This window comes from Neorhizobium galegae (genome assembly GCF_021391675.1).
GTDB lineage: Bacteria > Pseudomonadota > Alphaproteobacteria > Rhizobiales > Rhizobiaceae > Neorhizobium > Neorhizobium galegae_B.
In genome coordinates this window covers 2,027,378-2,085,048 of the sequence record NZ_CP090095.1, presented here as the reverse complement: position 1 = coordinate 2,085,048, position 57,671 = coordinate 2,027,378, and the positions used below count along the sequence as shown (strand labels likewise).

At 62.7% G+C, this 57,671-nt stretch carries 48 protein-coding genes, 1 pseudogene and 1 riboswitch (2 of these 50 running past the window's edge); of the genes and pseudogenes, 20 read left to right on the top strand and 29 right to left on the bottom strand.

From position 1 onward, the window contains the following. Window positions 1–208: the 5' portion of an Hpt domain-containing protein gene (locus tag LZK81_RS10425; RefSeq protein ID WP_046608130.1), read on the bottom strand. Its footprint begins 161 nt before the window's first position; only the first 208 of its 369 coding nucleotides appear in the window; its start codon is at window positions 206–208; the stop codon falls past the left edge of the window. Window positions 209–1,279: 1,071 nt separating this feature from the next. Between LZK81_RS10425 and LZK81_RS10420 the strand changes: the two genes are divergently transcribed. Continuing rightward, the gene (locus LZK81_RS10420; RefSeq protein ID WP_418936485.1) at window positions 1,280–7,111 is read left to right on the top strand and encodes a hypothetical protein; all 5,832 of its coding nucleotides are present in this window, start codon (window positions 1,280–1,282) and stop codon (window positions 7,109–7,111) included. Window positions 7,112–7,255: 144 nt separating this feature from the next. On the opposite strand, the gene LZK81_RS10415 is transcribed toward LZK81_RS10420, so the two are convergent. The 5 genes from LZK81_RS10415 to LZK81_RS10395 form a co-directional block, all read right to left on the bottom strand. After that, window positions 7,256–7,744 (bottom strand): NUDIX hydrolase, encoded by a 489-nt coding sequence (locus tag LZK81_RS10415; protein ID WP_233956184.1) that lies wholly within the window; start codon window positions 7,742–7,744, stop codon window positions 7,256–7,258. A gap of 141 nt (window positions 7,745–7,885) precedes the next feature. Next, window positions 7,886–8,503, bottom strand: a complete 618-nt coding sequence (locus tag LZK81_RS10410; RefSeq protein WP_046606384.1) for an ABC-type transport auxiliary lipoprotein family protein — start codon at window positions 8,501–8,503, stop codon at window positions 7,886–7,888. 35 nt (window positions 8,504–8,538) lie between these two features. After that, window positions 8,539–9,909: an MlaD family protein gene (locus LZK81_RS10405; RefSeq protein ID WP_233956183.1), complete on the bottom strand. Its 1,371-nt coding sequence runs from the start codon at window positions 9,907–9,909 to the stop codon at window positions 8,539–8,541. An 8-nt stretch (window positions 9,910–9,917) separates the two neighbouring features. Continuing rightward, complete coding sequence (locus LZK81_RS10400) at window positions 9,918–10,763, bottom strand: ABC transporter ATP-binding protein (RefSeq protein WP_233956181.1); 846 nt, start codon at window positions 10,761–10,763, stop codon at window positions 9,918–9,920. Next, a complete protein-coding gene (locus LZK81_RS10395) occupies window positions 10,763–11,872 on the bottom strand; it encodes an ABC transporter permease (protein WP_046611619.1) in 1,110 nt (369 codons plus the stop codon). Before LZK81_RS10395 ends, LZK81_RS10400 begins: the two co-directional genes overlap by 1 nt. A 153-nt stretch (window positions 11,873–12,025) precedes the next feature. On the opposite strand from LZK81_RS10395, the gene dgcA reads away from it, so the two are divergent. Then, window positions 12,026–13,009 (top strand): N-acetyl-D-Glu racemase DgcA, encoded by a 984-nt coding sequence (dgcA, locus tag LZK81_RS10390; protein ID WP_046611601.1) that lies wholly within the window; start codon window positions 12,026–12,028, stop codon window positions 13,007–13,009. Here dgcA and LZK81_RS10385 read toward each other — a convergent pair. From LZK81_RS10385 to LZK81_RS10365, 5 genes are all read right to left on the bottom strand, one after another. Beyond that, window positions 12,979–14,166 carry an MFS transporter gene (locus LZK81_RS10385; protein ID WP_046611602.1) on the bottom strand — a complete coding sequence of 396 codons (1,188 nt, stop codon included), beginning with the start codon at window positions 14,164–14,166 and terminating at the stop codon, window positions 12,979–12,981. The two genes, dgcA and LZK81_RS10385, sit on opposite strands and share 31 nt — an antisense overlap. Window positions 14,167–14,275: 109 nt before the next feature. Next, window positions 14,276–15,079 (bottom strand): UDP-2,3-diacylglucosamine diphosphatase, encoded by an 804-nt coding sequence (locus LZK81_RS10380; protein ID WP_080952672.1) that lies wholly within the window; start codon window positions 15,077–15,079, stop codon window positions 14,276–14,278. Between the two features lie 91 nt (window positions 15,080–15,170). Further along, entirely contained in the window at window positions 15,171–15,938 is a 768-nt protein-coding gene (locus tag LZK81_RS10375) for a glycerophosphodiester phosphodiesterase family protein (protein WP_233956179.1), read from the bottom strand. An 8-nt stretch (window positions 15,939–15,946) separates the two neighbouring features. Further along, window positions 15,947–16,774 (bottom strand): carbohydrate ABC transporter permease, encoded by an 828-nt coding sequence (locus LZK81_RS10370; protein WP_233956178.1) that lies wholly within the window; start codon window positions 16,772–16,774, stop codon window positions 15,947–15,949. Then, entirely contained in the window at window positions 16,761–17,630 is an 870-nt protein-coding gene (locus LZK81_RS10365) for a carbohydrate ABC transporter permease (protein ID WP_233956176.1), read from the bottom strand. The genes LZK81_RS10370 and LZK81_RS10365 overlap by 14 nt, the downstream gene beginning before the upstream one ends. 173 nt (window positions 17,631–17,803) lie before the next feature. On the opposite strand from LZK81_RS10365, the gene LZK81_RS10360 reads away from it, so the two are divergent. The 3 genes from LZK81_RS10360 to LZK81_RS10350 all read left to right on the top strand — a co-directional run bounded on the left by LZK81_RS10360 (window position 17,804) and on the right by LZK81_RS10350 (window position 22,390). Then, window positions 17,804–19,063, top strand: a complete 1,260-nt coding sequence (locus LZK81_RS10360; RefSeq protein ID WP_233956175.1) for an ABC transporter substrate-binding protein — start codon at window positions 17,804–17,806, stop codon at window positions 19,061–19,063. A gap of 167 nt (window positions 19,064–19,230) precedes the next feature. Next, window positions 19,231–21,549: an NADP-dependent malic enzyme gene (locus LZK81_RS10355; RefSeq protein WP_233956173.1), complete on the top strand. Its 2,319-nt coding sequence runs from the start codon at window positions 19,231–19,233 to the stop codon at window positions 21,547–21,549. Window positions 21,550–21,700: 151 nt separating this feature from the next. Further along, complete coding sequence (locus tag LZK81_RS10350) at window positions 21,701–22,390, top strand: hypothetical protein (protein WP_233956171.1); 690 nt, start codon at window positions 21,701–21,703, stop codon at window positions 22,388–22,390. Here the strand turns inward: LZK81_RS10350 and bluB (LZK81_RS10345) are convergent, their stop codons facing one another. The 6 genes from bluB (LZK81_RS10345) to LZK81_RS10320 all read right to left on the bottom strand — a co-directional run bounded on the left by bluB (LZK81_RS10345) (window position 22,391) and on the right by LZK81_RS10320 (window position 28,597). Further along, window positions 22,391–23,002, bottom strand: coding sequence for a 5,6-dimethylbenzimidazole synthase (gene bluB, locus LZK81_RS10345; protein ID WP_233956170.1), 612 nt, complete (start codon window positions 23,000–23,002; stop codon window positions 22,391–22,393). A 91-nt stretch (window positions 23,003–23,093) separates the two neighbouring features. Beyond that, window positions 23,094–23,780 (bottom strand): 5,6-dimethylbenzimidazole synthase, encoded by a 687-nt coding sequence (bluB, locus tag LZK81_RS10340; RefSeq protein ID WP_233956169.1) that lies wholly within the window; start codon window positions 23,778–23,780, stop codon window positions 23,094–23,096. 79 nt (window positions 23,781–23,859) lie between these two features. Then, window positions 23,860–24,049: riboswitch (cobalamin riboswitch) on the bottom strand. A gap of 27 nt (window positions 24,050–24,076) precedes the next feature. After that, window positions 24,077–24,907, bottom strand: coding sequence for a TolB family protein (locus LZK81_RS10335; protein WP_233956519.1), 831 nt, complete (start codon window positions 24,905–24,907; stop codon window positions 24,077–24,079). 15 nt (window positions 24,908–24,922) lie between these two features. Next, window positions 24,923–26,596 (bottom strand): NAD+ synthase, encoded by a 1,674-nt coding sequence (locus LZK81_RS10330; protein ID WP_233956167.1) that lies wholly within the window; start codon window positions 26,594–26,596, stop codon window positions 24,923–24,925. 60 nt (window positions 26,597–26,656) lie between these two features. Further along, on the bottom strand, window positions 26,657–27,067 hold the full coding sequence (locus LZK81_RS10325) for a GFA family protein (RefSeq protein ID WP_233956165.1): 411 nt from the start codon (window positions 27,065–27,067) through the stop codon (window positions 26,657–26,659). Between the two features lie 156 nt (window positions 27,068–27,223). Beyond that, window positions 27,224–28,597, bottom strand: coding sequence for a class II 3-deoxy-7-phosphoheptulonate synthase (locus tag LZK81_RS10320; RefSeq protein ID WP_046611609.1), 1,374 nt, complete (start codon window positions 28,595–28,597; stop codon window positions 27,224–27,226). Between the two features lie 280 nt (window positions 28,598–28,877). Here LZK81_RS10320 and LZK81_RS10315 point away from each other — a divergent pair, with 280 nt between their 5' ends. Continuing rightward, on the top strand, window positions 28,878–30,239 hold the full coding sequence (locus LZK81_RS10315) for a TadE/TadG family type IV pilus assembly protein (RefSeq protein WP_233956163.1): 1,362 nt from the start codon (window positions 28,878–28,880) through the stop codon (window positions 30,237–30,239). A 24-nt stretch (window positions 30,240–30,263) separates the two neighbouring features. Here the strand turns inward: LZK81_RS10315 and gor are convergent, their stop codons facing one another. The 3 genes and pseudogenes from gor to rpiA all read right to left on the bottom strand — a co-directional run bounded on the left by gor (window position 30,264) and on the right by rpiA (window position 33,197). Further along, the gene (gene gor, locus LZK81_RS10310) at window positions 30,264–31,652 is read right to left on the bottom strand and encodes a glutathione-disulfide reductase (RefSeq protein ID WP_233956161.1); all 1,389 of its coding nucleotides are present in this window, start codon (window positions 31,650–31,652) and stop codon (window positions 30,264–30,266) included. 261 nt (window positions 31,653–31,913) lie between these two features. After that, window positions 31,914–32,483, bottom strand: a pseudogene (locus LZK81_RS10305) (DUF2059 domain-containing protein); the annotation flags it as partial. A gap of 18 nt (window positions 32,484–32,501) precedes the next feature. Then, window positions 32,502–33,197, bottom strand: a complete 696-nt coding sequence (gene rpiA / locus LZK81_RS10300) for a ribose-5-phosphate isomerase RpiA (RefSeq protein ID WP_233956159.1) — start codon at window positions 33,195–33,197, stop codon at window positions 32,502–32,504. Between the two features lie 172 nt (window positions 33,198–33,369). Here rpiA and LZK81_RS10295 point away from each other — a divergent pair, with 172 nt between their 5' ends. After that, window positions 33,370–34,071, top strand: coding sequence for an HAD family hydrolase (locus tag LZK81_RS10295; RefSeq protein WP_233956157.1), 702 nt, complete (start codon window positions 33,370–33,372; stop codon window positions 34,069–34,071). Between the two features lie 61 nt (window positions 34,072–34,132). On the opposite strand, the gene LZK81_RS10290 is transcribed toward LZK81_RS10295, so the two are convergent. Continuing rightward, complete coding sequence (locus LZK81_RS10290) at window positions 34,133–36,070, bottom strand: L,D-transpeptidase family protein (protein WP_418936484.1); 1,938 nt, start codon at window positions 36,068–36,070, stop codon at window positions 34,133–34,135. 381 nt (window positions 36,071–36,451) lie between these two features. Here LZK81_RS10290 and fumC point away from each other — a divergent pair, with 381 nt between their 5' ends. Beyond that, window positions 36,452–37,843: a class II fumarate hydratase gene (gene fumC / locus LZK81_RS10285; RefSeq protein ID WP_233956155.1), complete on the top strand. Its 1,392-nt coding sequence runs from the start codon at window positions 36,452–36,454 to the stop codon at window positions 37,841–37,843. Between the two features lie 292 nt (window positions 37,844–38,135). Next, a complete protein-coding gene (locus LZK81_RS10280) occupies window positions 38,136–39,206 on the top strand; it encodes a GGDEF domain-containing protein (RefSeq protein WP_233956154.1) in 1,071 nt (356 codons plus the stop codon). Between the two features lie 7 nt (window positions 39,207–39,213). Here the strand turns inward: LZK81_RS10280 and LZK81_RS10275 are convergent, their stop codons facing one another. From LZK81_RS10275 to LZK81_RS10260, 4 genes are all read right to left on the bottom strand, one after another. Then, window positions 39,214–40,011: a M15 family metallopeptidase gene (locus LZK81_RS10275; RefSeq protein ID WP_233956152.1), complete on the bottom strand. Its 798-nt coding sequence runs from the start codon at window positions 40,009–40,011 to the stop codon at window positions 39,214–39,216. After that, entirely contained in the window at window positions 39,995–40,384 is a 390-nt protein-coding gene (locus LZK81_RS10270; RefSeq protein ID WP_052753616.1) for a hypothetical protein, read from the bottom strand. Before LZK81_RS10270 ends, LZK81_RS10275 begins: the two co-directional genes overlap by 17 nt. Window positions 40,385–40,503: 119 nt before the next feature. Then, the gene (locus tag LZK81_RS10265) at window positions 40,504–41,112 is read right to left on the bottom strand and encodes a pyridoxamine 5'-phosphate oxidase family protein (protein ID WP_233956149.1); all 609 of its coding nucleotides are present in this window, start codon (window positions 41,110–41,112) and stop codon (window positions 40,504–40,506) included. A 67-nt stretch (window positions 41,113–41,179) separates the two neighbouring features. Next, window positions 41,180–42,121 (bottom strand): alpha/beta hydrolase, encoded by a 942-nt coding sequence (locus LZK81_RS10260; RefSeq protein WP_233956146.1) that lies wholly within the window; start codon window positions 42,119–42,121, stop codon window positions 41,180–41,182. Window positions 42,122–42,168: 47 nt separating this feature from the next. On the opposite strand from LZK81_RS10260, the gene LZK81_RS10255 reads away from it, so the two are divergent. Next, on the top strand, window positions 42,169–42,648 hold the full coding sequence (locus tag LZK81_RS10255) for a MarR family winged helix-turn-helix transcriptional regulator (protein WP_046606364.1): 480 nt from the start codon (window positions 42,169–42,171) through the stop codon (window positions 42,646–42,648). On the opposite strand, the gene LZK81_RS10250 is transcribed toward LZK81_RS10255, so the two are convergent. Then, window positions 42,649–43,023, bottom strand: coding sequence for a gamma-butyrobetaine hydroxylase-like domain-containing protein (locus LZK81_RS10250; protein ID WP_233956144.1), 375 nt, complete (start codon window positions 43,021–43,023; stop codon window positions 42,649–42,651). Between the two features lie 220 nt (window positions 43,024–43,243). Here LZK81_RS10250 and moaA point away from each other — a divergent pair, with 220 nt between their 5' ends. After that, window positions 43,244–44,233, top strand: a complete 990-nt coding sequence (moaA, locus tag LZK81_RS10245; RefSeq protein ID WP_418936502.1) for a GTP 3',8-cyclase MoaA — start codon at window positions 43,244–43,246, stop codon at window positions 44,231–44,233. A 105-nt stretch (window positions 44,234–44,338) separates the two neighbouring features. Here the strand turns inward: moaA and LZK81_RS10240 are convergent, their stop codons facing one another. After that, a complete protein-coding gene (locus tag LZK81_RS10240; RefSeq protein WP_233956141.1) occupies window positions 44,339–46,900 on the bottom strand; it encodes a methyl-accepting chemotaxis protein in 2,562 nt (853 codons plus the stop codon). A gap of 276 nt (window positions 46,901–47,176) precedes the next feature. Here LZK81_RS10240 and LZK81_RS10235 point away from each other — a divergent pair, with 276 nt between their 5' ends. The 4 genes from LZK81_RS10235 (at window position 47,177) to mobB (ending at window position 50,525) form a co-directional block, all read left to right on the top strand. Beyond that, complete coding sequence (locus tag LZK81_RS10235) at window positions 47,177–48,082, top strand: DMT family transporter (RefSeq protein WP_233956139.1); 906 nt, start codon at window positions 47,177–47,179, stop codon at window positions 48,080–48,082. 66 nt (window positions 48,083–48,148) lie between these two features. Further along, on the top strand, window positions 48,149–49,375 hold the full coding sequence (locus tag LZK81_RS10230) for a multidrug effflux MFS transporter (protein ID WP_046608844.1): 1,227 nt from the start codon (window positions 48,149–48,151) through the stop codon (window positions 49,373–49,375). Beyond that, on the top strand, window positions 49,375–50,013 hold the full coding sequence (gene mobA, locus LZK81_RS10225; RefSeq protein WP_233956138.1) for a molybdenum cofactor guanylyltransferase MobA: 639 nt from the start codon (window positions 49,375–49,377) through the stop codon (window positions 50,011–50,013). Before LZK81_RS10230 ends, mobA begins: the two co-directional genes overlap by 1 nt. Then, window positions 50,010–50,525, top strand: a complete 516-nt coding sequence (gene mobB, locus LZK81_RS10220; protein WP_233956136.1) for a molybdopterin-guanine dinucleotide biosynthesis protein B — start codon at window positions 50,010–50,012, stop codon at window positions 50,523–50,525. The genes mobA and mobB overlap by 4 nt, the downstream gene beginning before the upstream one ends. Before the next feature lie 49 nt (window positions 50,526–50,574). On the opposite strand, the gene LZK81_RS10215 is transcribed toward mobB, so the two are convergent. Beyond that, window positions 50,575–52,974, bottom strand: a complete 2,400-nt coding sequence (locus LZK81_RS10215; RefSeq protein ID WP_233956135.1) for an OmpA family protein — start codon at window positions 52,972–52,974, stop codon at window positions 50,575–50,577. A 308-nt stretch (window positions 52,975–53,282) separates the two neighbouring features. On the opposite strand from LZK81_RS10215, the gene LZK81_RS10210 reads away from it, so the two are divergent. From LZK81_RS10210 to LZK81_RS10195, 4 genes are all read left to right on the top strand, one after another. Further along, window positions 53,283–54,062 (top strand): ABC transporter substrate-binding protein, encoded by a 780-nt coding sequence (locus LZK81_RS10210; RefSeq protein WP_046606355.1) that lies wholly within the window; start codon window positions 53,283–53,285, stop codon window positions 54,060–54,062. A gap of 120 nt (window positions 54,063–54,182) precedes the next feature. Then, on the top strand, window positions 54,183–54,965 hold the full coding sequence (locus LZK81_RS10205) for an ABC transporter permease (RefSeq protein WP_233956133.1): 783 nt from the start codon (window positions 54,183–54,185) through the stop codon (window positions 54,963–54,965). Beyond that, window positions 54,962–55,792 carry an ABC transporter permease gene (locus LZK81_RS10200; RefSeq protein WP_233956132.1) on the top strand — a complete coding sequence of 277 codons (831 nt, stop codon included), beginning with the start codon at window positions 54,962–54,964 and terminating at the stop codon, window positions 55,790–55,792. Before LZK81_RS10205 ends, LZK81_RS10200 begins: the two co-directional genes overlap by 4 nt. Window positions 55,793–55,943: 151 nt before the next feature. Then, window positions 55,944–56,207: an usg protein gene (locus tag LZK81_RS10195; protein WP_007764766.1), complete on the top strand. Its 264-nt coding sequence runs from the start codon at window positions 55,944–55,946 to the stop codon at window positions 56,205–56,207. 19 nt (window positions 56,208–56,226) lie between these two features. Here LZK81_RS10195 and LZK81_RS10190 read toward each other — a convergent pair whose 3' ends face one another. Beyond that, the gene (locus LZK81_RS10190) at window positions 56,227–56,949 is read right to left on the bottom strand and encodes a DUF2270 domain-containing protein (RefSeq protein WP_233956131.1); all 723 of its coding nucleotides are present in this window, start codon (window positions 56,947–56,949) and stop codon (window positions 56,227–56,229) included. 136 nt (window positions 56,950–57,085) lie between these two features. On the opposite strand from LZK81_RS10190, the gene LZK81_RS10185 reads away from it, so the two are divergent. Beyond that, window positions 57,086–57,671, top strand: the 5' portion of a protein-coding gene (locus LZK81_RS10185) for a class I SAM-dependent DNA methyltransferase (protein ID WP_046623970.1). Its footprint extends 236 nt past the window's final position; the window shows 586 of its 822 coding nt (coding positions 1–586); it begins with the start codon at window positions 57,086–57,088; its stop codon lies off the right edge, out of view.

The window sequence follows — 57,671 nt, the reverse complement described above, 5'->3', positions numbered from 1 at the left end:
CTGCGACGACGTAGGCGCTATCGGCGCTTGATATATCGTGCAGTGCGCGGCGTGCCTGGCGTGCAAACATCTGGAGCACTTCGACTTCAAGGCTTTTGTCGCCCATGGTCTGGGTCGCGAGATGGACGAGGTCAATCGGACGGGACTGCGAGGGGCAAGCGCCCCGGAGCGTTTCCGGAGCTTCGAACGCGATACTGACGGCTGCCATTGCCATGAACCTGTTTTCCCTGTTGCTCTTCTGATAATGTCCCGAATTGTGCGGGCCAATCGGAGCTATCCCGTTAAATTCCGGCACAATCTGGGCCGGTTTCTTCCCATATGGTTAATTTCTGCTAAGCTCCCGGGATTTTAGGGGTTTTGCATCTTCGTATGGTTTAAATTCTGTTAACAACATTCCACGGCATCATTCGAAGGCAGGCGTCATAATTGTGCAGGGTGGCCGAATGTGCCACTACAATACGCCTAAGGTGGCGAGGAATATCGTCCTTTTGCCCCGGATGGTAGGTTGGTAAGCTTTCATTATCATCCGTTTGAAAGAACGGCCATCCGACTTGAAAATGAATAGGAAACTGGAAATCCGCTTTGTGGGTGGAGAGTTTCCGGCAGGCAGCGTTCCATCTGTCGGTCTGCGGGCGGCAGCGCGTCAGATGGGATTTGCCGGGCGAGTATGTAACGAGGCGTAACCGCATGGCAAAGAACCCTAGCAGCGAGTCGATCGATGAGACGGCGTTCCAGGCGTTGGAAGATGCCCTAAAAATCAACTTCAACGATGATCAGTCGCGCCCTAGATCAGTGCCCCATGCCTCGGAGGCAAGAGTGTCAGACACTAACAAACCGCGTCAGACCCAGTATCAGGACGATGCCGCCGAATCATACAGATCGGCAGCCACCGAAACCGCTGCAAAGTCTCCCACATTCCAGCCCGCCAACGATGCGGGCAAACGCAGTTCGACTGCGATCCTGCGGACGCTGGAAGGCGGCGCGATGCGCTCGTCCATCCGCAATGCGGTGATCGTCTCGATCCTCTGGGCAATCGGCGGCATCGCGCTCGGACAGATGATCTACGGCAACCAGCTCTGGCAGATCACCTCGGTCGAAGGCGTTCTCGCCGCTCCCGGCATCGTCGCGCTGGCGGTCTGTATCCTCATTCCGATCATGCTGTTCTTCGCCTTCGCGATCATGATGGCCCGCGCTCAGGATCTGAGAACCGCCGCCCGCTCGATGGCCGAGGTGGCGCTGCGCCTGTCCGATCCCGAAACCGTCGCCTCCGAGCGAGATCATGAGTGTCGGCCAGGCCGTGCGCCGCGAAGTCTCGGCAATGAACGAAGGCATCGAGCGCACCATCGCCCGCGCCGCCGAGCTCGAGACGCTCGTCCATTCGGAAGTGAATGCGCTGGAGCGGAGCTTCACCGACAACGAATTGCGCGTTCGCGGCCTCGTCCACGAACTCGGCGCCGAACGCGACGCGATCGTCAACCACGCCGAGCGCATCCGCTCGTCGATCGTCGGAGCCCATGATCAGCTCAAGGAAGAGCTGTCGCTTGCGACCGAAGAAATCTCCATTCGCCTGGCGACATCAGGCGAAGCCTTTGCCTCGATGATCGAGACGCGCGGCGCGGCGCTGATGGAGAAGTCCAACGCGGCCGGCGAAGCACTCGGCAGCCTGCTGACGACAAAGACCGAAAACCTGCTGCAGACGCTCAACTCCTCCGGTTTCGCGCTCGCCCACGAGTTCGACGAGCGCATGGATGCGATCAACACCGTGCTGTCGCAGCGCGGCCAGGCGCTTCTCAATGAATTCCAGACACGCGCCTCCTCGCTCGACGCCAATACCGAAAAGCTCAATGCAGCGCTTGCGGACCGTACCCGCCAGCTGAACGAGACGCTGCTTGCCCGGACCCGCGAGATCACCGACGGGCTTGCCGAAAGCGAACAGACGCTCACCGGGTCGCTCGGCGGCATCCTTGCTTCGCTCAACAGCTCGCTCGAAGAAAAGACCTCGTCCTTCCGCCAGACCCTGCAAAGCACCGTCGAAGACGTGGTCCTCGACCTCGACATGCGCTCCGGCTTCTTCGAAGAGCGCCTGCAGACGACCGTCGGCCTGCTCAGCACGACCTTCGACGACAACATCTCGCAGTTCACCTCAGCCTTCGACCAGCGCGCCGGCACGCTCGACAGCAAGCTGATGGACAGCCTCGCCCGCATCAACGAGACGGTGGCAAGCGGTTCTGATGCGATCGAAAACATCCTCTCGTCCAGCGTCGAGCGCATCAGTTCCTCGCTGACCGACCAGTCGCTCGCACTCGAGACGACGCTCGGCACCGGCCAGGAAATGCTGGATGCCATGCTTGGAAGCCGCTCGCGCGAACTGTCCGACGCGTTGTCGGCCCGAAGCACTGAAATTCAGGATACGCTGGCCTCCCGCGCCACCGAAATCCAGGACGCGCTCGTGATGCACACGGGCGAACTCCAGGACGTCCTCGGATCGAGGACCAGCCAGCTTCGGGATGTACTCGGAACACGCACCAGCGAACTCCAGTCCGTACTCGTCTCGCGCACCGAGGAACTTCAGGGAGCCCTTGAAGCACGCACCAGCGAGTTCCAGGACGTCATTACCACGCGCACCGGCGCACTCCACGAAGCACTGGAAACACGCACCACCGAGCTCCAGGACGTATTGACGACGCGCACCAGCGAACTCCAGGGCGTGCTTGCCTCGGGCACCGGGGAACTGCACGGAGTGCTCGGAACGGGCGCCACCGAGCTTCAGGACGCGCTTGCGTTGCGCACCGGCGAGCTCAAGGACGTGTTTGCATCCGGCACCGGCGAACTTCACGCCGGCTTTGCAAGCGCACGTCAGGACATCGAAGCAACGCTCGCCGACCGCGGCAGCAGCCTTCTCAGCACGCTTTCGGAAAACCAGGCCAAGTTCGAACAGAGCCTGGCAATCCGCTCGGGCGCCATTGTCGCTGCGCTTTCCGGAAGCCACGATCATCTGACGGAAGTGCTGAGCCAGAAATCCAGTGCGATCGAAACGTTGATGTCCGGCGCGCCGGAGCGGCTCGCCGGCATGTTCGACGAAAAGTCGGAGCACATCTCCCGCACGCTCATTGCCAGCGAACAGCGGCTCGGTGACGAGCTGGGTCGGCGCGCTTCCGAAATGCAGACGTCGCTCGATGCCAACCGCGAGCGGATTTCCGAAATCCTCGAAGACAAGTCGATGGAAATCGCCACGTCCTTCGCGCTCGGCGAAGATCGCCTCGCCGGCATGCTCGACGAGAAGTCGGACTCCATCACCCGCGCACTTTCGGAAACCGAACAGCGCATGAGCGGAGACCTGGCCCGCCGTACCTCGGAAATCAACGAGGCGCTGGGCGTCAACCGGGACAGGCTTGCAGAAATCCTCGACGACAAGTCGATGGAAATCGCCACCTCCTTCGCGCTTGGTGAAGACCGCCTCGCCAGCATGCTGGACGAAAAGTCGACGTCAATCGCCAACACCTTCATCGATGCCGACGTCCGCATCGAGCAATCCTTCGCGGCCCGCGCCGAAGCGATCCGCAACGCCTATGTCGATAACCAGCTCAATCTCGACCAGTCGCTCGAAAACCGGACGGCAGAGATCGCCCGCGTTCTCGAAAGCGGCGGCGATCGCCTCGAACAGACCGTCGGCAGCGCAAGCGGCCGCATCGAGACGGCGCTCACAACCGGCGCACAGCGTTTCGAAACGGGCATGGCGGACGGGCTGGAGCGCGTCGAAGCCGTTCTCGGCTCGACTCAGGAGCGTATCGCCGCAACCATCGGCCTTGGTCACCAGCAGCTGGAAACGACGCTCGGTTCCGGTTACGAGCAGATCCGCGACACCCTGGACGAACGCACGAAGTCGCTCGCGACAACGCTCGGCGACGCCCAGAGCCAGATCGGCGACCTGATGCAGGACCAGGTCACCTCCTTCGGAACCTCGATCGCGGCCAGCGCCGGAATGCTGGAAATGTCGCTCGATACGCAGCAGAACGCGCTGCGCAGCGCTATAGACACTGCGGGGCAGTCGCTCGAAGAACGTCTGCGCGACAATGTCGGTACGCTCGCCGTCCGGCTTTCCGATGCCGCGAGCGAAATCGGCCGCTCGGCCGACGCCTTCTCCAACCGCATCCGTCAGACGGTCGGCGGGGTTCAGGGCGCACTCGAAGAAACCGGCAGCCGCATCGAATCGACGTTCGGCGGGCTCGAAGGCCGGATCCGGGGCGAAATCCTCGAGGCAGCCCAGCTCGTCGACGAGGCCGGCGTCAATCTTTCCGCGACGCTCACCAACCGCACGGCCGATCTGGAACGTGTCGCCGTCGAGGCTTCGGACCGCATCACCGAGACCATGGACGGCCGCACCGCCCGTATCGAGGAACGCCTCGGCACGATCGACCGCGCGCTGACCATCGGTCTCGACAACGTCACCAAGACCATCGAAAGCAAGGCCGTCGGCCTTGCCTCGACACTGCGCGAAGCAGTCGGTGCCGCGGCCCAGAGCATGGACAGCGAAGCCACCCGCTCCGCCGAAGTGCTGGCGCGTGCCGGTGCCGAGTTCACCGAGGAACTCACCAGCCGCAACGCCGAATTCACCAAGGCGATCGAGGAACGGTCGACCCAGATCGTCGGCCGGATTTCGGAAACCCAGAACCGGCTCGCCGGCCAGGCGGCAACCGTTGCGCTTGCCTTCTCGGAAGCCGGCAATGCGATCGTCCACAAGGTCGCGGAAGCCGACAGCCTGGTGAAGCGCCAGGTCACGGCAATCTCCGAGGCGCTGGACGAAGCACAGAAGGCGCTCGACTCGCGCGGCGACGGTATCCGCACCACACTTGCCGATACCGCAAACCAGCTCGACACCGCCATGGACGCCGTCGACCGGGCACTCGCGGCCCGCGGCGACGCCATCCACTCGGCTCTCGACGCCCGCGCCCGCGATCTGAACTCCATGCTCGCCGGTCGCTCGGCGGAACTGGCACGCCTCCTCGATGAAAAGGCAAAGCCCATGGTCGAGGAATATGCCGCGACCGGCCGCACCGCCATCGAACAGATGACGACCGCTGCCCAGCAGGGCGCCGAACGGCTTTCCGCCGCGGCGCAGGAGACGACAGCACGGATTTCCTCTGCTGCGGAGGACACGACCGCACGGCTCTCCGCCGCGACGGAAGAAACGACCACGCGGCTTTCGTCTGCGACGGACGAATCGACGGCACGTATCCGCAACGAGAACTCGGCGCTGGTCGACGCGATCGCTGCGCGGACCAACGAGACGCTCGCAGCCATCACGCAGCGGACCGAAAGCGCCGCCGGCACCATGCGTCACGTCGAACAGGGCCTGTCAGCCAGCGTCAACAGCCTCATCGACAAGCTGGCGGAAAGCAATTCGAGCATTTCGGCGCTGGTCCAGGAGTCGGCAAAGGAACTCGGCAGCACCGCCGATGCCGTCGCCCACCATCTTTCGGAGGCCGACCGCAAGCTCAGCGTCACGGCCAACCGGTTCGTTCAGTCGGCAACCAACTCCGCCGATATCGTTTCCGGCTCGACCCGCATGCTCGAAGACAATATCGGCCGTATGTCGGACGTCTTCGGCAATACGCTTGAGCAGGTCAGCAGCCTCGTCGGCCGTTTCGACGACCATTCGAGGGTGCTTGTCGAAGCATCGGAACTCCTCGGTGCGGCACAGTCCAATCTCGTCAGCACGCTGGACGAACGCCAGAATGCACTGCGCAACCTGTCGACCGGCCTGGTCAAGCGTTCCGAGGAAATCGAGACGACGATGCGCAGCCTGACGACCCTGGTCGACGGCGCTTTCGAGCGGGCGGAAGAACGTTCGCTGCAGGTCGGCTCGCGGCTTCGCGAAAGCCTGCATGCCTCGTTCGCCGATATCGGCCGGACGCTCGGGGAAACCCAGCATCGCGCCGAAGTTACCGCCGATGCGATGCGCGAAGCGCTGATCAGCGCCGGCAGCGACGCCAACCACGCCATCGAGACGACGCTGTCTGACGCCGAGAAGCGCACCCGCGACCTTTCCGAGCGCATGCGCGGCAGCATTTCGCAGTCGCTCACCGACGTCGAGCAGCTGCTGTCGGATGCCACCACCCGCTCCGGCAGTGCCGCCGAACAGCTGCGCGATACGCTGCGGGAATCGGTCGAGGAAGCCATCAACCGCTTCTCCGGCGCAACCGACGAAATCCGCCGCTCGGCGCAGGATATCCGCCGCGAGCTGGATACGACCCGCACCGAACTCAAGCGCGGCGCCTTCGACCTGCCGGAAGAAGCCAAGGAAAGTGCGGCCGCCATGCGGCGTGCCGTCTCCGAGCAGATCAAGGCGCTGCAGGACATCTCGGCGCTGGTCGGTCGCTCGACGCAGAACTTCGAGATCTCCGAAGCTTCGGCACCGCGCCAGGCGCCTGCTCCCGCTCCGCAGCCGGCTCCTGCCCGTCCGCAGCCTCAGCCTGCCGCCGCAGCCATCCCGCAGCCGGCTCCGCCTGCGCCACGCAACGATCCCTATGCTGGGAACGCCCTGCGCGGCACGCTGCCGCTCGATCGCCAGCCACAGGCGCCCGTCGCCCGCGCGCCGGAGCCACGCGGCACCGACGGCGGCTGGATCAGCGACCTGCTGCGCGGCGCATCGCGCGACGAGATGGCGGATACACCGCCGGCACCCCGTCAGCAGCCGCAGCCGGCACCACGTGCCGCCGAACCGGCCCCAGCTGCGCGCGGCAACGGCGACAACCGCAATCCGCGCCATATGGTGGAATCGCTGAATTCGCTGTCGGTCGATATCGCCCGCGCCATCGACCATGACGCCTCGGTCGACCTGTGGCGGCGTTACCAGCGCGGCGAGCGCGACGTCTTTACCCGTCGCCTCTACACGCTGAAGGGTCAGCAGACCTTCGACGAGATCAAGCGCAAGTACGACCGCGAACCGGAATTCCGCACCGCCGTCGACCGCTATATCGCCGATTTCGAAAAGCTGCTCGCCGACGTCGCCCGCACCGACCGCGACAAGACGGTAACCCAGAGCTACCTCACCTCGGATACCGGCAAGGTCTACACGATGCTGGCCCACGCCGCCGGCCGGTTCAACTAAGAACCGGATCGGAATACGAACACAAAAGGCCGCCTTTCGAGGCGGCCTTTTTGTTGGCGGATCTGCACAGCTTTCAGAACTTGAGCTGCGGGTTGCAACTGACGGAGCCTTTAAAACTGGAAGGAAAACCGTTTCGGTCGGGTTTCAAGGGACAGGTCCATCCCGGTAAACGATATGCTTCATTCCTTCCGGCGTCGTGTTGAGAAGGCCACGAAGAGGCAGCGGCTTGAGGTCAAACGCGTTCAAATTATCCAGCGTTGGCAGCACCCACCGAAACTCCAGATCGGTTTCACCGTCACGGCTGCGATGGATGATCTCATCTTCGTCGAAGGCAAGGGGCCGTGAAAGTTCCGCCTCGAAATAGAAGCCGATCTCATGGGCTTTTCGACCTCCGAGCTCAAAGAAGTTTTCGATCACGAAGCGGAGCGGCCCGACGCGAGCTCCACAGCCGATTTCCTCTTCGATCTCGCGCGCCAGCGCATCGGCACCTGCCTCATGAAATTCCACGCGCCCGCCGGGCAAGGCCCAGAAGGGATCGTTCACGGCCCGATGGATCAGGATATGCCGGTTTGACCAGATCAGCGCCCCAGCCCGGAACTGGAAGCGCGAGGAGCCGCGGTCCAGCACGATCATCGTTCGGCCGTGGTCATCCATAGCTTCACACCACCGTTTAGGCCTGCGAGTCCAAGTGCACCGGTTCCAATGGATATCCGCGACTCAGGCGATTGATGCGAACCCGATCTCGCCGGCCGAAACGACCAGGCCCTGCGAGTATCACATCGATTTCAGCGACCAGTCGACGATCTCGGCGCCGACCTTGGCGAAGGCGCGATCCAGCGCCTCGATGAAATCGCGGTTCTCGGCGCCCGAGACCGGAGACGTCGCCTTGAACACGCTCTGGGCGCGCACCGTGCCGTTGCGGTCGTTGAGGATTTTTGCCGAGATCTCGACATTGGCGAGGCGGGGGCTGCCGGCGGTCACCTCGAAGGCCCGGATATCGGTCACGACCTGATAGTCGATCGCAAGGCCCTGCCCCGGTTTGCCGACGCCGCCGAGGCGGCCGGAGTTTTCAAAGGCTTCGACCAGCTTCGACTGGACGAGGGCCGGCAGGCGGTCGCCCCAGCGGGAATCGGCGAGATACTGGATCTCGGAGGGCGAAACGCGCACGATCACCTGCTCACTGTTCAGCAGCTTCAACGCCGTGGGTTCCGGCACCAGTATCTGCCGGTTGCGGGCGGAAGCCCCCTGGCCAGACGGAGTGATCGACAGATCGAACGTGTCGTTGTTCGCCTTGCTGCCGCAGCCACTCACCAGGGCCGCAATCAGCGGCAGGACAAGCAGAGCCGAGGCGTGGGTCGCCGCACGTCGCATCAGTAACTCCGAACCGGTCATTAAAACCCCATTCTCAAACACTGAAAACGCCGCGCTTACCGCCGCGTCCTGCCGTCATATTCCTTCACCGTCTCGCCGCCGAAGATCAGCCGCTGCGGGTTCTGGTCGAAATTGGTGATCGTCTGGTCGAGCGACAGCACCGTGCGGCGCGCGTCGTTGACCAGCGTCTGGATGTCCCTCAGGCCGCCTGCCGAGAAGCGCGACAGGTTGTCGGCGATCGGCCCGACCCGGGCATTGATATTGTCGGCCACGGTGCGGAAGGATTCCAGCGTCTTGCGCGCCTCGGCAAACAGCCCTTGCGAGTCGTCGCTCGACACAAACCCGTCCACCTTGGCAAGAATGCCGTCGACGCGGCTCGAAGCGTCGTTGAGCTTCCGGGCGAGGTCCGTGAAATCGCCGATCGCGCGGTCGATATCGTCCTTGCGGTGAACGAAATTGCCGACCACGTCCCGGGCCGAGCCGATGGTCTGGCGGGCGTCCTCGGAGGCGGCTGTAATATTGCGGATCGTCGTCGCGACCTGATCGGTATTGACGGCGCCCAGCACGGTATCGGCGCGCTTCAGAAGGACCTGGGCGTCCGCTCCCGCCTTCTCGAAATTGGCGGCGGCGTTCCGGACATTGGTCACCAGGTCGTCGAACTTATCCGAGGCCGTGGCGATATTGCGGGTGGCGCGCTCCGTGTTGGAGACCACGGCATTGATCTTTTCCGCATCGATCGCGCTCACCAGCCGTTCGGCGGCTGCAAGCGTGGAGTTCAGCGTTCCGGAGACCCGGTCGATCGTCGTCGAAAGCGTCGAGAGGCTGTTCAGGAACTTGTCGATGCTGTCGGAATTCTGGGCAAGCGCCGAGGTGAAGGTTTCCACATTGCGGATTGTCTGGGTCAGCGGACCTCTTGCATCGGCGACAAAGCCTTGAATATCGCTAATCGCCGCGTCTGCCCGGTCGAGGATCTTGTCGGCGGTGGCGAGCAGGTTGGTGACGCTCGACTGCTCGGCGATCAGCACGGCCGGCCGGCCGTTCTCGATCGATTTCTGGAGGATGTTCTCCTCCCCCTTGGCGCCGCCGGAAAGCTCGATATAGGCAGCCCCCGTCAGGCCCTGCACTTCGAGTGCGGCCTGGGTGGACTGATAGACGGGTGCATCGGCCCGCACTTCGGTGAAAGCGATCGAATAACGGGGATCGTCCGGATCGATCGTCAGGCTGCGCACCGAACCGACCGGAATGCCGTTGAAGCGAACCGGAGAGCCGACCGACAAGCCGTTCGCCGAGCCCGGGATGCGGATCGCCAGTTCGGCCGTCGGTCCGCCGCGGCCGGATTGCGCCATCCAGTAGACGAAGCCGAAAGCGGCGGCGATCACCAGCAAGGTGAAGAAACCGACAAGGGCGTAGTTGGCTCTGGTTTCCATAGATTACGTCACTCTTCTACTTCTGCCGCAGGCTGCTTTTCTTGGACCAAGACTGACCGCGCCCGCTTGCCGCGGAAATAGGACTGTACCCATGGATCGTCACAGGCAAACATATCCTCAAGCGTACCCTCGACCAAGACCCGTTTCTCTCCAAGCACAGCAATTCTGTCGCAGACAGAGAACAGACTATCGAGGTCGTGGGTCACCATGTAGACGGTCAGGCCCAGCGTATCGCGCAGCCTGGCGATCAGCGCGTCGAAATCGGCGGCGCCGATCGGATCGAGGCCGGAGGTCGGCTCATCGAGGAAAACGAGGTCCGGATCGAGCGCCAGGGCGCGGGCAAGCGCAGCGCGCTTGATCATGCCGCCCGACAGTTCGGATGGATATTTGTCGGCAGCGTCAGGCGGCAGGCCGACCATATCGATCTTCAGGTAGGCGAGCTCGTCCATCAGCGACTGCGGCAGATCGAGATATTCGCGCATCGGCAGCTGAATGTTTTCCTTCACCGTCAGGGCCGAGAACAGCGCTCCATGCTGGAAGAGCACACCGAGCCGCGTATCGAGCGCCATGCGCTCGTCTTCCGAAACGGTGTCGTAGTCGGCGCCGAGAATGTGGATCGTGCCGGAACGGTGCGGCAAAAGGCTGAGCACGGTGCGCATCAGCACCGACTTGCCGGTGCCGGATGCGCCGACGAAGCCAAGGATCTCGCCGCGATAAATGTCGAGGTTCAGGTGGTCGAGCACCAGCTTGTCGCCGAAGCCGACCGTCAAGTCGCGGACCGACAGCACCACCTGTCGGCCATTCGACTTGTCCTTGATCGCGGTCTGCGGCACCTCTTCCAAACCGTTCTCCATCAGAAATCGATCGCGGAATAAAAGAGGGCGAACATCGCATCTATGAAGATAACGGCGAAGATCGATTTCACCACCGAAGTGGTGACGTGCTGGCCGAGCGATTCGGCGCTGCCGCCGACTTTCATGCCCTCGACGGCGGCGACGATGCCGATGGCCAGCGCCATGAACGGCGCCTTGATCATGCCGGAGGCAACGGAGGTATGGTCGATCGCCTCGTGAAGACGGGACAGGTAGGTATCGAAGGTAATGCCCGAATAGGCAAGGGCGACGACGGCCGCCCCGAACAGCGCCGAAAAATTGGCGATGATCGTCAGCAGCGGCAAGGCCACCGTCAGAGCCACAAGGCGCGGAAAAATCAGCACGCCGACCGGATTGAGGCCGATCACCGTCAAGGCGTCGATCTCCTCGCGCATCTTCATCGAACCGATCTCGGCGGTGATGGCGCTGCCCGAACGGCCGGCGATCATGATCGCCGTCAGCAGCACGCCGATCTCGCGAAGCTGCAGGATGCCGACCAGATCGACGACAAAAATCTCGGCGCCGAAATACCGGAGCTGGAAGGCGCCCTGCTGGGCAATGATCGCGCCGATCAGGAAGGACATCAGCACGATGATCGGCACCGCCCGCACGCCCATGCGGTCGATGTGGGTGACGACCGACGCCGGCGAGACGCCCGCACCTCGGCCGAATTTCATCTGCGCACCGCGAACCGCCGAGCCGAGAATATGCATGGCTGCATAGAAATCGCCGCCGAGCGAGACCATCACTTTGCCGAGCGGCACAAACAGGCGTTCGAACAGGTTTCCCTTAGCTCCGGCGTCCGCAGGCGGCGCAGGAACGTGTTCCGGCAAGACGCCGATCAGTTCCCGGATCGGGCCTTCGCCGCCCACCAGGGCTGCTTCTCCGCCCTGCCCGCCCTTGGCGGTCATCAGCCGGCGGATGAGCCAGGCGCCGGCCGTATCGACGCCGGTGATACCGGAAAGATCGATCTCCACCTTGCCCCGGTTTGCGGCATTTTCGAGCCGCTCGAACTCCTTGAGCACAGGTGATATCGTCGGGCCGCGCCATTCGCCGGCCAATACGTACCGCTCGCCGCCGTCGCCGGGCATATTTTCGGCCTTGATTTCGGCTGGCTGGAACGTCACGTGTTTCTTTCGCGCCTAAGCTAGTCAGAAGTTTCAATACGATGCGGTTGATCGCACTTTCGAGACCGGCAATATAGCTGCGTCATAGGGATTTGCCACAACGGGACGCGTAAAACCATGAGCCGTCACCTCGAAGCCACAATAGAGACGTTTCCAATCTCCGGTTCGTTCACGATCTCCCGCGGCTCGAAGACCGAGGCGGAAGTCATCACCTGCGTCGTCAGTGAGAACGGCGTTTCCGGCCGCGGGGAATGTGTGCCTTACAAGCGTTATGGCGAGAGCCTGGACGGTGTGATGGCGGAGATCGAAGCGGTCGCCGATGCCATCCGTGCCGGTCTGACACGCGAAGAATTGCGGAGGCGGATGGAGCCGGGTGCCGCGCGAAATGCCGTCGACTGCGCTCTCTGGGACCTCGAGGCGAAGCTGAGCGGGCGGCGCGTTGCCGATATGATCGGCGCTACCAGCCGCAAACCCTTCGTCACCGCCTTCACACTGTCGCTCGGGGAACCGGAGGCCATGGCGGCCGAAGCTGCAAGGAACGCGCAACGTCCGCTTCTCAAGGTCAAGCTCGGAACCGACAATGACGAGACCCGGCTGAGGGCCGTTCGTGATGCCGCGCCGGCCACGCGGATCATCGTCGATGCAAACGAAGGATGGACCGAGCAAAACCTCGCCCGCCATATGGCGATTGCCGCGGAAACCAATGTGTCGTTGATCGAACAGCCATTGCCCGCCGGCCAGGATGCGGCGCTTGGCCGTATCCGCCGCCTCGTTTCCGTCTGTGCAGATGAAAGCGTGCACGCCACGAAGGACCTGGAAAGCCTTCGCGACCGGTACGACGCGGTCAACATCAAGCTCGACAAGACCGGCGGACTGACCGAGGCGCTGGCGATGAAGGCGGAGGCACAGCGGCTTGGATTTGCCGTGATGATCGGCTGCATGGTCGGCTCCTCGCTCGCCATGGCGCCGGCCGTGCTGCTCGCCCAGGATGCAGACTATGCGGATCTCGACGGGCCGCTGCTGCTTTCCCGCGACCGGCCGGACGGGCTGCGCTACGAAGGTTCCCTCGTCTATCCGCCGGAAGCGACCCTCTGGGGCTGAATTCTTGCCGCAAGCGCGATGATCGACAGGCCGACCAGCGCAAGGACCGACATCGCCACATAGCTCATCGGGCCGAACTGGCGGTAGAGTACCCCGGAAAGCACCGTCGCAAGCGCAAGAAAGACGCCGTTGTAGAAGACGTAGGCGCCCTGCATCGAGGCTTCCTGGTCCTCGCGCACCGCCTCGACCAACCGGTGCTGGATGCCGATATGGACGAAGGCGAACGTGAAGGCGTGAGTGGCCTGCAGCGCCAGGTATCCCCAGAAGTCGAGCGGCATCGGAAAGAGCGTCCAGCGGACCACCGCGACCGCGCATCCGACTCGCATCAGCGTCCAGGGAGAAATCCGTCTGGCGATCCAGCCCGCCGCGAAAAAGACGATGATCTCCGACACGACGGCCGCGCTCCAGAGGACGCCGATCGAGCCGCTCGAAAACCCGATCTGCTGCCAATGGATGGTGCCGAACGTATAGAACATGCCATGCCCTGCCTGCGCCACCGACGCGCCGATCATCAGCACGTGCAGGTCGAGCCTTCTGAGCGAGCTCTGCTGAGGCATCCTGTCCGGGTCCGGCCTTGCAACCGCCCGGCCGAGCTTCGGAGCCGCGAAGGCAACGGCGACGGTCAGGAGAAAACCGACCGCTATCGCCGACGGGATAGCCTGGAAACCCCAGAAGCCACGGAGTTCGCCGACGAACAGCGCCACGGCCACGAAGCCGACCGAGCCCCAGACGCGCATCGAGCCATACTGGAAACCCCAGCGCCGGACCCCGCTGACAGCGATCGATTCGACGATCGGCGCATAGGGCGCGAAGACCGCCGCCTGAACGGCGACGACGATGAGAACCGGCCAGAAGTCGCGGGTGAAGAACATTGCGAATGCCGTCAACAACGACAACGCGCCGGACCAGGCGAGCATCAGGGTCCGTTCCGTCATGCGGTCGGCAAGCAGGCCGGCAACCGGGGCGGCAGCCACCCGCAGGAAAAGCTGGGCTGCGAGCACGATGCCGATTTCGAATTCGGTAAAGGCAAGCCCGTCGAGCCAGACGGGCAGATAGGGCAGAATCACTCCGTTCACCCCGAGCGGCGCCCCATAGGCGATCGCACAGCGCAACTGGAAGAACCGGGGCGCTGTCTGCGCCGTATTTGAGGGAATCACGATTTCACGGGTGGGTTGCTGAAGTTTCAGCTTACCTAACACACAGCCTTGTGCCTGCCTATGGCAAGATATAGCCCTCTGGCCGGCCCGTCCATCTGTTGCAGGCCGCTCACGCGGCCCGCATGTCCTCGATGGATTGCGGCGCCGGCAGGGACTTGATCTCCGCCGTGGCGGCGATGTTCTGCCACGAAATCATCTCCAGCGTGCCGTCAAAGTTCTCGGCGATTGCCGTGCAGCTTTCCACCCAGTCGCCGGTATTGACGTAGTGGATGCCGTCGATGTCCTCCATGACGGCATGATGGATATGGCCGCAGATGACGCCATCGACATTGTTGCGGCGGGCTTCGTCGGCGACGACCCGCTGGAACTCGCCGATGAAATTGACCGCGTGCTTGACCTGCAGCTTGGCCCAGGCGGAGAAGGACCAGTAGGGCATGCCGAGGCGGCGGCGGATGGCGGCGAGCCCGATATTGATGACGATCGCCGCGTCATAAGCCCAGTCGCCGAGATAGGCGAGCAGGCGGGCGTTGCGGACCACGACGTCGAATTCGTCGCCATGCAGGACCAGGTATTTCTTGCCGTCGGCCATCTCGTAGATTTCGCGCTCGGCGACTTCGATGCCGCCGAAATGCGTGCCCGGGAAGGAACGCAGGAATTCGTCGTGGTTGCCGGGGATGTAGACGATGCGGGTGCCCTTGCGCGCCTTGCGCAGCAGCTTCTGGACCACGTCGTTGCAGCCCTGCGGCCAGTACCAGTTGCGCTTCAGCCGCCAGCCGTCGACGATGTCGCCGACCAGGAAAATGGTATCCGCTTCATGATAGCGCAGGAAATCCAGGAGGAAGTCCGTTCGGGCCGCCTTGGAGCCCAGATGAACGTCCGAAATGAAGAGCGTTCTGAAATGTCTTGTATCCATCTCACCGGTCACGAAGTCGTCCTTTCGCTGCCGCTTCTGATGGCTTCAAAACCAGACTCGTGTTTCAGGATGATGACAGAGTGCCGCATGACTACCTCATCTCCTGTTTGGCACGGGTCGCAATCGCGATATCCGGGCGATCGGTGGTGAAGCTCGCAATGCCGAGATCGAACATCCGCGTTGCCATCTCAATGTCGTGCGCGGCCCATCCGTGGATGATCACGCCACGGTCGCTCAACGGGGCAATTGCAAGCACGGAGATCATTTCGGCGCGAATGCCGATCTCGAAAACGCCAAAGGCGGCCAAGGCGGCGCCAACGCCGATCCAGCCCACCTGGCGGATGACCGCCGGCGAGCAGAGCCATATGAATCCAAGAAGCTCCGAAACACTGTGGCCGGCCGCCTCAAGCGCCTTGCGGAAGGCGTCGAGCCGCTCCAGGGAGAAGCTCGTCACCATGCAGCGGGAAAGCATGCCGCTGGCGACCAGCCGCTCGACAATCGCCTCCTCCATGCCCTCGTAGGCAGTCCCATCCGGCCGTGTCTTGATCTCGAGGCGCAGGTCGACCGGCGACGGCGCGAAGATGTCGAGCACCTCGTCGAGGGTCGGAATGGTCTCACCTGCCGCGCCGACGATCACGAATTTCGACAGCTGCTCGTAGGTGAGCCTGCCGATCTCGCCCTTGCCGTCCGTCATCCGGTCGATTGTCGCATCGTGATGGACGACCAGAACCTTGTCGGCAGTGTGGTGGACGTCGAATTCGACGAGTTCGACCGGCAGCGCGGCGGTCTGGCGGAAGGCAAGCCTGGAATTTTCCGGCCACAGATGGGTGCCGCCGCGATGGGATGCGATCTTGGTCATTCGAAACCTCACTTGATGCCGCCGAGACCCGCGCCCTGCACCAGCTGGCGTTCGGCAAATAAGAAAAACACGATGCTCGGCAGCAGGACCACACAGCTCGCCGCAAGGATGAGAGGCCAGTCGGTAAAGGGCTGTTCGCGTACCGATGCCTGAAGATTGGCCAGCGCGATCTGCACCGTCTGCGTATCGCCGCGCAGCACGATCAGCGGCCAGAGATAGGAATTCCACTGGGCGATGAAGGCAAACAGCGCCATCGAGGCGATCGCCGCCCAGCAGATCGGGACGATGACGTCGACCAGGATCTTGAAATGGCTGGCGCCATCCAGGCGCGCCGCCTCCTCGTAAACCTTTGGCACGCCCATGAAATGCTGGCGCAGGAAAAAGGTCACGAAACCGGAGGCAAGCTGGGGCAGCACCGCCGCCCAGATGCTCGGCACCAGCTTCATCTTGGCCATCAGCAGATAGTTGGGAATGATGCAGATCAGTTCCGGAATGGTAAGCGTGCCGAGCACGGCCCAGAACAGCATGTTGCGGCCGCGGAACTCCATACGGGCAAAGGCATAGGCGGCGAGGATCGAGGTGATCATCGTGCCGACCGTCGTCGACAGCGCGATAATGATCGAGTTCATGAAATAGGCGCCGAGCCCTGCCTCCGTGAACACTCGCAGATAATTTTCCGGATGCAGCGACCATTCGCCGACATTGGGATTGAGGAGGTCGGACGGTGCTAGCAGCGAGGCGCCGATGCCGATCAGGAAGGGGAAGACTACGCCGAAACCGAGCAGCGCCGCTCCCGCCCAGCCGAGGAAATGGAGGAGACGATCAGGAAAGGTCATAATTCACCTTGTCCCTGGCAAAGGCGAGCTTTGCGAGCGTGATGGCGACCAGTCCGAGGAACAGGAGCACGGCCAACGCCGATCCTGTCGAGATGTCGAACAGGGTAAAGCTCAGATAGTAGAGGAAATTCATCAGGACATCGGTACCGTTGGCTGGCCCGCCACGGGTGATGACATTGACGAGCGTGAAGATCTGAAAACTGTCGATCACCGAGACCACGAGCAGAAACAGGGTGGTCGGTGCGACCAATGGGAAGGTGATATCCCTGAACCGGCGCCAGCGCCCTGCCCGGTCGATGCGCGCCGCTTCGTAATAATCGTCGGGAATGGCGTTGAGCCCGGCGATGAACAGCAGCGTATCGTAACCGAGCTGTTTCCAGATCGCCACGATGCCGACGGCGACCAGCGCCAGGTTGACGTCCTGCAGCCAAGGAACCTTGCCGATGCCGATGGCGCCGAGCGTCAGGTTGATGAAGCCGATATCGGTGTTGAACATCCAGCTCCAGATCACCGAAATCGCCACGGAACTGGTGACATAGGGAAGGAAATAGATGCCCCGCAGCATCCGTGCGAAAGCATGGCTTTCCCTCAGGAGATGGGCGAGCGCCAGCGCCAGGATCAGCCGGGGCGGCACGCTCACCAGCATCAGGAGAAAAGTCACCCAGAGGGAATGATGGAATTGATCCGAGCCGAACAGCTCAAGATAGTTGTCGAAGCCCACATATCTGGAGCGCCCGTTGAGGATGTTGGTCTGGTGGATGCTGAGCCAGGCGGAATAGACGATCGGCCAATAGATGAAGAGGCCGAGCAGCCCGACACAGGGCAGAAGATAGAGATAGGGCCTCAATATCCGCATCGCATTCCAACGTTTTCTCCGTGTCACGCTCTGCCTTAGCGGCCCTGTACGAAAGTCTCGTGACGTTTTTCACGGGCCCGCGTCATTCGCCTGTAACGTGCTCTTCCTACCCTTTCGCGACAGCGGCTGCCGGCCGTTCAAACCGGCGTTTCAACGAATAAGGAGAGAATGGGATGTTGAGGAAACTGCTTATCGCGGCGGCCGTCGCGGTGCTCGCGGGCCAGCCGGCTCTTGCCGCCCCCGTCGAAATCACCTTCTGGCATTCGCTCGCCAAAAAGGGCACCGACGCGGTCAACCAGATCGTCGGCAAGTTCAACGCCTCACAGAGCGAGTACAAGCTGAAGGCCGAATATACCGGAAATTACGACGACACGACCACTAAGCTGCAGGCCGCCATCCCGGCTGGCCAGGCACCGGACCTGATGATGCTGGAGGTCACCCGCTACGGCTTGTTCGCCGATTCCGGCGTGCTCGAGCAGCTCGACCCCTACCTTCAGAAGGAAGGCGCCGAATTCCTTGACCAGTACCAGTCGTTCGCGCTCGAAGGCCCGAAATATCTCGGCAAGTCCTACGTCCTGCCGTTCAACGTCTCGACGCCGGTCATGTACTACAACAAGGACGCCTTCCGCGCTGCGGGCCTCGACCCGAATGCACCGCCGAAGACCTGGGACGAACTGCGCCAGATGTCTACCAAGCTCACGGTTCGCCAGGGCAATGACGTCAAGCAGTGGGGTGTCATCGGGCTCGGCCAGTTCGTGCGCTGGGCCTTCGTTGCACAGGCCGGCGGCGAATGGGTCAGCCCCAAGGACAATTCCGTGCTGATGGATAGCGATGCCTCGATCGGCGCCTATACCTACATGGCCGACCTGATCCGCAAGGACAAGGTTTCGCCTGAAGCAGCGGCGATCAACGAAAGCCTCGGCAGCCAATATTTCACCAGCGGCCAGGCTGCGATCAATTTCGACTCGACCGGCGGCTTCGGCGCACTCCGCGGTGCCGTGAAGTTCGATCTCGGCGTTGCCCCACTGCCTTGCGGCGTCAAATGCGCAGCCCCGATCGGCGGTGCGACGATCGGCATCAACGCGGCCTCCGACGAAGCCCATCGCAAGGGCGCCTGGGCGTTCCTGAAATTCATCTCGCGCCCGGAAATCAATGCGATCACCTTCGTCGAAACCGGCTACCTGCCGATCATGAAAAAAACCGCCGACGTCGACATCGCCAAGAAAGCGATCGCCGAAGAGCCCGGTTATTCGGTTGCCATCAAGCAGCTCGACGTGGCCTTTGTGCGCTCGCGTCCGCCGGCAATGCCGGCGATCCGCGCCAAGGAACCTTCGGTCTGGGAAGCGATCGTGCTCGGCAAGACGCCGGAAGCGCAGGCCCTGAAGACGTTTGGCGCCGAAATGCGCACCATGCTGTCGAAAAGCGGCGGCTGATGCGAAGAGCGTGACTTAAGGGCCTTGACCCGAACGACGAAAAGCCCGGACAGGCCAAGCGCCTCTCCGGGCTTTGTTTTATTCGGCGAGGCCAAATATCTGGGATGGACCCCCGTTCGATTTGTTGTATTGAGGGACCCATTCCCGAGAAAGACGCCGAGGTCGCAATGACATCGAATATGCCCGTAACTTCCCCAGCCAATGCCGATCTCGACGAACAGGCGCTGTTCTTCCACCGCTACCCGCGGCCCGGCAAGCTTGAGATCCAGGCCACCAAGCCGCTCGGCAACCAGCGCGACCTGGCGCTTGCCTATTCTCCGGGCGTTGCAGCCCCATGTCTGGCGATCCGCGACAATCCCGACATGGCGGCTTACTATACCGCCCGCGCCAATCTCGTCGCCGTCGTTTCGAACGGCTCGGCCGTACTTGGGCTCGGCAATATCGGCCCGCTGGCTTCGAAGCCGGTCATGGAAGGCAAGGCCGTCCTCTTCAAGAAATTCGCCGGCATCGACGTCTTCGACATCGAGATCGACGCCCCCGGCATCGAGGCGATGGTCTCGACCGTTTCGGCGCTCGAGCCGACCTTTGGCGGCATCAACCTCGAAGACATCAAGTCGCCGGAGTGTTTCGAAGTCGAGCGCCGGCTGCGCGAAAAGATGAACATCCCGGTCTTCCACGATGACCAGCACGGCACCGCGATCATCGTCGCCGCCGCAGTCCTGAACGGGCTGGAGCTCGCGGGCAAGAACATCGCCGACGTGAAGATCGTCACCTCGGGTGCAGGTGCCGCGGCACTCGCCTGTCTGCATCTCCTCGTCTCGCTCGGTGCGAAGAAGGAGAACATCTGGGTCCACGACATCGAAGGCCTCGTCTATGACGGGCGCAATACGCTGATGGACGAGTGGAAGGAAATCTACACCCAGAAGTCGGACAAGCGTGTCCTTGCCGACAGCATCGGCGGCGCCGACGTGTTTCTCGGCCTGTCCGCCGCGGGCGTGCTGAAGCCCGAGCTCCTGGAGCAGATGGCCGCAAAGCCGCTGATCATGGCGCTTGCCAATCCGACGCCGGAAATCATGCCCGAGCTTGCCCGCGCCGCCCGTCCCGACGCGATGATCTGCACCGGCCGTTCGGACTTCCCGAACCAGGTCAACAACGTGCTGTGTTTCCCCTACATCTTCCGTGGCGCGCTCGATTGCGGCGCCCGGACGATCAACGAGGAAATGAAGATGGCGGCGGTCAAGGCGATAGCAGCGCTTGCCCGCGAGGAAGTCTCCGACGTCGCGGCGCGCGCCTATTCCGGCGAGTCGCCGATTTTTGGCGCAGACTATCTGATCCCCTCGCCCTTCGATCCACGCCTCATCCTGCGCATTGCGCCTGCGGTCGCAAAAGCAGCTGCCGAGACCGGCGTCGCCGCGCGGCCGATCCAGGATTTCGAGGCCTATCTCGACCAGCTGAACCGCTTCGTCTGGCGCTCCGGTTTCGTCATGAAGCCGATCTTCAGCGCCGCCAAGGTTTCGGAAAAGAACCGGGTGATCTTCGCCGAGGGCGAGGACGAACGCGTACTGCGCGCAGCCCAGGTTCTGCTGGAGGAAAAGACCGCAACCCCGATCCTGATCGGCCGTCCTTCCGTCATCGAGGCGCGGCTTGCCCGTTTCGGTATCCGCATCCGCCCGAATGTCGATTTCGCCGTGGTCAACCCGGAAGACGATCCGCGCTACCGCGACTATGTCGACGAATATTTCGCACTGGTCGGCCGCGAAGGCATCAATCCGGAAGCGGCGCGCACCATCGTGCGCACCAACAATACGGTAATCGGTGCGCTGGCGGTCAAGCGCGGCGATGCGGACGCGCTGATCTGCGGTGTCGAAGGACGTTACGACAAGCATCTCAACGACGTGAACCAGATCATCGGCAAGCGGCCGGGCGTCTGCGCCTTCTCGGGCCTCAGCCTGGTCATCTCCCAGCGCGGCGCGATGTTCTTCACCGACACGTTCGTGAATTACAACCCGTCCGCGCAGGAGATTGCCGAAATCACCATTCTGGCGGCAGAAGAAATCCGCCGGTTCGGCATCACCCCGAAGGCGGCGCTGATCTGCCACTCGAACTTCGGTTCGCGCGATTCCGAAAGCGCCCAGAAGATGCGGGCTGCCCTGAAGCTGGTGCGCCAGCGGGCGCCGGAGCTGGAAGTGGACGGCGAAATGCAGGGTGGCTCGGCATTGTCGGAAACGCTGCGCAAGCGGGCCATGCCGGACAGTTCGCTGACCGGCGAAGCCAACCTGCTGGTGTTCCCGAATCTGGATGCGGCAAACATCTCGCTCGGTCTGGTCCGCAACCTCACGGACGCTCTGCATGTCGGCCCGATTCTTCTCGGGGCGGCCCAGCCGGCGCATATCCTGTCGTCCTCGGTGACGTCTCGCGGCGTGGTGAACATGGCGGCGCTCGCCGTCGTGGAAGCCTCGCAGCCAAACCTGCAAATTCAATCCTGAGTTGAAATTCTTCCCGTGCTTTGGCGCGGGCCCCCTTCGGGGGCTCGAGCGGCACTCGGGATCGATTTCACCATGCGGTGATCGCGGCTTTATGAGATTATCAACCGGCACGTTCCATGATGCCATCTCCCATTAGGAGAGGATGCCGGAATTGCCGATACCGCTTCGCGGCTTGCTGACCATACCGCTCTTGCTTCTGCCGGCCGCAGCGCTGGCGGGGGACCCTGCCGTTTGTGCGGCCCTTTACCGGAAACTTGGAAACAGCCCGCAGATCATCGGCAACACGTCTGCGGCGCGCAGCTACGCCCAGCAGCTTGGCGAATACAATGCCGATATCCGGGAACTGCGGGTCGACATGCGCCGCGCCGGCTGCGGCAGTGGTAGCGTCGTGGTTCTGGGTGGCCCGAATGCCGCGGTCTGCGGCCAGATGCGGGATGCGCTGGACAGAATGGAGCAGAGCCGCGACGCGCTGGCGGCGGAACGGAACAGTTCGCGGCAGATGATCCTGCCCTCGGAAGAGCGGAATGCCATTCTCGCCGCCATTCGCGAACAGCGCTGCATCCCCTCTTTCGAGCCGCTGCCGCCTGTTGTCGACGACCGCCGGAAGGTGCCGGGCATCGAACTTCCGAGAGAAGAGCAGCCCTATTCCGGGATCACCAAACTGCAGACCCGCCCGCAAAAGCCGCAGGCGGCCGCTATCCAGCCGCCGGTGCTCACGCCGCCGCCGGAGCGGCCATACGATCCAAACAAGAAGGTGCGTACCGTCGGGCCGGCTTTTCTGCCCGAAGCGGATATCGACCTCAGCAATCCGAAATCGGCAGGACCGCAGCCGCAGCAGTGATCAACGGTTATCCCAGCGATCCTGAAAGACCAGCTCCTCCAGGGCCAATCGCTGGCGCCAGCCCTTGAGCGCCAATTCCGGCTCGCCATAGAGCCGGTCGGCATAACCGAGGCATAGCCAGGCGACGATCTCCACGCGGTCGGGAATGCCCAGCAGTGCACGCACGTCCTCCTCGCGAAAAATGCTGACCCAGCCGACACCGACGCCCTCCGCCCGCGCGGCGAGCCACAGGTTCTGCACGGCGCAGACGGTCGAATAGACGTCCATGCGCGGATTGTGGGTGCGGCCGAGCACGACCGGGCCGGCACGATCTGGATCGCAGGTGACGCAGATCGACAGCGGCGCCTTGACGATGCCTTCGAGCTTGAGGCTGCGATAAAGGTCGCGGCTTTCTTCGGCAAACATCTCCACGGCTTCGTTATTGGCGCGCGAGAAGGCGGCCCGGGCCGCCTCCCGCACCGCCGGATCGCGGATGAGGATGAAATTCCAGGGCTGCATGAAGCCGACCGAGGGTGCCGAATGCGCGGCGCCAAGCAACCGCTTTACCAGGTCGTCCGGTAGCGGGTCGGGCAGGAACTGGTCGCGCACGTCGCGGCCATACGATCCAAACAAGAAGGTGCGTACCGTCGGGCCGGCTTTTCTGCCCGAAGCGGATATCGACCTCAGCAATCCGAAATCGGCAGGACCGCAGCCGCAGCAGTGATCAACGGTTATCCCAGCGATCCTGAAAGACCAGCTCCTCCAGGGCCAATCGCTGGCGCCAGCCCTTGAGCGCCAATTCCGGCTCGCCATAGAGCCGGTCGGCATAACCGAGGCATAGCCAGGCGACGATCTCCACGCGGTCGGGAATGCCCAGCAGTGCACGCACGTCCTCCTCGCGAAAAATGCTGACCCAGCCGACACCGACGCCCTCCGCCCGCGCGGCGAGCCACAGGTTCTGCACGGCGCAGACGGTCGAATAGACGTCCATGCGCGGATTGTGGGTGCGGCCGAGCACGACCGGGCCGGCACGATCTGGATCGCAGGTGACGCAGATCGACAGCGGCGCCTTGACGATGCCTTCGAGCTTGAGGCTGCGATAAAGGTCGCGGCTTTCTTCGGCAAACATCTCCACGGCTTCGTTATTGGCGCGCGAGAAGGCGGCCCGGGCCGCCTCCCGCACCGCCGGATCGCGGATGAGGATGAAATTCCAGGGCTGCATGAAGCCGACCGAGGGTGCCGAATGCGCGGCGCCAAGCAACCGCTTTACCAGGTCGTCCGGTAGCGGGTCGGGCAGGAACTGGTCGCGCACGTCGCGGCGCGTCTCGATCGCCCGGTAAACGGCCGCGCGCTCGGCCTTCGAAAATTCACCGGCAGGCAGCAAGGCATGCGCGAAAGGATCAGGCTGCATCGTTTGTCCCCAACAATGCCGTCGCTCCCCTGCCTTTCAGAAGCAAGGAGAGGTCCGAAACCTTTCCGCCGTCCGCGCGGGCTGGTCTATCTCGTCGGGCCGGTCTTCTGACTTGGCTTCGTCCGCCTCCACCGCCGCCTTCCCGGTTTCCCAGTGGCTTTCATATCCTGCGGCCGAGCGTCCACCTCACAGCGTTGGGCACGTTCCGGTTCCACCCCGGATTCCCGATTCTCCGGCTTGTCACCGGCACCTGACAGGATCGGTTATGCCCTTACGTTATCCTCGGCGCAAGGCGCTCATGCGACGGGGAAATAGCGCACATAGGCAAATTCATCGCCATCAGGCGACCAGTTCGGCGAATTCATCGTGCCCTGCCCGCCGAAGAGCTCGAACAGCGTTTCGACATTGCCGCCGTCCATATCCATCAACCTGACGCGGACGTCGAGATCGCGCGGGTGGTCGAAGACATCGGCGTCGTAGGAGACAAAGACGATCTTGTCACCTTTCGGTGACGGATGTGGAAACCAGTCGCCGTAACCGCCGTCGGTGATCCGCTCGGCCACGCCGCCTGCGGCCGGGACGCGCCAGATCTGCGTCAGTCCGGTGCGACTGGAATTGAAATAGATCCATTTCCCGTCCGGCGAAAAATCCGGCCCGTCATTGCGGCCCTCGCCGAACGTCAGCCGCGTCTCTGTGCCACCTCCGATGCCGATCGTATAGATGTCGAACTCGTCGCCGCGGATGCCGCAATAGGCGAAGCTTTTCCCGTCCGGCGACCAGCCATGCCAGTAGGACGGCAGGTTCCGGGTTACCAGCCGCGGCACGCCGCCACCGGCGGGAATGACGTAGATCGCCGATTTGCCGAACTCTACCTTGTCGGAAATAGCGATCAGCGAACCGTCCGGGGAAATGCCGTGGTCGTTGTTGCATTGGCGGGCAAAGCCGGTATCGACCAGTCTGGGCCCGTCATCCCCCTCCGGTGACAGACGATAGATCAGGCCCTCGCTGTTGAGCATCAGGTAGCGCCCGTCGGGCGACCAGTTGGGCGCCTCGAACAGGGCTTCCGTCTGCCAGACCACCCGCATCGCCCGGCTTCGAATATTGAAGATCTCGACCGAGCTGCGCAGGGCCATGATCCTCTCCTACCGATCGCGGAAACGGTTGGTGATCGGATAACGCCGATCGCGACCGAAATTCTTCTTGGTGATCTTCACGCCCGGCGCCGATTGGCGCCGCTTGTATTCGGCGAGATAGAGCAGGTGCTCGATCCGGTGAACGGTGGCGATGTCGTGGCCGCGGGCGATAATCTCCTCGGTGCCCATCTCCAACTCGACCAGGCATTCGAGGATGTCGTCGAGTACCGGATAGGGCGGCAGCGAATCCTGGTCGGTCTGGTTGGGTCTGAGTTCCGCGGACGGCGCCTTGGAGATGATGTTCTTCGGGATCACCTCGCCGCTCGGGCCGAGAGCCGTCGGCGGCAGGTGTTCGTTGCGCCAGGCGGCCAGCGCATAGACCTGCATCTTGTAGAGGTCCTTGATCGGGTTGAAACCGCCGTTCATGTCGCCGTATAGGGTCGCATAACCGACCGACATTTCCGACTTGTTGCCGGTCGTCACCACCATCGAGCCGAACTTGTTCGAGATCGCCATCAGGATCGTGCCCCGCGCGCGGCTCTGGAGGTTCTCCTCGGTGATCCCCTCGTCGGTTCCTTCGAACAGTTCGGCCAGCGCCGACGAAAAACCGTCCACCGGCTCGGCGATCTGCACGATGTCATAGCGGCAGCCGAGCGCTCTCGCGCAATCGGCCGCGTCCTTCAGCGAATCCTCGGACGTATAACGATAGGGCAGCATCACCGTGCGCACCCTCTCCTCGCCGAGCGCATCGACGGCAATCGCCGCGCAGATGGCGCTGTCGATGCCGCCGGACAGGCCGAGCACGACCGACTTGAAGCCGTTCTTGTTGACGTAATCGCGGAAGCCCAGAAGGCAGGCGCGATAGTCCGCCTCTTCCTTTTCCGGAATGCGGGCCATCGGCCCGCGGGCGCAGTGCCAGGTCTCGCCAATCCGCTTCCATTCGGTGACGGCGACGGCCGACTCGAACTGGCTCATCTGGAAGGCGAGCGACTTGTCGGTGTTGAAGGCGAAGCTGGCGCCGTCGAAGACCAGTTCGTCCTGGCCGCCGAGCTGGGCGGCATAGATCATCGGCAGGCCGGTCTCGATCACCTGCTTCAGCACAACCTGATGGCGGATATCCACCTTGCCGCGATAATAGGGCGAGCCGTTCGGCACGAGCAGGATTTCCGCCCCGCTCTCCGAGAGCGTCTCGCAGACGCCGAGATCGCCCCAGATATCCTCACAGATCGGGATGCCGAGCCGGACGCCTCGAAAATTGACCGGCCCTGGCATCTCGCCGGCGATGAAGACCCGCTTCTCGTCGAACTCGCCATAATTGGGCAGGTCGACCTTGTCGCGCACCGCGATCATCTTGCCGCCGTCGAGCACGGCGATCGAATTGTGCCGGCCCTCGCTCCCCTGACGCGGGAAGCCGATGATGACGCCGGGGCCGCCGTCTGCCGTATCGGCCGCAAGCTCCTCCACCGCCTTCAGGCAGGCGTTGAGGAAAGCCGGTTTCAGGACGAGGTCCTCCGGCGGATAACCGGACAGGAAGAGCTCGGTGAACAGGATGAGATCCGCCTCTTCGCGGGCGGCGTCCTTTCGGGCTTCTCGGGCCAGCGCCAGGTTGCCGGCGATATCGCCGACGGTCGGGTTGAGCTGGGCGACGGCGATGCGGAAGGTCTGGCTGATGTCCTGGGTCATGGTACCGATTTAGCGTCAGCCGCAGGCGGCGGCAACGTTGTTCCGTGAGTTTTTTATGGTTCAGGCAGATGCGGGACGATCGCCCGGATAATGCGGCACGCCGTCCTCCGGCAATTGGTAGAAATCTCCCTTGTCGGCGCAGTAGATATGCTCGCCCATGACAAGCCCGCTCGGCTGATCGAAGGCGCCCGCCAGGATCGAAATGCTTTCCGCGCCCTCCGCCTGCCAGAACAGCACCGAGCCGCATTGCGAGCAGAAGCCGCGCCGCGCTTCATCGCTGGCGCGATACCAGCCGAGCGTCTCCTCGCCTTCGAGCGTCATGTTCTCGACGCGCACGCTGGTGGCCGCATAATAGAGCCCGGTCTGCCGGCGGCATTGCGAACAATGACAGGCCGTGATCGTCCGCAGCGGACCGACCGTCTCAAACTGGATCACGCCGCACAGGCAACGACCGCTGTTTTTCTGCTGCATGCACCATCCCCAATGAACGCGAGACGCTCAGTGTCGCGAGCACGAGCCTCGGGGTCAAATCTATTCGGCTGATGATGACCATCAGGGGAAACGATACGAAGAAAGGCCGGCGTCACCGCCGGCCTTCTCTGATTTCCAACCATCGTGAGCGGCGGTTCAGCCGTTGACGACCATCCGCTTTTCGTCGCGGCCGCTCTTCATCCGCTCGGCGAGCAGGAAGGCCAGTTCCAGCGCCTGGTCGGCGTTGAGACGCGGGTCGCAATGGGTGTGATAGCGGTCCTGCAGATCGCCGGCCGTCACCGCGCGGGCGCCGCCGGTGCATTCGGTGACGTCCTTGCCGGTCATCTCGATATGGATGCCGCCCGGATGGGTGCCTTCGGCACGGTGAATCTGGAAGAAGCTCTCGACTTCCGACAGGATCCGGTCGAACGGCCGGGTCTTGTAGTTGTTGAGCGTGATCGTGTTGCCGTGCATCGGATCGCAGGACCAGACGACCTTCTTGCCCTCGCGCTCGACGGCGCGGATCAGCTTCGGCAGGCTGTCGGCGACCTTGTCGTAGCCGAAACGGCAGATCAGCGTCAGGCGGCCGGCTTCGTTGGCCGGGTTCAACGCATCGATCAGCTCGATCAGGTTGTCGGCCTGCAGCGACGGACCGCATTTCAGGCCGATCGGGTTCTTGATGCCGCGGAAATATTCGACATGCGCATGGTCCAACTGGCGAGTACGGTCGCCGATCCACAACATGTGGCCTGACGTCGCGTACCAGTCGCCCGAGGTGGAGTCGACGCGGGTGAAAGCTTCTTCGTAGCCGAGCAGCAGCGCTTCATGGCTGGTGAAGAAGTCCGTCTCGCGCAGGCTCGGCTGGTTTTCCGCGGTGATGCCGATCGCCGTCATGAAATCCATGGTCTCGCTGATGCGGTCTGCGAGCTTGCGGTAACGTTCGCCCTGCGGGCTGTCCTTGACGAAGCCGAGCATCCATTTGTGGACGTTTTCGAGATTGGCATAACCGCCCATCGCGAAGGCGCGCAGCAGGTTGAGGGTCGCCGCCGACTGCCGGTAAGCCATCATCTGGCGCTCCGGATCCGGCGTGCGGGCCGCCTCGGTGAACTCGGTGCCGTTGACGATGTCGCCGCGATAGGTGAGTAGCGTCTTGCCGTCCTGGGTCTCGTGCGAGTTGCTGCGCGGCTTGGCGAACTGGCCGGCGATGCGGCCGACCTTGACGACCGGAAGCTGGGCGCCATAGGTCAGGACAACCGCCATCTGCAGGAACGAACGGAAAAAGTCGCGGATGTTGTCGGCGCCATGTTCGACGAAACTCTCGGCGCAGTCGCCGCCCTGCAGCAGGAAGGCGTTGCCTTCCGCGACACTGGCGAGCTGCTTCTTCAGGCGGCGGGCCTCACCGGCAAAGACGAGCGGCGGAAAGGTCGCGAGCTGAGCTTCCGTCGCTGCCAACGCGGCCTTGTCCGGGAATTCCGGGACCTGCTGGATCGGTTTTTGCCGCCAACTGCTCGGGGTCCAATTCTGTGCCATCTCGCTCACCTGTTTCAGCCTCGGCCATCCTCTGCCGGGCAAGTCTTTAAAATCGAGGCGGCTTATAGACCTTAACAGCCGCGTTGCATAGCCGTTTTGCCCGCTTTCACCGCCGGTCCGTCCTCTGCGAGAAGCCACTAATATCAAGTTGACGCAGTGCCCGGGCGGATCGCATGCAGTATGAAATCAGGACATGCCTTGGATTTTAATCCCGTTCTTAGCCACAATTTCACGAATTCGCGCGACGTTCCTGCAGGGTTTTCTTGCTGGGGAGCAGGCAATGCATCCGATGACACGTTTCTGGAAGGATCGCGGCGGCAATTTCGGCGTCATGACTGCCTTTCTACTGGTTCCGCTGATCGGAACAGCCGGCATGGCGCTCGATTTCGGCCACGCACTTACCGTGAAGCAGCAACTCGTCGGCGCGGCCGATGCGGCCGCCGTTGGCGCGATCGCCGAAAAATCGAAGGCTGTCGCTCAGGCGATGCAATTGCAGGGCGACGGAAGCGTGGCGCTCGATCCGGCCGAGGCTCGAAGCATCTTCCTCGGTCAGATGTCCGGCGAGCTTTCCACCCTGCCGGTCAACGTCGATATCGAAGTCGCGAAGAACAACGGCATCCTGACCTCGCGCGTATCGTTCAGCGCGACCTTGCCAACCACTTTCATGACGATCCTCGGCAAGGACGACATCACCGTTTCCGGCAACGCCACCGCGCAGTACCAGACGCCGTCGTTCCTCGACTTCTACATGCTGCTCGACAACACGCCTTCAATGGGCGTTGGGGCGAACTCGGAGGCCATCGAACGCATGAAATCCGCAACTCGCTACGGTTCGGATGGCAAGGGCAAGGACAAAGAGTGCGCCTTTGCCTGCCATATCGTCCATGAGGACGGAAAGGAAGATCCGAACAGCTATTACAACGTCGCCAAGCAGAACCGCATCCCTATTCGTATCGATGTCGTCGCCGAAGCAACCAAAACTTTGATGAAAACGGCAACGGATACGCAGACCGTGCCCGGCCAGTTTCGCATGGCGGCCTACACCTTCGGAGAACGGGCGCAGGACGCACAGCTCTTCAAGGTCGCCGAACTGAACGAAAACCTCACTACTGTCGGTGCGGCAACTGAAAAGATCAAGCTGATGAGCATTCCAAAGCAGAACTACAACAGCGATCAACAAACCAGCTTTGATGACGCTCTCACGCGCATTGGAGATGAGATCCTCAGTAAGCCAGCGTATGGCCTCCCGGGAAACGGCACGAGTAAGGCCGACCGCCAGAAGATTGTCTTCCTGGTGGCAGACGGTGTGGGAGACAGCTACAAACCGAACGGCTGCACCAGCGAGGAAGGTCTGGTGACGAAGACGGCGGGTCGTTGTATCGAGCCTATCGATACAAAATTCTGTCAGAAGCTGAAGGAAAAGAACATCCGTATTGCGGTGCTCTACACCACCTATCTGCCGCTACACAGCAATGAGTTTTGGAAAAAGTGGGTAGAGCCGTTCGATGACAGCATTTCCACGAAGATGAAGGAATGCGCGAGCCCCGGTTATTTCTTCGAGGTCTCGCTCGAACAGGGCATCGCGGACGCCATGAATACCCTTTTCCACAAGATCGTCGCCACGCCGCGCATCACCAGCTGACGCGGCGCCGAAGCCGGGAGCGCGTCAGACGCGCTCGCCGTTCTTCACCCGGTAGCTCGGGTTGTACATGGTGACGAGTTCTTCCGAAGCCGTCGGGTGCACGGCCATGGTGCGGTCGAAATCATCCTTGGTGACGCCGGCCTTCAGCGAAATGCCGAGAAGCTGCGCCATCTCGCCGGCATCGTGGCCAAGGATGTGGGCACCGACCACCTTGCGGCTTGCCACATCGACCACCAGCTTCATGATCATCTTCTCCGCCCGTCCCGAAAGCGTCGCCTTCATCGGCCGGAACTCGGCGCGGTAGACCTCGATCTCCGGATAGCGCTTGGCGGCCTCCTCTTCCGACAGCCCGACCGTGCCGATCTCCGGCTGCGAGAAGACGGCGGTGGCGATCAGGTCGTGGTCGGGGGCGGTCGGATTGCCCTTGTACTCGGTTTCGATGAAGCACATCGCCTCGTGGATCGCCACGGGCGTCAGCTGTACCCGGTCGGTGACATCTCCGAGAGCATAGATATGCGGCACGCTGGTGTGGGAATATCTGTCGACGACGATGGCGCCGCGCTCGTTCATCTCGACGCCCGCGGCCTCCAGGCCCAGCCCCCTGGTATTCGGATCGCGCCCGAGCGCCAGCATGATGGTGTCGACGGCAATCGTCTCGCCGCTCATTGTCCTGGCAACAAGACCACCGGCCGGCGCCTTGGTGACCTCCTCGATCACATCCGTAAGCACGATGCGGATGCCCTTCTCGACCATCGCCTTGTGCAGGCCCTGGCGCATGTCGTGGTCGAAGCGCGAAAGGATTTCCTTGCCGCGATAGATCAGCGTCACGTCGACGCCGAGGCCGTGGAAGATGTTGGCGAATTCGACCGCGATATAACCGCCGCCGGCAATCAGGATGGAGCGCGGCAGTTCGGGCAGATCAAAGGCCTCGTTGGACGAGATGCAGAGCTCATGGCCGGGCAGCGCCGCATGCGGGTTGGGCGCGCCGCCGGTGGCGATGACGATCTTTTCGGCGGTCACCGCCTTGCCGGTCTTCGTAAGCCGGATCGTATGGGGGCCGACCAGTTCGGCGCGTGTATCGAGGATTTCCGCACCGTTGTTATCAAGACCCTTGCGATAGAGGCCTTCGAGGCGGGCGATCTCCCTGTCCTTGGCGGCGATCAGCTTCTTCCAGTCGAACGTGCTCGCTCCGACTTCCCAGCCGTAACCGACCGCGTCCTCGAAATGTTCGTGATATTGCGATGCGTAGACGAAGAGCTTCTTCGGCACGCAGCCGCGAATGACGCAGGTGCCGCCGAAACGATATTCCTCGGCGATCGCCACCCGCTTGCCGAGCGATGCCGCCACGCGGCCTGCCCTCACGCCGCCCGATCCGCCGCCAATCACGAAGAGATCATAGTCATAGGCGGTCATAATATTCTCCTTGAGAGCAGGCGGCCGGTTGTGGCTCACATATAGGGATGAGAGGCCCAAAAGGAAAAGCCCGGATTGCTCCGGGCTTCCTTAAAATTCGACGGGTCGACGATGCCATCAGGGCTTCGGCGCGGGCGCCGGGGCCGGAGCCGGCTTGGCCGCCGGGGCAGCGGGCTTGGCCGGAGCGGTGGCGGCCGGAGCAGCGGGCTTGGCCGCAGGCGCAGCAGCGGGCTTGGCAGGGGCCGGCGGAGTGGCAGGCTTTGCCGGTGCGGGTGCAACGGCCTGTGCTGCCGCCGGAGCCGGATCCACGACCGGCGCCTGGATCGGGTTTGCGTCGATGATGCCGCGCAGCTTTTCCGAGCTCTGATTGGTCAGGTCGCGGGAAATCCCGTTTGCCCAGATTTCAGCGGCCTTGGTCAGTTCACGGCTGACGAGCGGCTGGGTGGTCAGCAGCTTCTTGCCCGTCTCCGTGTTGAAGAAGGTGGAAATCGACTTCAGTTCATCGGCCGAGAAGCTCTTGGCGTAAATGGTCGCCGCTTCCTTTTCGAGATCAGCACGGCGCGGTGCAAGCACGAGCGCCTGCTCGTCGACGACGTTGGAGATCTGGCCCTGGAAGTTCGGAGAGGCCTGGATGAACTGGGCCTTCAGACGCTCTGCCAGGTTGGGCAGGATATTGTCGTAACGATCCGTGACGTTGAGCGCCGTGATCGCGTCGCGTGCAGCGGCAAGCTGGGCTTCCGAAACTTCCTGCGCGCGAGCCGATACCGTGAAGGCGCCGGAGAAGAGGATGGCCACAGCGGCGGCACGGCCGAGAACCGCGAATCTGATCATGAGTTGCTTGCTCCTAGTTTACTTCGCCTCAAGCGTCCGCGCTCCAGCCTCACCGGCAATGATCGCTAAGGACGCCATATGAATGAACAGCCCGTGTTCCACGACACCGGGAATGAAATTAAGCTCCGCCGACAGTGCGTCTGCATCAGGAATGCGGCCAAAAGATGCGTCGAAAATGTAGTGGCCGCCATCCGTCGTGAAGACTTCAGCCCCCGATTTGCGCAGCTTCAACTCGCCGGTCAATCCTAACCGGGAAGCGGCCTTTTCGATGGCAATCCGGGTTGCCGCCTGGCCGAAAGGATTGATCTCGATCGGCAGCGGATAGGCTCCGAGCACATCGACCAGCTTGCTTTCGTCGGCAATAACGATCATGCGGGCAGACGCCGCGGCGACGATCTTTTCGCGCAGCAATGCGCCGCCGCCGCCCTTGATCAGGGTCAGGTTGGCATCGACTTCATCGGCACCGTCGACCGTCAGATCGAGTTCCGGAAGCTCTTCGAGCGATTTCAGCGGAATGCCGAGCTCGACACAGAGCCTCGCGGTGCGTTCGGATGTCGGCACGCCTTCGACCTTGAAGCCGCCGTGGACCTTTTCGGCGAGTAGCCTGACGAATTCGTCCGCCGTCGAACCGGTGCCGATACCCAGCCTCATGCCGTCCTCGACATAGGCCAGTGCCGCTTGCGCCGCCTTGACTTTCATTTCCCGGGCGTCCATCCGCCAAAAGCTCCCCGCTGTTTTCGCCGACCCGCTGTTTACACGCCTCTCCCGGCAAACGAAAGTCCCCTCGCGGCGGGTTTTACGAAGGGCCGCGAATCTCGCATATTTGCTTTTCACGGCAGCATTGCTTAATCCGGGACATCTCCCGAACGACGTTCACGAGGTTCCATTGACCGCTTCACTCGTCATTTTCGACCTCGACGGCACGCTGATCGACACCGCACCGGATCTTATCGACAGCCTCAATTATACGATCGAGGACGTCGGCCTGCAGCCGGTGACCTTCGAGGACCTCACCCATCTCGTCGGCCAGGGCGTGCGCGTGATGATCCGCCGTGCCTTCGAACTTCGCAGGGCTCCGCTCGACGAGCTGACAGCAGCCAGGCTGTTCGATCGCTATATGGAGCACTACGAGGCGCAGATGCCGGGCAGAAGCCGCCCCTACGACGGCGTCGTCGCGTGTCTCGACCGCCTGTCGGTGGCCGGGATGCGGCTCGCGGTGTGCACCAACAAGTCCGAACGGCTTGCCTTCCCGCTTCTCGAAAAGCTCGGGCTTTCGGATCGCTTCGTCGCGATGACCTGCGGCGATACCTTCGCCGTCCGCAAGCCGGATGCCCGGCACATTTTCGGTACGATCGAACGGGCCGGCGGCGATCCCGCGACGAGCATCATGATCGGCGACAGCGTCAACGATATCCTTGCCGCGCAGAATGCCGGCATAGCCTCGATCGCCGTGACCTTCGGTTATTCCGACGTCGCAGTCGATACGCTCAATCCCGATCGGGTGATCGGCAGTTATGACGAACTGACCGTGAAGATGGTGGAAACGCTGATTTCCACCGACGTGAAGCGGCTGGCGGCTGCCAAATAAAAAGCGGCCCTGAGGCCGCCTTCTACTGCAATCCGAAACTCGTTCTCAGCCCAGGCTGACCTTAGCTCTGGGCTGCCCGGACCTTGGTGGTTGCCACGAAAGCCTTCACCGTCGCATCGTCGCGGCCGTAGACGTCGTCGAAATATTCGACCTTGCCGTCCTTGTTCGGCCAGGCGGTGAAGTAGGCGACGTAGACCGGGATCTTGACCGGCACCTTGGCGGCGACGTTCTCGCCGGCGGCGATCCGTCCGTTCACGTCGTCGATCGTGGTGCCGAGTACGGCGGCCGCCATCTTGCGCGGTTCGGCAAGACGTACGCAGCCGTGGCTCAGTGCCCGCATGTCGCGCTGGAAGAAGCTCTTCGAGGGCGTGTCGTGCATGTAGATCGCGTGGCTGTTCGGGAACAGGATCTTCAAGTCGCCGAGTGCGTTGTCACCCGAGGGCGGTTGGCGCACGGAAATCTTGTCGGTCGAGCCGAACCAGTTGACGCTGCTCGATGGGACCGCCCTGCCGCCGACCGATACCTCGTAACCCATCCGGTCGAGGTAGCTCGGATCCTGACGCAGGTGCGGCAGCATCTCGTTGATGATGATCGACTGCGGCACGCCCCAATAGGGGTTGAACTCGACGGTTTCGATTTCGTCCTGGAAGAAATAGGTCTGGTTGGACTTGCTGCCGACCACGACGCGCATCGCGAACTGTTCGGCACCACGGTCATGGTAATAGACCGTGAAGGCCGGCTGGTTGATGAAGACGTAACGCTGGCCGAGATCGTCCGGCAGCCAGCGCACCTGTTCCATGGCGACTTCGACCTTTTCGATCTTGTCCTTCGACGTATGGCCGACCATCTTGCGCACCGTCGCATTGCCGATGACGCCATCGGCCTTGAGACCCACTTCCGCCTGGAAGGACTTCACGACGTCGACGAGTTCCGGCGTGTAGTCCGGGGTCTGCTGATAGGCCGCCAGCGTCGCCGCATGCTTGGTCTTCAGCGCTTCCGAACCGGTGTGCTGGATGGCGGCGATGATGCTCGCCATATCCGCGCTGCTCTTGCCCGGCTTCAGGAGAATGTCGCTCGGCAGCGAGATCTGCGGACCGTCGTTGGCCGCTGCGGCGCGCAGCGTTGCAAGCTCGGCCTTCAGCGCCTGGAATTGAGGGCTCTGCGGCGCGAGGCCTTCAAGATAGGCCGCCACATCGGTACCGGTCTGCGCGAAAGGCAGGACGAGCGAGAGCTTGGCGTCCTTGCGTTTGAAGTCGTGGTAACCCGACACCTTGTTCGGGTCGATGCGGCCACGCATCATGTCCTGCGCGAACGTCAGCACTTTTTCCGACAGCGCCAGTTCGAACTGCATCAGCGCGCGATCGTGGCTGTCGGCGGCGGAAACCGGCGCAGATGCCGTTGCGGAGACATTGATGGGGGTTGCAGCATCGGCGGGCGCCGCAACGCTTGCGGTGGTCAGCGCCGGGACTGGCAGGATGTAGTCGGCGGGTTCGAGCCCGTATTCGCCGGCCCGCTCGAAGAGCGACAGCACGCCCCTCGCCTTCTCGTTGACGTCGCCTCCGGAAACCCACACAGGCTCGGCAGCCTTGCTGTAGAAGGCTTCGAGGGCGGTCGCGATTTCCGCCGGCGCCGCAACCTTGGCCTCGGCGATGAGGCGCGTGCCGTCCGTCGCAGACGCTGCGGCGAAGGCGGTCGTCTTCACGGCCCGCTCGGCATCCGGCTTGTAGGTGTAATATCGAGGACCGGAGACTTTCGGCAGCGGCTCGGGATCGGCGAGGCTGCGCTCGGTCGGCATGCCGGTATTGCCGCCGACGCCCGGCAGGCCGTTATCGGGCCGCCCTGCCCGTTCCGCGCCGGGACCGCCGCGCAAGAGGTCGAGAAGTGTCACGGCATGTGCCGGAACGGCCGCACCGGTAAACATCGAGATGCCGGAGACGAGCGCCAACGCGATCGAAGTTTTTTTGTGTTTGTGCTGCAATGTCGTCCCCGTCACCTGCATCCGCGTCTTGATCCGCGGGCTCGAATATATATCACGCCATCTAACCGATCGCGTGAGGGATGGAAAGAAACGCCCGAGTGGCCGGCGGGTTTCGGCTCCGCCGGAAACAGCATCGGTGCGCAGCCGGAAGGTTAAGAAACTATTCGTTAAATTTTTACTGACGACCACCGACAAGCACCCGGCCGGAGGGCGGATTCCGCTGTATAATTCCGCGGTCCGTGTCATAAAAGGCACGACGAAAGCCTGCCAAAAAGCCTGCTCGGCCGGCTTGCGGACGTTCGCCAATCGTATAGTAATGCCGCCGGCCGGCTCCGACGCGGTAACGCGTTGTTGATCTTTCAAGACACCGGCAGCGACCACGAGCAAAAAGAGGCAGCGAAGATGGCATCGACCCGCACCGAAACCGATACGTTTGGCCCGATCGACGTGGCGAGCGACCGTTATTGGGGGGCCCAGGCGCAGCGCTCGCTCGGCAACTTCAAGATCGGCTGGGAAAAACAACCGCTCGCGGTCGTGCGTGCGCTCGGCATCGTCAAGCAGGCCGCCGCCCGCGCCAACATGGAACTGGGTGGCCTCGACGCTTCAATCGGCAAGGTCATCGTCGAAGCGGCCCAGGAAGTCATCGACGGCAAGCTCGACGACCATTTCCCGCTAGTCGTCTGGCAGACGGGCTCCGGCACCCAGTCGAACATGAACGCCAACGAGGTGATCTCCAACCGCGCGATCGAAATGCTCGGTGGTGTGATGGGCTCCAAGAAGCCCGTGCATCCGAACGACCACGTCAACATGAGCCAGTCGTCGAACGATACCTATCCGACGGCCATGCACATCGCCTGCGTCGAAACCATCGTGCGCCACCTCATCCCGTCGCTGAAGCAGCTGCACGAAGCGCTGGAGGTGAAGGTCAAGGCCTTCGCCCACATCATCAAGATCGGCCGCACCCATACGCAGGACGCCACCCCGCTGACGCTCGGCCAGGAATTTTCCGGTTATGCGGCGCAGGTCGGCTCGGCGATCGCCAATATCGAACTGACGCTGCCGGCGCTTTCCAAGCTCGCCCAGGGCGGCACGGCGGTCGGCACCGGCCTCAACGCCCCGGTTGGCTTTGCCGAAAAGGTCGCCGAGGAGATCTCGAAGATCACCGGCCTGCCGTTCGTCACGGCTCCCAACAAGTTCGAAGCACTCGCCTCGCACGACTCGATGGTTTTTGCGCACGGCGCGATCAACGCCGCCGCCGCCGCTCTCTTCAAGATCGCCAACGACATCCGTTTCCTGGGCTCCGGCCCGCGTGCGGGCCTTGGCGAACTGTCGCTGCCGGAAAACGAGCCGGGTTCGTCGATCATGCCGGGCAAGGTCAACCCGACCCAGTCGGAAGCGCTCACCCAGGTCTGCGCCCACATCTTCGGAAACCATGCGGCTCTCACCTTCGCCGGCAGCCAGGGCCATTTCGAGCTCAACGTCTACAATCCGATGATGGCCTACAATTTCCTGCAGTCGGTGCAGCTGCTCGGCGACGCCGCGGTCTCCTTCACCGACAATTGCGTGGTCGGCATCGAAGCCCGGGAAGACAATATCAGACGCGGCGTGGAGAACTCGCTGATGCTCGTCACCGCCCTTAACACCAGGCTCGGCTACGACATCTGCGCCAAGATCGCCAAGACAGCCCACAAGAACGGCACGACGCTTCGCGAAGAAGCGGTCGGCGGCGGATACCTGACGAACGAGGAGTTCGACCAGTATGTCCGCCCCGAAAATATGATCGGCCCTAAATAATCCGATCCGCCCGACACTATAACAAACAAGCCCGCCTCCCGCGTGGCGGGATTTCTCTTGAGATCAATCCGAAATGATCAATTCCGATAATATATCAACTCCCTAAGGGTGAATATCTTTTTGAGCCTCAAGTCTGAAAACCCATTACTTTTGATGGGAAATCGAGCATTTCAGAAATACGAAATAAATTTAAGAACAAGCTCTTCAGTTCGTACCCCTTAATTCTTTTCCAACATTTTTCACATACTACTTCGCTTAATAGCATACAGGTGGGATCTAGTGGGGATCGTCGATGACGACGGCAACGGCGCCGAGAGCGCAATCTAGCGATCTGATCGGCCAGATCATCTATGCGGTGCGATCGATGGGCGTTGCGCCGATCCCTCGCAATTATCAGCTTTTCTACGAGGCCTATATCGGTTCCAATCCCGATCTGACCCGTGATCTGGCCGCGCTCGGAAGCCGTGCCACGCAGGAGGAGCTGGACGCGCTTTCGCATCGCTATCTTGGAACCGGCCAAGTGGCGGTCATCGAAGACGCCCATGCCAGGATTCTTGGTGAACTTGACGCACTCCTGAAACTGTTGCGCCAGGAACAGAGCTCGCTCGAGAGCTACGGCAAACTGCTTGGAGAAACCGCTCAGCGGATCAACTCCAAGAGCAATTTTTCCAACGACCTGCTGACCAGCGCGCTGGCGCTGCTGAGCGAGGCGACCGGCAGCACCATGGCGCATGGTGAAAAGACCGTCGGCGGCGTCGTCCAGCGCTCGCAGGAAATGGACCAGGTCCGCCGCGAACTCGATGAATACAAGCGCATCGCCAACACCGATTCGCTGACCCGGATCGCCAACCGCCGTGCCTTCGACGAGCGCCTCGCGGCGACTTACGACAATATGGCCCTGCTGCCGGTCACCGCATTGGTGCTGGCCGATATCGACAACTTCAAGAAGATCAACGACAGCTACGGCCATCCGGTCGGCGACAAGATCCTCGCAACGGTTGCTTCCGTGATCCGCTCGAACGTCCGCAAGGATGTCTTCGTCGCCCGCTCCGGCGGCGAGGAATTCGCGATCATCGTCGAAGGCAATACGCCGGAAGAAGTGATGATCATCTGCGAGCGGGTCCGCCGCGCGCTGGAAACCCGCATCTTCCGCAATTCGCGCTCCGGCATCGACTACGGCCCGGTCACCATTTCTCTCGGCTTTGCGGTGGCCTCGCAGGCGAGCGATCCCGGAGAACTCTACGCCAATGCCGATACGGCCCTCTACAACGCCAAGAACTCGGGCCGGAACCGCTCGGTCTTCTTTGATGACAGCATGAAGAAGGACTATGTCGGCAAGAGCTGGCTGATCTACAGGAAGTAGAGTTCCTTCAGTCGCAGGCAGAGACGCCGGCGATGGCCAGCAGTTCCGGGCGGTATTCGAAATGCATGGTGTCGTAGTGATACCAGCGACCGCCCCAGATAAAGCCATGGCGCTCGAACGCCGCGACGATCTTCATCGGAAAGCGGTTTTTGTAGTTCGGGACGTTGCCGGGTTTGCCTCCCGACCACAGCCAGTAATCGGCGTGTTTCGTGTTGAGATCGATCGCCGCGCCAAAGCTGTGGACGGAGAGATTGGTCTGTCCGGCAACCTTGCGCCAGTTGAAGACGCCGGCCGACGGCGTCAGGTAGGTTTTCAGGCCCAGGTCGGCGGCAAGCTCGTCCCGGACGGCTGCGAGCGCCTTGTCGACCCCGTTACGGCTGGTGACGCGCAATGTCTCTCCAAACCACGCGACCGGCACGAGGCTCGACTGCACGGCATTGGCACTCGCGCCATAAAGGCGCTTCATCAATTCGTCGCTGCGGATGCGGCCCGGATCGGAATCGACCGGAGGGCGGTATTCGCACGAGCCGGGCCGGTAGGCCTGAGACAGGCTGTCCTCGACATCGCCCTCGGCCAGCATTTGCGCATGGCTGCGCCTGATCCCGTCGTCGATCGCAATCGGCGTGCCCTCCTTCATGATCAGCCTGCCCTCGCGGCTGGCCTCGATCATGTCGGGATAGGCCTTCACGAGGGCCGCGATCTTCTCCTCCAGGCGCAATTCGCGCGCCTCGCCCGGGCCGCAGACGAGGACCGGCAGCATCACGGCTGCTGCCCGGAGAAACGGCCTGTCAGTAGACCAGGACATTGACGTAATCGCCGCGGGGCCCTCGAAAGATCTGCACATTGATCATGACATTCCCGCGAACGACGGCGTTGCGGGCGGCCCGGTCGATGGTGCCGCGGCTGATCATGCGCTCGACGAGTTCCCGATTGCCGGCATCGTCGAAGAAGCTGTCGCTCTGGTCGCCGCGCTGCGAGACGCCGAAGCGATGAAAATTTGCACGGTCCTGGCGGACGATCTGCCAGGGCTCCTGCAGGCGCACATTGTTCGAATTGTACAGGTCGTCCTCGCCGATGAAGGCGCTGTATTCCTCGATCAACTGGTCGGCCCGCGCCGCTTGGGCGCCGAACATCGTCACAGCCAGGATCACCGCCGCAAGGCCGGTTCCAAACTTCATAAAATCCCCCGTGCCCGTCCCCTATGGCGGGTCGATTCGATTGTCGCCCTGAGCGCTGGAAATGTCCATGAGGACGCCGCGATCGACCTCTTCTTCACGAAAAAACGCTGGCGCGGTGTCTACCACATGGTCTTGGCGGCGCGCTCCGGCCATTCCCGGTCGTAGGTCTCCTTGTCGAAGTCGGCCTTGGCCGCCTTCAGCAGCGTTCCGGGCGTCGGCAGGCTCTTCGGATCAACGAAATGCTCCGGGTTCCAGAGTTCGGCGCGCATCAGGGCGCGGGCGCACTGGAAATAGACCTCGTTTACGGTGATCACGGTGACGCTGCGCGGATGCCGGCCGTCCATCTCGAAGCTTTCGAGCAGCGCGGGCTCCACCGAGATCACGGCGCGGCCGTTGACGCGCATCGCCGTGTTCGAGCCGGGCACGAGAAACATCAAAGCCACGCGCGGGTCGCGCACGATATTGATCAGCGAATCGATACGGTTGTTGCCGCGCCAGTCGGGCAGAAGCAGCGTCGAATCGTCCTCGATACGCACCGCCCCGCCGAGATCGCCGCGCGGCGAGCAGTCCAGCCCGTCCGGCCCCACCGTCGCGAATGCGAGGAAAGGCGAGGCCTCGATCATCTGTCGGTATTCCGGGGTCAGCGTCTTCGTCACCTTGGCGAGCGACGCTTCCGAGACGCCGTCATAGATCGCCTTCAGTTGCTCGACGGATGTGATGATGGTCATGGTTGCCCCTTCGGTATCGGCGGGCCTTAGCCCGCGCGGGCGACACTATGATGACGTCCCCTGTGGATCAAGCAGCGGCGTCGTTGCCGGGCTTGGCGACAATGGAGGTTTCGCGCAGCGGCCGGCCATCGTTCGTCAGGAAGGCGGCAATGGTCTCAATCACGCCGCGGTCGCTGACGATGCGGCGATGCCCGAGCCCGTTCGCCCATTCGAGCCGTGCTGTGGCAAGCCCCTCGAAACGGCGGGCGTGGTCGGCGGCGACCTCCTTGTCCTCCTCGGCATGCACGACCAGCAGGGGCGTCCCCAACCGCGCGGCGCTTGCCACCGTGTCGAAGTCGTCGAGCGAGGCGCCGGCTACCTTTTCCGCCCGCCGGATCAGCTGCGCCTTGACGCGCGGCGGCAGGCCGACCATCCGCGAAAAATCGTCGAACAGCCAATGGATATGGCTCGGCGCGCCGATAACCACCAGTTTCGACGGAGAGATCGCCCCGACTTCCTTCATCACCCCGCCGGCGGCGAGCATCATGCTCGCACCGCCGAACGAGTGACCGACGGCCGCATCGAAATGGCCGAACCGGTTCTCCGCCGCAACGATCGCTTCGACGGCCTGGCGCATGTTGAGGCTGCGGCCGCTGGAAAGGCCGTGGCCGGGAAAATCGAGCACTACGACCTCGGCGCCGTTTTCGGCCAGGCCCGCCGGCAGCGCGGCGATATAGGCGGCATTGGAGCCCCAGCCGTGCACGACCAGGTAACGGGGCCGGCCGGGCTTGCCGTCGCCGTTGAAGCGATAGGCCATCACCGTCGAGCTTCCGACGGTGAGCGGGATCTTCTGGGCGGTCGAGAGCCGTTCGCGTCCCTCTTTCTCCATCGCCAGAGCCTTGCCGCCTCTAGGACGGCGCGAGGGTGTCAGGCAGAAGAGCCGAAAGGCGAGCCTGGCCGCGGTATCGGGGAAAAGCCGTCCGGGGACGGCAAACGCGAAACGGGTGACCTTGAGTGCAAAGGATGACATAGTGAGAAAACCCGATAATGTTCAATATTGAACAATAAAGTACAACGATGAACAAAAATCAATCCCTCCCCTGGGATCATCCGCGTTTTCGCAGTTGGATTGCCGTCGCCCGCGCCTGCCAGTTGATGCAAACCGTGCTGACCCGCGAGCTTACCGAACTCGATATCAAGCCGCCGCATCTAGACATCCTGATCAATCTCTACCGGTTCGAGGGGATCTCCCAGCAGGAGCTCGCCCACAAACTGCTGGTCGGGCGTTCCAACATGAGCATGGCGCTGCCGCAGATGGAAAAGCGCGGGCTGATCGAGCGGCGCGGCGACACGAAGGACAAGCGCGTGCTGCGCCTATACCTGACCCGGGAAGGCCGCTCGGTGACGGAAAAGGCGATGGCAATCCAGACGGCGCTGATCGAGCGGACGCTGTCCTCCGAGCCGCTGGATCAATGCATGGCGATGGCGGAATCCATGGAGCGGCTGATCGTCACCCTGCAGTCGGAGATCCGGGAGGACAGCCGCGAACCGGTGTGATCACCGCGTCCGTTGCGGCGGATCGCGCGAGAGGCCCTTCTCTGTGAGATCGCGCTCATAGTCGGCAAACAGCTCGGCTCCGTGCTCGCCCAGTTCGCGCAGGTAAGGCCAGGTGAAGATGCCGCTGTCGTGGCCGTCGTCGAAGCGGATTCGCACCGCATAATTGCCGGCCGGCGTGATCGCCGCGACGCCGACATTGCGCTTGCCGGGCACGGTGACCTTCTGGCCGGGACCATGCCCCTGCACCTCCGCCGAAGGCGAGAGCACGCGCATCGTTTCGGCCGGCACCGGAAACGCCGCGCCGTCGCTGAAGGTAACGTTCAGCGTGTGGCGGTCCTTGGAGACCCGCAGTTCCGTCGGCCAGATGTCGCTCATGCTTTCAGGCTCCCGATTGTCATATGCCTGGCGGAGGATTATGAGTTACGGCGTTTCGCCGCAAGCGGTTTTGCGTCCGTCGCTGTACTATCTGGATCGATGTCATACACTTGACGCGACGGCTCGAAACCCCCACTTTCCGGGTAAGGGAGATTATCACGTGAACAGTTTCGCAGGACCGGTTGGAGGCGCAGCGCCGATCATCGCCGACAAGGCGCCGATGATCGATCCGTTCGGCCGTGCCGTAACCTATCTGCGCGTCTCGGTCACCGACCGCTGCGATTTCCGCTGCACTTATTGCATGGCGGAAAACATGACCTTCCTGCCGAAAAAGGACCTGCTGACGCTGGAGGAGCTCAACCGGCTCTGTTCCGCCTTCATTTCCAAGGGCGTTCGTAAGATTCGCCTTACGGGTGGCGAGCCGCTGGTACGCAAGAACATCATGTTTCTGGTGCGCGAGCTCGGCCAGCACGTCAAGGCCGGCGCTCTCGACGAACTGACGCTGACGACCAACGGATCACAGCTCGCAAAATATGCCGACGAGCTCTACGACAGCGGCGTGCGCCGCATCAATGTCTCGCTCGACACGCTGAACCCCGAGAAATTCAAGGCGATCACCCGCTGGGGCGATTACCACAAGGTCATGGAAGGCATCGACGCCGCCCAGAAGGCCGGGCTGAAGATCAAGCTCAACGCCGTGGCGCTGAAGGACTTCAACGAATTCGAGATCGCCGACATGCTGCGTTTCGCGCATGGCCGCGGCATGGACATGACGGTCATCGAGACCATGCCGATGGGCGAGATCGACGAGGACCGTACCGACCAGTATCTGCCGCTCTCCAAGCTGCGCGCCGATCTCGAAAAACAGTTCACGCTGACCGAGATCCCCTACAAGACCGGTGGCCCTGCCCGCTATGTCGAAGTTCAGGAAACCGGCGGCCGCTTGGGTTTCATCACGCCGATGACCCATAATTTCTGCGAGAGCTGCAACCGCGTGCGTCTCACCTGCACCGGCACGCTCTACATGTGCCTCGGCCAGAACGACGCGGCCGACCTGCGCACCGCGCTGCGCGCCTCCGAAAGCGACGGCTACCTGTCAGCCGCGATCGACGAAGCGATCACCCGCAAGCCCAAGGGCCACGATTTCATCATCGATCGCACCCACAAACGCCCCGCCGTCGCCCGCCACATGAGCGTCACCGGCGGGTGATATCCGCACCGGCCCCGCCTTCGTGACCTCGCCTCTTTCGTTTTAGACGCCCAACAAAAAAGCCGGAACTCGCGTCCCGGCTTTTAAAGCATGTGAGGCGTAGCTTCAGGCAGCGTCGCTGCGGCGAAAGCCGCCCCGGCGTTCGTTGGCGCCAGCATGGAAGTTGAGGTTCGGATCGCGCGTCTTGAAGCGCTCGATCTTTTGCGACAGCATTTCCACCCGCCTGCGCAGGCCGTGGATCTCGGCGTTGTTTTCCTCGACCATCGCCGCGTTGCGCTGGGTGATCAGCTCGACCTCCTGCACCGCCTTGGTGACTTCGTTGATGCCGGTCGACTGCTCGCCGGTCGCCGCCGAAATCTGGGACACCAGTTTGCGGACATCGGTGATGTGCGTGATGATCTCGGTAAGTGCCGTCCCGGTCTCCTCGACCAGATGCACGCCGTTGCTGACCTGTGTCGAGCTTGCCGAGATGAGGCCCTTGATTTCGCGGGCAGCACCGGCGCAACGCTGCGCCAGTTCGCGGACTTCCTGGGCGACGACCGCAAAGCCGCGGCCTGCCTCGCCGGCACGGGCCGCCTCGACGCCGGCATTCAGCGCCAGCAGGTTGGTCTGGAACGCGATCTCGTCGATGACGCCGATGATCGTCGCGATCTTGTTCGAGGAGCGGCTGATCTCGCCCATGGCATCGACCGCGCGAGACACGACTTCGCCGGAGCGGACCGCGAAATCTTCCGTCTCGTTGACCGACACGGATGTCTGCTTGGCGCTTTCGGCCGTCGAACGGACGATTTCGCTCAGATGGCGCAATGCGCGCGAGCTCTGTTCGAGCGCTGCCGCCTGCTGTTCCGTGCGGCGGGCAAGATCGTCCGCCGAAGCGGCGAGATTGCCGGTGCCGCCGTCGATTTCTTCGGCGGTCGAGCGCACGTCGGCGAGCGTGGCACGGAGCGCCTCGACAGCCTGGTTGTAGGTACGCGCCATCTCGATGAAGTCTTCCGGCAGGTTTTCGTCCATGCTGCGCTCGAGGTCGCCCTCGGCAAGTTTGCCGAGCATGTCGTTGAGTGCGGTCAGCGCCTGGCGCTGCTCGCCGGCAATGCGGGCACGCTCGGAGGCGCGGCGCTCGGACTCGGCGGTCGAGAGCTCGCGGGCTGCCGCGGCATCCTGCTCGAGACGGACGTTTTCGACTGCGGCATCGCGAAAGACGGTGACCGAGCGAACCATGTCGCCGATTTCGTCGCCACGTTCGCGGCCTTCGATCTTGACCTCGAGATCGCCGTCAGCGAGCCGCTTCATCACTTCGGTGACGCGACGCAGCGGGCCGCGCAGCGTTTCCACCAGCATCAGGCCGCCGGCAATGGCAAGCAGCGTGCCGACCACCATGGCGATGAGCGAAAACTGGGCGGAACGTTCGCTGTCTTCCTTGCCGACCTCCTGGGCCTGGGCCACGAAATTCTTGAGGCCGGCCATGCCGCCCGTCAGAGTTTCGCCGGCGGCGGCGCGCGCCTTTTTCCAGTCGGCGGCGATGGACAGAAGCTTGGCGGTATCCTCCTCGATCGATTTCAGGCGGGGCTGAAGCGTCGTCGAGAACTCGCGCATTGCCGGATTTCTGGCAAGTTCGGAAACTTCCGCACTGGCAGCCTTCAGCTTTGCCATGACGTCGAGGACGACCTTGCGCGCCTCCTCCGTCTGGTTGGCGCGCAACCGCTCGACGTAGAGCTGCATGGCGTCGATCAGGCGCAGCGATTCGGCACTGCGGTCGAGGAGCGTGCGCAGGCTGGCAACCTCACCTTCGATGTTGGCGAAACGGCTGGCCGCATTGCCGGCCTTGCTGGTGACTTCCGCTTCCATCTTGGCCTGGAATTTCTCCATTCCGGCGACAGTGTCGCGCACCGCCCTCGCCTTTTCCGGAACGTCCTGATTGCCCTTGATGGTGGCGGCAAGAGCACCGATCGCGTCGTTGATCGGCTTCAGCTGCTTGATGCCGTTCGGGGTGAGGAAGGCCTGAACCTCCTGGAAGGTCTTGTCCAGAATGCCGAGATACATGTCGGCGGTGCCGATCGCGCCGTCGTCGGTACCGGTCTCCTTGACGGAATTGCGAAGCTCGCCGATCTGTTCGGCGATCGCCTTGTAGGCATAGGCTTCCAGAACCATGCCCTTGGCGAACTTTTCCTTGCCTTCGAACTGCTTGCGGACGTTGGCAACCTGATCGGAAACCCCTGTCGCAACGGTGCGGACATTGTCGATGCTGTCGTCGAGCGCTGCGGCGTTTTCGTCGCGCCTCTGCTTTATCTTCCAGAGCACGTCCGTATCGGCGCGCATCTTGGGCGCAAGCCCGGTCACCACGGCGATGCGCTCGCGGTCCCCGGCCGTCACGAGCAGCCCGCCGAGCACGCGGACGCCGCTCTCCTGCTTGTCGATGGCCGACTTCAGGGCCGCAAGCGACGCATTGTCGGGCTTGCCATTGAATTCCTGGAGAACCGCCTGGAGATTTTCGAAATCGCCGATGTTCTCGATCGTCGCCCGCGTCACCGTCATATGACCGTTCAGCATGCTGGCCGTATAATAACCCGCAAGGCCGACCCCGGCGATCAAAAGGACCAGCGGGATGACGAAAAGAAGGACCTTGGTGACGATCCTGCGGCTCTGAAGAAGACGATCGATGAAAGACATTTTCCCCCCAAGTTCAAACCAGATGCGGCTTTCGCGTCTGCGGCATCGCGAACGGCAACGGCACGATCCCAGCTTCATGCGGGAATGAATGGGTTCAGAATCGTCAAATTCGGTTGAACAAGGGTTAATTCGGGACCCTTACATTTCGTTTTATTACACTGTATCGGATATCGGAATTTCCCGCCGCTACCCAAAAGAGTACCGCCCGGGAGGCAATCGGGCTGGTGACGCGTAAGCCGTTGCTTTAAGAGACCCGGTACCGGAGGAATCTCGCAGATGGCATGGTCTGAAAATTCGCGGGGCGCGTTGTTCATGTCGCTCGCCATGGCGGCTTTCACCTGCAACGATGCGCTGGTCAAGTCGGTCACCTCGGAGCTCAGCATCCCCCAGATCGTGGCCGTGCGCGGCGTCATGGCGACGGTGCTGATCTACTGCGTGGCACGCTACATGGGCGTGACCCTGTCGGCCAAGGCGGTCATGCATCCGCTGGTGCTACTGCGCACCTTATTCGAGCTTGGCGCCACCCTGACCTTCCTCTCGGCACTTGCCCATATTGAATTTGCCGCCATGTCGTCGATCATGCAGGCGCTGCCGCTTGCCGTGACGTTGGGGGCGGCGCTTTTCCTGGGCGAGCCGGTCGGCTGGCGACGCTGGACGGCGATCGGCGTCGGTTTCCTCGGCGTGCTCATCATCATTCGCCCGGGCCCGGAAGGCTTCACGCCGGCAGCCCTGCTCGCCGTCATCGCCTGCTGCTGCACGGCATGCCGCGATCTCACCACCAAGCGCATCCAGGCAGACATCCCTTCGTTGACGCTGACGTTCTTCACGTCCCTCGCCAATACGGTTCTCGGGGCGATCCTGATCGTGCCGATGGGCGGCTGGCAGCCGGTCAGCGGCTATGCGCTGGGACATCTGGCAATTGCGTCCGTGCTGGTGTTCGCGGGCTACCAGGCGGTCATCCAGGGGATGCGAACGGGGGAAATCTCCTTCATCGCGCCCTTCCGCTATACCAGCCTGCTCTGGGCCCTGGTCATCGGCATTTTCGCCTTCGGCGAACGTCCGGACGCCTATATGCTCGTGGGCGCGGCAGTCGTTATCGGTTCCGGGCTTTATACCTTCTATCGCGAACGCAAGCGGCAGGGCATTGCCACCGACAAGGCAGTTGCCGCCCCGCCGGCCTGAGGAAGAGCCGGAGTGGAGGGGCCTAGGTGGAAGGGCCGAAAGGCAGGCGTGAAAGGACAAGACGACGTGCAGCAAAGCCGATTTCTGGATAGACGAACCCCGCCCCATATCCTGACGCTTGTCGTCTGCGCCGGACTTGCCGCCCTCTCGCTCAATGTCTTCCTGCCGTCGCTTTCCGCCATGGCGACCCATTTCGGCACCGACTATGCCGTCATGCAGCTCGCCGTCTCCGGTTATATCGCCGGCACCGCCTTGCTGCAGCTGGTGCTCGGTCCGCTTTCCGACCTGTTCGGCCGCCGCCGCGTGATGATCGGCAGCATCCTGATCATGCTGGTCGGCACGGTGATCTGCCTGATGGCCGCAAACGTCACCGTCTTCATGATCGGAAGGCTGCTGCAGACCGCGGTGGTCGCGGGTTTCGTCCTGCCGCGCGCGATTATCCGCGATACGGTGCCGATGGAGAGCGCCGCCTCGATGATCGCCTATGTGACCATGGGCATGTCGTTGGTGCCGATGATCAGCCCGACGATCGGCGGCGCGCTCAACGACATGTTCGGCTGGGAGGCGAATTTCGCGTTGATGCTCGGCCTCGGCCTGTTGACCCTGACGCTCGTCCTCACCGATCTCGGCGAAACGAACCACGCGCCGGCCGCCAGCTTCACCGCCCAATTCCGCAGCTGGCCGGACCTTTTCCGCTCGCGGCGTTTCTGGGGCTATACGTTTACGTCGACCTTCTCGTCGGGCGTGTTCTTCTCGTTCCTCGGCGGCGCGCCCTTCGTCGGCACGGCGATCTATCATCTGTCGCCCACCATGCTCGGCGTGCAGTTCTTCCTGATCGCGGCCGGCTACATGATCGGCAACTTCATTTCAGGCCGCTATACCCGCCAATTCGGCACGATGACCATGATGATCTCCGGCAGCCTGGTCAGCCTTGTCGGCGTTCTCATCACCGCCGGGTTCCTTGTCGCGGAAGCGCCCTGGCCGCTCGCCTTCTTCGGGCCCCTGGCGCTGACCGGCGTCGGCAACGGCCTCACCCTGCCGAGCTCGAATGCCGGCATCGTCAGCGTGCGGCCGCACCTCGCCGGCTCCGCTTCCGGCCTCGGCGGCGCGATCACCGTGGGCGGCGGCGCCGCGCTGTCGACACTTGCCGCGGCGTTGCTCAAGGAAGAGAGTGGCGCCATGCCGCTTCTCGTCGTCATGGGCGTCACGACCATCCTGGCGCTCGTCGCCACCGCCTATGTCCGGCAGATCGACCGCCGCGAAGGCGCGATCCCGACGAAGGACGAGGACTGATGACCACGCCCGCCGCTCCTCCCATCCGGCCTCCGGGCCTCGTCCTTGCCGGCGGCAAATCGAGCCGCATGGGCACCGACAAGGCCTTTCTCACCATCGGCGGCGATACGATCCTCGGCCATGTGGTGCGGCGGCTCCTGCCCCAGATCTCGGAAATCACCCTCAACGCGCCCATGGAGTTTCCCAATCCGCTCGGCTTGCGCCTGCTGCCGGACCTGGTTCCCGGCCAGATCGGCCCGCTTGCCGGCGTGCTCGCCGGCCTGCATGACATCCAGGCCCGCGGCGTTCAAGCAACCCATCTCCTCACCGTCCCCTCCGACAGCCCCTTTGTGCCCGCCGATCTCGTGCGCCGGCTCGAGGCTGAGGCGGACGATCCGAACGCGATCGTCATCGCCGCCTCCGACGGCCGCGATCATCCGGTCTTCGGGCTCTGGCCGATTTCCATCGCCGGCGATCTGCAAACCTGGCTCTCCGATCCGGACAACCGTCGGATCAAGGCGCTCCTGGATCATCACCATACGGTGACCGTCGAATTCCCGATGGTCGAGACGCAGCAAGGGCTGCTCGATCCCTTCTTCAACATCAACACGCCCGAGGATCTTCAAGAGGCGCGTCGTTACGCCGAGGAGCTTTCATGAGCCCTCCCCGCGTCTTCGGCATTTCCGGCTGGAAAAATTCCGGCAAGACGGGCCTGGCGGTGCGGCTGGTGGCGGAATTCACCCGCCGCGGCTACGCGATCTCGACGATCAAGCACGCGCACCACGATTTCGACATCGACAAGGTGGGGGCCGATTCCTTCCGCCACCGCGCCGCCGGCGCTCACGAGGTGGCGATCGTTTCCGGTACCCGCTTTGCGATCATGCACGAGTTGCGCGGTGCGCCGGAGCCGAGCTTCGAGGAAATCCTCTCCCGCCTTGCCCCCTGCGATCTGGTGTTGATCGAGGGCTACAAACGCGAACCTGTCCCGAAGATCGAGGCCCGCCGCCTCGACGCGAGCAACCGCGAACCGCTGGCGCCCAGCGATCCCCACATCGTCGCCATCGCCGCAGACCATCCGGTCCCGGATGCCACAATCCCGGTCTTCGACCTCGACGATACGAACGCGATTGCCGATTTCATCGCCGAGCTGACGGGGCTTCCCGACAAATAAAAAGCCGCCGGATCGATCCGGCGGCTTGGCTTGAGGTACCCGAAACCGTTTACTGGTTCGCCGCGACCGGTTTGACCAGCGGGGTGATGCGGCGCACGGTGACGCGGCGGTTTTCCTGCTGCGGACCGTCGGTGCGGACCTTGAGGTAACGTTCGCCGTAACCCTGCGTCGCCAGGTTTTCCGGCGGGATGCCGAATGCGTCGGTCAGCACCCGGGCAACGCTTTCGGCGCGTTCGTCGGAGAGGACGAGATTGCTGTCGTCGGCACCGACGGCATCCGTATGACCTTCGATCAGGAAGGTTTCGGAAGGATCCCGCTTCAGAACCTTGCTGATCGCGTCGGCGACCTTGCGCAGCGAACTCGCCTGGTTCATCGGGATTTCGGCACTGCCGGTGGCAAACGTGACCGTATCCAGGTCGATACGCGGCACCTTGTCCCGGATGCGGGCGGAGTAGCGCACTTCGTCCATCGAATAGACCCGCTCGACCCGCTCGACCGGCGGCTGTTCCAGGAACTCGTAATAATCCCGGTCCGGCTCGGTCGAGGTGTCGATGATGTAGTTGTCGAGCGGTACGCTCAGCCGCATCGGCGGCAGGTCGTCGCCCGGATCGCGCCAGACGTAGTCGCGGCCGCGGCGGTTATCCATCAGCTCCGGCGAATAATAGAGGACGTATTCCTCGCCGCCCCTGACGATACGCGAGCGCTGGACGATCTCGCCATAGCTGTTGCGGACGGTGACGATCCGCGTGCCGTCGTCGCGCACGATGACCTCACGTACCCGGCCGTCGCGGAGCTGCTCGTATTGCGGCGCCCGGTCGCGATCGTTGTAGAAACGACGACTGTCGTCATGACGAACGACGGATTGGTTGTCGATCGAGATGATCACACGGCCGCCATCCCGGTCGCGATCACGACCGTTGCGGTCCCGATTCCCGTCCCGGCCGGCAGTGTCGCGGAAGTCCCAGCCCTGGGGGCGGTCGAAATCCGGCCGACGGTCGAGGCGCTGGCCACGCTCTTCGGACAGCTGGCGAAACTCCTGCTGCTGCTCGCGGGTGGCGCGGGTGCCGCTCTGGGCCTCGGCATCGGATTTCGGCGGTGCAAGCTGCTGCTGCTGGTCGGCCTGCTGCGGAGCTTGACGGCGCGGACGCTCTCCATCCCGCGGCGGACGTGCAGAAGGCGCCTCCTTGGCGCTGTCGAGCACGGCGGCACCGTTCTGAACGGGCAGTACGACCTGCTCGCCGCTCTTGGCCGCGGCCGGATCCTTCGCAAGCTCCTTGGCGCGTTCGACCTGCTGAGGCGTGGTCGCCGTCTGGGGCGCGGTCGGCTGGGTGGCCGGTGCTCCAGTTGCCTGCTGGCCTTGCGGCTGGCCCGGCACCTGCTGGCCCGTAGGCGCCGCTGGCTGTCCTTCGGTGGTCTGACGGCGCGGCGTCTCTCCGGCAGGCGGCTGGCCCGGAGCGGCCTGGCCATTTACCGGCGGCTGCTGGTTGCGCCTGTCCTGCGCGGTTCCGGTGCCCGGAGCCTGTCCGGGGACCTGACCCGGCGCCTGGCCGGTTGCATTGCCGCGAGCCGGATTTTCAGGTGCTGCTCCCGGAGCCGTGGCGCGATCGGTAGCCGGTGGCTGTGTCGGCTTTGGTGTTTCGGCCTGCTTTTCAGCGGGAGCTGCCTTGGGCTGCTGGGCATTGCCGCTGGCCGGCTTTTCAGGTGTCGCTTCCGGCGTCGCGGCACGATTGGTGGCAGGTGGCTGCGGCTTGGGGGTTTCGGCCTGCTTCTCGGCCGGCGCAGCTTTCGGCTGCTGGGCGTCGCGGCGCACGGGAGCCTCGGGTGCTGCTTCCGGGGTAGCGGCGCGATTGGTTGCTGGCCGTTCCGGCTTCGGCGTTTCGGCCTGCTTTTCTGCGGGAGCTGCCTTCGGCTGCTGGGCCTCCTTTGCAGCCGGCTGCTCGGTCTGGGGTGTCGCCTGTTCGCGCTGGCGGCGCGGCTGGGCGTCGTTTCCGCCTTGCCCCTGACCGGTCTCCTGCTGCTGACGGCGCGGACGTTCCTGCGCGGGCGCCTCGGCTGCCGGACGCTCGGCCTGCGGCACCTGGCGAGGTGCAGCTTCGCGCGGAGCGGCCTCACGGGGGGCGGCTTCCGGCTCGGCCTTGCGCTGGCGCTGCGGCTGTTCCTGCTGCTGGGCCTGGGGCGGGGCCTGCGGCCGTTCGGCCGGGGCCTGCTGCTTCTCCTGCTGCTTCTCCTGCTGCGGCTTGCGGCGCGGACGCCCCTCGCCTTCCTGCCCTTCCGGAGGGACGATGATCTGCTGCTGGACTTCGACGACGCCCTGCATCCGGGCGGCCTCAACGGCGGGTCTCGTCTCCATAGCGGGTTTCAGGGGGACAGCACCGGCCGGCTGAAGCATCAGCGGCAGCGACACGAAAGGTGCTGCGACACTGGCGAACAGTCTGAATTTTTTCGACATGGACATTTCCTCTTCTAGGGTGTCATCCCTTTCATGCGCGTCCTTTATTGCCTTTTTCGGCAGACTTACGCGGCGGCTCAACTGAATTGCACCAAAATGGTTCCGTTGCAGCCTGTTGCGGATGGCCTGAACCTCGCATGAATGTGTTGTTCATCAGCTGATGGCTACCAGACGTGCACGTAAAATGCCGTTGCAATTTTTCCCGAGCAGGTATCTAAAAATCCACTCGGAGCCCGCCTGTATGCGTGCCCCGTCTCCCTGCGGCCGAAAAAGACCAACACCGCAGGTTGCCAACAGAGAGGATCAACATGAACATTTCCACCCGATTCCTTGCTGCCGCCTCGATCGCCGCCCTGTCGCTTTTCGCCGGTTCGGCGATGGCGCAGGAGAAACTCGTGATCGGCACCGAAGGCGCCTACCCGCCCTTCAACAACCTGGAAGCCAACGGTCAGCTCACCGGCTTCGACGTCGATATCGCCAAGGCGCTTTGCGACGAGATGAAGGTCACTTGCACCTTCGTCACCAATGACTGGGACGGCATCATTCCGGCGCTGCAGTCGAAGAAATTCGATGCGATCGTTGCTTCCATGTCGATCACCCCCGAGCGGAAGGAGCAGGTCGCCTTCTCGAAGAAGTATTACAACACGCCGCCGGCCATCGCCGTCCCGAAGGATTCGCCGATCAAGGAAGCGACCGCCGCCGGCCTCAAGGGCAAGACGATCGGCGCGCAGGGCTCCACCACCCATTCGAACTATGCCGAAAAGCATATGCCCGACTCGGAGCTGAAGCTGTATCCCACAGCTGACGAATACAAGCTCGACATCACCAATGGCCGCATCGATGCCGTCATTGACGATATCGTCGTGCTGTCGCAGTGGATCAAGTCGGATGCCGGCAAGTGCTGCAAGATCCTGTCGCCGCTGCCGATCGACGTCGAGATCAACGGCGAAGGTGCGGGCATTGCGGTCCGCAAGGGCGAAACGGCGCTCGCCGACAAGTTCTCGGCCGCGATCGTCGCGATCCGCGCCAACGGCAAGTACAAGGCCATCAACGACAAGTATTTCGATTTCGACGCCTACGGCCAGTAATCGACCGGAGAACCCGGTTACCGCGCGGCGGGAGGCTTGCCCTTCCGCCGTTTTTCTTTTTAATGGCGTCAACACAAGACAAAAGCGGCAGACAAAAAGGCCGCAGGGGAAAACGACCTTATGAGCGGATTCTTTTCCGCCCTCTTTTCGGCGCTTGACCCGCTTTGCGGGCCTGTCGGGCTTTTTTCACTCTTCGGTTCCGGTAGCATCGTTGCCTGCGGCGAGGCCGGCTGGGGCGACGAGATCGCCTTCGGCGTCAAGGTGACGATCACGCTCGCCCTCGCCACCCTGCCCGTCGGGCTGGTCATCGGCTTCCTGATCGCACTGGCGGCGCAGTCGGAGGACAAGTTGCTGAGGCTTGCCGCCGGCATCTACACGACGATCTTCCGTGGCCTGCCGGAACTGCTCACCCTGTTCATCGTCTATTACGGCATGCAGATCCTCATCCAGGCGGTGCTCGCCTCTTTCGGGTACGACGGGCGCGTCGAGATCAATGCCTTTTTCGCGGGCATGGCGGCGCTCGCCGTCGTCTTCTCGTCCTATTCCTCCGAGGTCCTGCTGTCGGCGTTCAGGGCGATCCCGCGTGGCCAGTACGAGGCAGGCGACGCGCTCGGTCTCCACCGCTCGCGCACCATGCTTCTCGTCATCCTGCCGCAGCTCATCCGCATCGCGCTGCCCGGCCTCACCAATCTCTGGCTGATCCTCTTGAAGGACACGTCCTATGTCTCGGTCATCGGACTTGCCGACATCCTGCGCCAGACCGGCATCGCGGCGCGCGTCAGCAAGGAAGCCTTCTTCTTCTACGGCATAGCCTGCCTGCTCTATCTGATCCTCGCGATGATCTCGTCCGTCGGCCTGGGCTTCATCGAACGCTGGGCGAAACGTTCTGAGGGGCATCGATGAGTTACGTCAAGGAACTGATCCCGCCCCGCGCGCCTCCGGCCCTGATCGACAAACCGCTGGCGCCGGCGCGCATTGCTGGCATCGTCGTGCTGGTGGTGTGGGCGGCCCTTGCGATCGCGCTGGCCTTCATGATGATCAATGGCTGGAACGAGGACAAATTCCTACGCTACGGTCCCCGTTACCTCCACGGCCTCTGGACCACCATCTCGCTGGTCGGCCTCGCCGTCGTCCTCGGTGCCGTCCTGTCGGCCCCGATCGCCTTCGCACGGATGTCGAGAAACAAGGCACTGAACGGCATCGCCTATGCTTATGTCTACGTATTCCGAAGCACGCCGCTGCTCGCCCAGCTGTTTATGATCTATTACGGGCTCGGCAGCTTCAAACCGCAACTCGAATCCGTCGGCCTCTGGTGGTTTTTTCGCGAGGCCTGGTATTGCGGCCTCTTCTCGTTGACGCTCAACACCGCCGCCTATCAGGCGGAGATCCTGCGCGGCGCAATCGAAAGCGTGCCGCGCGGCCAGCACGAAGGCGCGGCCGCGCTCGGCCTTTCGAAACGCAACGCCTTCCGCAAGGTCATCCTGCCGCAGGCGCTGATCGTCGCACTGCGCCCTTACGGCAACGAGATCGTGCTGCTGATCAAGGGATCGGCCGTCGTCGCGATCGTCACCGTCTACGACCTGATGGGCGAGACGCGCTATGCCTTCTCCCGCACGTTCGACTACCAGAGCTATCTATGGGCGGCGATCTTCTATCTCGCCATCGTCGAAGCGCTGCGGCACCTCTGGGCCTTCATCGAGGCGCGCCTGACGCGCCATCTGAAGCGTTAGCAGCACTCGGAAATCATAGCTGCTAACATACTGAAAATTATCACAAATGTGCTCTTAAGGCGCAATTGTAAAGCTTCGGTTAAACATGGCATGTTCTCCTATCGAATGACGCAACGACGTCACCTCGAAACAACAAACGGGAACTGCTTGCATGTCTGAAATGGAAATGATGCTGAAAGGCTACGGGCTGACGACCGCCCAGATCTTCTACCGCCTGCCGGACCATCCGGCCCTGCTGCAAAGCTATGTCTGGCAGAACTACGACCTCGCTCCGGATTTTCCCGAGATGAACGGCTTTCTCAAATTCTGGCAGGAGAAGCTCGACGGACCACTGCATTCCGTCCGCTATGTTCATCGCAAGCTGATCTCGGCCAGCGAATGGCGGGCCGTAAAGGGCGAGATCATCCTGCACTAGAGAACAGCGGCCTCGCGTTTCAGACGTGCACTTCGCCATGGGCGAATTCGCCGTCGTCCGGCTCGCGATGCAGGGCTGAGAAAATCACGGCGGCATAAAGGACCGCGACGAGCGCAATCACGCTCCATCCCGGCAACGGACCGAGCGCGGCGTTGCTGACCGCCTCCGACCACGAAAAGACGACATCCGCCTGGGTATCGTTGGGCAGGAGTTTTGGGGTCGAGATCTTCAGAAGCCACGCCATCAGCAGGATGACGTACATCCAGACGTAATTGCGCCTCACCCGGCGAAACAACGCCTCGCGATAACTGATCAGGAAACAGGGATTGCGCAGGCTCGTGGCGATCGCCTGCGCCCAGTCGGGCTTGAGGTCCGCCTGCGGATAAAGTGCCTGCGCGAAATAATGGCGTTCCAGCTTGCGAACCCTTGCGCGGTAGACGTCGAAGAAGCGGTATCGCCGTGCTTCGATCAGCAGAAGCAGCGAGATCAGCAGCATCGCAAACAGAACCACGCCGTGATGTGACGTCGGCGTCGACAGCGAGACCGACAGCAGCGCCGCCACCACAGTGATCGACCAGTTCGTGGTGCGGTCGATGCGGTCGCGCCAGCTGGTCATCCGCCCGAGTTCGCCGCGGTAATAGTGGATGATCATATTGGCCTTTTCGGCGGAGGTCATCGGTAGCGACGGCGCCCGCCGCTCGACATTCTGCTCCAGCACGCTCTTGCCCTCATCGGCAGGCATGACCTTCTCCCGGAGGTGGTTCTCAAAAAGCCGTTCTGCTTTGACCTTTCAACGAATGAGCACCCGCCCCGTTCCCCCGGATGGACAAATGCCGGCCGCGGGCTTAAAGCCGCTTGCGAAAAGAAGGACGCTGGCCATGAAGAAGATCGACGAGGAAGCCCTGGCAGAGGCCTATAACCGCGCGCTGGCGCTGGAGAAGGCGGGCGATATCGACGCCGCCGTCAAGGCCTACGAGCAGGTGCTCGAACTCGATCCCGAGGACCACGGCGGTGCCGCCGTGCGCATCGCGGCCATGGGCCGCGGCGAGACGCCCCCCAAGGCACCGGACGCCTATGTGGAAACCCTGTTCGACCAGCACGCCGAAAGCTTCGAGGACATTCTCGTCGAGCAGCTGGGTTACGCCGTGCCGGTGATCGTGCGCCAGCGCCTGCAGGAGCTGAAGCTCGGGCCGTTCAAGCGGATGCTCGATCTCGGCTGCGGCACGGGACTGACCGGCGGCACGCTGCGCGACATGGTCGACGACATCACCGGCATCGACATTTCCGAGAACATGGTTGAAATCGCGCACGAGAAGGATCTCTACGAGACGCTTTACGTGGCGGAAGTCGAGGATTTCCTCGAAGACAATGACGACGAGCCCTTTGACCTGGTAACCGCCACCGACGTGCTGCCCTATCTCGGCGCGCTGGAACCGCTGTTCTTCGGCGCGGCAGAAAACATGG

Excerpts from the sequence above, each read along its gene's own strand:
- LZK81_RS10420 (WP_418936485.1), top strand. The coding sequence starts at position 1,280 with ATGAGTGTCGGCCAGGCCGTGCGCCGCGAAGTCTCGGCAATGAACGAA.
- LZK81_RS10415 (WP_233956184.1), bottom strand. The coding sequence starts at position 7,744 with ATGATCGTGCTGGACCGCGGCTCCTCGCGCTTCCAGTTCCGGGCTGGG.
- LZK81_RS10410 (WP_046606384.1), bottom strand. The coding sequence starts at position 8,503 with ATGACCGGTTCGGAGTTACTGATGCGACGTGCGGCGACCCACGCCTCG.
- LZK81_RS10405 (WP_233956183.1), bottom strand. The coding sequence starts at position 9,909 with ATGGAAACCAGAGCCAACTACGCCCTTGTCGGTTTCTTCACCTTGCTG.
- LZK81_RS10400 (WP_233956181.1), bottom strand. The coding sequence starts at position 10,763 with ATGGAGAACGGTTTGGAAGAGGTGCCGCAGACCGCGATCAAGGACAAG.
- LZK81_RS10395 (WP_046611619.1), bottom strand. The coding sequence starts at position 11,872 with ATGCCCGGCGACGGCGGCGAGCGGTACGTATTGGCCGGCGAATGGCGC.
- dgcA (WP_046611601.1), top strand. The coding sequence starts at position 12,026 with ATGAGCCGTCACCTCGAAGCCACAATAGAGACGTTTCCAATCTCCGGT.
- LZK81_RS10380 (WP_080952672.1), bottom strand. The coding sequence starts at position 15,079 with ATGGATACAAGACATTTCAGAACGCTCTTCATTTCGGACGTTCATCTG.
- LZK81_RS10375 (WP_233956179.1), bottom strand. The coding sequence starts at position 15,938 with ATGACCAAGATCGCATCCCATCGCGGCGGCACCCATCTGTGGCCGGAA.
- LZK81_RS10370 (WP_233956178.1), bottom strand. The coding sequence starts at position 16,774 with ATGACCTTTCCTGATCGTCTCCTCCATTTCCTCGGCTGGGCGGGAGCG.
- LZK81_RS10365 (WP_233956176.1), bottom strand. The coding sequence starts at position 17,630 with ATGCGGATATTGAGGCCCTATCTCTATCTTCTGCCCTGTGTCGGGCTG.
- LZK81_RS10360 (WP_233956175.1), top strand. The coding sequence starts at position 17,804 with ATGTTGAGGAAACTGCTTATCGCGGCGGCCGTCGCGGTGCTCGCGGGC.
- LZK81_RS10355 (WP_233956173.1), top strand. The coding sequence starts at position 19,231 with ATGACATCGAATATGCCCGTAACTTCCCCAGCCAATGCCGATCTCGAC.
- bluB (WP_233956169.1), bottom strand. The coding sequence starts at position 23,780 with ATGCAGCCTGATCCTTTCGCGCATGCCTTGCTGCCTGCCGGTGAATTT.
- LZK81_RS10330 (WP_233956167.1), bottom strand. The coding sequence starts at position 26,596 with ATGACCCAGGACATCAGCCAGACCTTCCGCATCGCCGTCGCCCAGCTC.
- LZK81_RS10325 (WP_233956165.1), bottom strand. The coding sequence starts at position 27,067 with ATGCAGCAGAAAAACAGCGGTCGTTGCCTGTGCGGCGTGATCCAGTTT.
- LZK81_RS10320 (WP_046611609.1), bottom strand. The coding sequence starts at position 28,597 with ATGGCACAGAATTGGACCCCGAGCAGTTGGCGGCAAAAACCGATCCAG.
- LZK81_RS10315 (WP_233956163.1), top strand. The coding sequence starts at position 28,878 with ATGCATCCGATGACACGTTTCTGGAAGGATCGCGGCGGCAATTTCGGC.
- gor (WP_233956161.1), bottom strand. The coding sequence starts at position 31,652 with ATGACCGCCTATGACTATGATCTCTTCGTGATTGGCGGCGGATCGGGC.
- rpiA (WP_233956159.1), bottom strand. The coding sequence starts at position 33,197 with ATGGACGCCCGGGAAATGAAAGTCAAGGCGGCGCAAGCGGCACTGGCC.
- LZK81_RS10290 (WP_418936484.1), bottom strand. The coding sequence starts at position 36,070 with ATGCAGGTGACGGGGACGACATTGCAGCACAAACACAAAAAAACTTCG.
- fumC (WP_233956155.1), top strand. The coding sequence starts at position 36,452 with ATGGCATCGACCCGCACCGAAACCGATACGTTTGGCCCGATCGACGTG.
- LZK81_RS10280 (WP_233956154.1), top strand. The coding sequence starts at position 38,136 with ATGACGACGGCAACGGCGCCGAGAGCGCAATCTAGCGATCTGATCGGC.
- LZK81_RS10275 (WP_233956152.1), bottom strand. The coding sequence starts at position 40,011 with ATGTCCTGGTCTACTGACAGGCCGTTTCTCCGGGCAGCAGCCGTGATG.
- LZK81_RS10270 (WP_052753616.1), bottom strand. The coding sequence starts at position 40,384 with ATGAAGTTTGGAACCGGCCTTGCGGCGGTGATCCTGGCTGTGACGATG.
- LZK81_RS10265 (WP_233956149.1), bottom strand. The coding sequence starts at position 41,112 with ATGACCATCATCACATCCGTCGAGCAACTGAAGGCGATCTATGACGGC.
- LZK81_RS10260 (WP_233956146.1), bottom strand. The coding sequence starts at position 42,121 with ATGTCATCCTTTGCACTCAAGGTCACCCGTTTCGCGTTTGCCGTCCCC.
- LZK81_RS10255 (WP_046606364.1), top strand. The coding sequence starts at position 42,169 with ATGAACAAAAATCAATCCCTCCCCTGGGATCATCCGCGTTTTCGCAGT.
- LZK81_RS10250 (WP_233956144.1), bottom strand. The coding sequence starts at position 43,023 with ATGAGCGACATCTGGCCGACGGAACTGCGGGTCTCCAAGGACCGCCAC.
- moaA (WP_418936502.1), top strand. The coding sequence starts at position 43,244 with ATGATCGATCCGTTCGGCCGTGCCGTAACCTATCTGCGCGTCTCGGTC.
- LZK81_RS10240 (WP_233956141.1), bottom strand. The coding sequence starts at position 46,900 with ATGTCTTTCATCGATCGTCTTCTTCAGAGCCGCAGGATCGTCACCAAG.
- LZK81_RS10235 (WP_233956139.1), top strand. The coding sequence starts at position 47,177 with ATGGCATGGTCTGAAAATTCGCGGGGCGCGTTGTTCATGTCGCTCGCC.
- mobA (WP_233956138.1), top strand. The coding sequence starts at position 49,375 with ATGACCACGCCCGCCGCTCCTCCCATCCGGCCTCCGGGCCTCGTCCTT.
- mobB (WP_233956136.1), top strand. The coding sequence starts at position 50,010 with ATGAGCCCTCCCCGCGTCTTCGGCATTTCCGGCTGGAAAAATTCCGGC.
- LZK81_RS10215 (WP_233956135.1), bottom strand. The coding sequence starts at position 52,974 with ATGTCGAAAAAATTCAGACTGTTCGCCAGTGTCGCAGCACCTTTCGTG.
- LZK81_RS10210 (WP_046606355.1), top strand. The coding sequence starts at position 53,283 with ATGAACATTTCCACCCGATTCCTTGCTGCCGCCTCGATCGCCGCCCTG.
- LZK81_RS10205 (WP_233956133.1), top strand. The coding sequence starts at position 54,183 with ATGAGCGGATTCTTTTCCGCCCTCTTTTCGGCGCTTGACCCGCTTTGC.
- LZK81_RS10200 (WP_233956132.1), top strand. The coding sequence starts at position 54,962 with ATGAGTTACGTCAAGGAACTGATCCCGCCCCGCGCGCCTCCGGCCCTG.
- LZK81_RS10195 (WP_007764766.1), top strand. The coding sequence starts at position 55,944 with ATGTCTGAAATGGAAATGATGCTGAAAGGCTACGGGCTGACGACCGCC.
- LZK81_RS10190 (WP_233956131.1), bottom strand. The coding sequence starts at position 56,949 with ATGCCTGCCGATGAGGGCAAGAGCGTGCTGGAGCAGAATGTCGAGCGG.